Raw genomic sequence first — 56,752 nt, 5'->3', positions numbered from 1 at the left:
GTTCGGCGCTGGTCGCCGGTGATCCGCGGCAGGCGGTGGTCCGGGCGACGCTGGCGGCGGTGAACCGTCGACTGGAGGCGCTGCTGTCCTGAGTGGTCCGGGGCAGACTGGAACGATGAAACGCGCCAACCTCTGGCCGGACGACCTTCTGCCCGAGCACGGGGTTCCGCCGCCGTGGCCGGGGCGGGAGGTCCGCCTCGGCAGTTCGGTCACCTACGTGCGGGACACTCCGGCCACCGCCGCCGGAGCGGAACCGGCGTTGTACGTGCACGGGCTGGGCGGCTCGTCGCAGAACTGGACCGACCTGGCGGGCCTGCTGTCCGACCGGCTCGACGGGCAGGCCATCGACCTGCCCGGGTTTGGCCGTAGCGAGCCGGGTCGCCGTTACACGATCCCCGCCTTCGCGGACCTGGTGGTGCGGTGGATCGAACACTCCGGTCGGGGGCCGGTGCATCTGTTCGGCAACTCGTTGGGTGGCGCGGTCTCGGTCCAGGTGGCCGCGCTCCGACCGGACCTGGTCCGAACGCTCACCCTGATCTCGCCGGCGCTGCCGTTCCTCGACTTCCGGCGCTCGTTGCAGGGGCGGATGCTGCCGGTGCTGGCCATCCCCGGGGGTGAACGGCTGGTCGCCCGGCACCTCACCCAGCTCGCGCCCGAGGTGATGGCCCAGCAGGTGCTGGAGGCGTGTGTGGCAGATCTCGACCGGATCTGCGACCAGCGTCGGGCCGAGGCGTTGGAGGAGATCCGGGTGCGGTACGAGGCGGAGCACTACGCCGCCGCGTACGTGCGGACGTTCCGTGGTCTGGTCTCCAGCTTCCTGCGGGCGTACCTGCCGGGGTCGGGGTCGCTGTGGCGGCTCGCCCGGGCGGTGCGGGCGCCGACGCTCGTGGTGGGCGGTCGGGCGGACCGGCTGGTCGATGTGCGGGTCGCGCCGCAGACCGCGCGGGTCATCCCGGACAGCCGTCTGCTGATGCTCGACGGCGTGGGTCATGTGGCGCAGTTGGAGGTGCCGAGGCTTGTCGCTCGGGCGGTGGTGGGTCTGCTCGCCGAAACGGAGGACGCGGCCGGGCGGTCCGATCTGGCAGGCTGAGTCGGATGCCCAGTTCCGCTCGCCGTCAGCGACGCTTCGCCCTGTTCGCGCAACTGGTGGCGGTGGTGCTGGCCGTCGGCGCGGCGGTGGCCGTGATCGGCGAGGGGCCGGGTGGCCGTCCGGAGGCCGACCGGCTGGCCGCGGACGAGATCAGCACCGTGCCGCCGCCGCTGGTGGCCGCGCCGCTGCCGCCGTCGGCGGACCCGTCGCCGTCGGTGTCGCCGCCGTCGGTGTCGACGTCGCCGAGCGCGCCTGCGGTGCTGCGGCTGCCGGGGGCGGTGCCGACCGCGGGTACGGGCCGGTTCGGTTACGACGACCGCTCCGGCCCGGTGCTGGGTCGTGCTGGTGAGCTGCGGCGCTACCGGGTGGCGGTGGAGTCGGGCAGTGCCGAGGACGTCGCCGCGTTCGGGCAGGCGGTCGAGGTGGCGCTGGCCGGGCCGGGCAGTTGGGTGGACAGCGGGCGGCTGCGGTTGCAGCAGGTGCCCGGCAACGCTCCGGGCGACTTCACCGTCTACCTGGCCACGGCCCGTACGGCGGGTCGGATGTGCGCCGCCGGTGGGGTGGACATCCGGATCGGGGGCCGCCCGTACACGTCCTGCCGGGCGCCCGGTCAGGTGATCATCAACCTGGACCGGTGGCGGCTGTCCGTGCCGCACTTCGTCTCGGCTGGCGTGCCGCTGTCGGTCTACCGGACGTACGTGGTCAACCACGAGGTGGGTCACCAGCTGGGGCACCGGCACGAGCGTTGTCCGGGGTCGGGTCGGCCGGCGCCGGTGATGATGCAGCAGACGCTGTTCCTCAACGGGTGCCGGGTCAATCCGTGGCCGTACCTCGGGGGACGCCGCTACGCCGGGCCCGCGCTCTGACAGCGCGCCGGGCCCGGCGCTCGGAAGGCGCGCGCGGCCGCTGCCCGGAAAACGCGCCGGTCGCTGCTCGGAAAGCGCCCCACTTGCGCCAATAGCGGTAAAAGCAGAGGAATGCCCGAATAATCTGGCAGGCTGGACGTCATGACGCCGTCGTCCCCTTACGGCCAGCCCCGGCCGCCCGATCCGTCGGGCCGGTCGGCGCACCCGCACGGGCGTCCCGCCCTCGTCCGGATGCGGCGGCGACGCCGTCGCAGCCTGCTGATCGGCGCGTTGGTGCTCGCCGCAGCCGCCGCCGGCGTGATCGTCCTGCGGGACGGCGAACCGGTGGCCGACGTGCCGCCCACCACCACGCAGGGCGGGATGGGGCTCGGTGGCGGGGGCGCCCACCCGGCGCCCAGCAGCTACCCGTCGGTCGGTGCGGGACGGTTCTCGGCCGCCGACGGCGGAACCACCGTGCACGGCGAGGACGGCCCGCTGCGCCGGTACCGGATCGCTGTCGAACGCGGCACCGGCCAGGACGTCGACGCCTTCGCGGCCAAGGTGGACGAGGTGCTGACCGACCCGCGCAGCTGGATCGGCTCCGGCGAGCTGCGGGTGCAACGGGTCGCCGACGCGGGGGCCGCCGACTTCACGATCTACCTGGCCACCCCGGTCACCTCGGAACGGATGTGCGCCGAGGGTGGGCTGAGCACCGAGCGCTACACGTCCTGCCGGCTGCCCGGCCAGGTCATCATCAACCTGGCCCGCTGGCAGGAGGCCGTGCCCGACTACGGCGCCCCGCTGGACACGTACCGCACATACGTCGTCAACCACGAGGTGGGCCACGAGTTCGGCGAGCAGCACGAGGCCTGCCCCGGCCCGGGTGAGCCGGCGCCGGTCATGCAGCAGCAGACGTACGGCCTCCAGGGCTGCGTCGCCAACGCCTGGCCGTACGTCGAGGGTCGTCGCTACGCGGGTGACATCGTCCCCTGATCGGCCGGCTGTCGGTTATTCCCGCTCCCGCATCGCGGACCACGTGTCCTCCCTCATGGCCGAGGGGGGCGCCGGCGAGCAACAATGGCGCGGTTCGCACCGCCGATCCCGGGGAGTCCACCGTGTCGTTGCCCCCGCTCGTCGAACCCGCCGCCGAGCTGACCGTTGACGAGATCCGCCGCTACTCACGCCACCTGATCATCCCGGACGTCGGGGTGGCCGGGCAGAAGCGGCTGAAGAACGCCCGGGTGCTCTGTGTCGGGGCCGGTGGCCTCGGCTCGCCCGCCCTGCTCTACCTCGCCGCGGCGGGCGTCGGAACGCTCGGCATCATCGACTTCGACACCGTCGACGAGTCGAACCTCCAGCGTCAGGTCATCCACGGTGTGTCCGACATCGGCAGGTCCAAGGCCGAGTCCGCCGCCGCGTCGATCCGCGAGATCAACCCGCTGGTCAACGTGGAGATCCACAACACCGCCCTGGACCGGGAGAACGTCCGCGAGATCTTCGCCCAGTACGACCTGATCGTCGACGGCACCGACAACTTCGCCACCCGCTACATGGTCAACGACGCGGCGGTGCTGCTCGGCAAGCCGTACGTCTGGGGTTCGATCTACCGCTTCGACGGCCAGGCGTCGGTGTTCTGGGCCGAGCACGGCCCCTGCTACCGCTGCCTCTACCCGGAGCCGCCGCCGCCCGGCATGGTCCCGTCCTGCGCCGAGGGCGGCGTGCTCGGTGTGCTCTGCGCGTCGATCGGCTCGATCCAGGTGAACGAGGCCATCAAACTGCTCACCGGCATCGGCGAGCCGCTGGTCGGCCGCCTGATGGTGTACGACGCCCTGGAGATGGAGTACCGCAAGATCAAGGTTCGGAAGGACCCGAACTGCGTTCTCTGCGGCGAGAACCCGAGCGTCACCGACCTCCTCGAGGACTACGAGGACTTCTGCGGCGCGGTCTCGGTGGAGGCCCAGGAGGCGGCGGTCGACTCGACCATCACCGCCCTGGAGCTGAAGGAGTGGCAGGACGCCGGCAAGGACATCTTCCTCGTCGACGTGCGGGAGCCGGCCGAGTACGAGATCGTCCGGATCCCCGGCGCCACCCTCATCCCCAAGGGCGACATCATCTCCGGTGACGCGCTCGCGCGGCTGCCGCAGGACCGGCAGATCGTGCTGCACTGCAAGTCCGGCGTCCGCTCTGCCGAGGCGCTCGCCGCGCTCAAGGCGGCCGGGTTCAAGGACGCCGTGCACGTGCAGGGCGGCGTGCTCTCCTGGATCAAGCAGATCGACCCGTCGCTGCCCGCGTACTGACCGGTTGTGCCGGGGTGGCGGTGACGCCGCCCCGGCCAATCGACGCACGTGACGACGGGCGGCCGCCCGGCCGGAGCGACGCAGCCATTCCCGGCTGGCCGATTCCCCGAGGCGGTATCGCGTCTGCGCAGGTAGCGTCTCCGCCGTGGTCGACTTGGATGCCGCGATCGGGTTCGTCGTGGCGCATGGGGACGCGGTGGAACGCGCCCGTCTCTCCTGGCTTCGCAACGGCACCCCGGTGCCGGCCGAGCTGTTGGACACGGCCGAGGTCGGCCAGTCGTCCGACGGCGGTTGGCCGGCGACCTGGGGCGGCGAGGTCGCCTCGATCGACGCCACCTGCTTCCGCCTCGCCGAGCTGGACGACCTGGGCGCGCTCGGCCGTCCCGCCGCCCGCCGCGCCCTGGACTGGCTGGCGTCGCGTCAGCAGGCCGACGGCGGCTGGGACGAGGACATCTCGCTTGCCGCCTCGGCGCCGGAGTGGGCCCGTCCGGGCGACCCCGAGGCCAAGCTCTTCGTCACCGCCAACGCGGGCTTCTGGCTCACCGTCGCCGGGCTGGACGCCCGTGCCTCAGGCCCGCTCGACCACCGGGTCGGCGGGGCGTACGCCGGTGTGGTCCAGGCGGCGGCCCACTCGATCGCCGGGCGGCTGCGCCCGGACGGCAGTTGGCCGTCGTTCCTGGCCGCCGGCTGGCTGAGCGCGGCGGTGCTGCACCGGCAGGACATGTTCCAGGAGTCGGCGCGGATCCAGGTGGTGCTGGCCGAGCGGATGGCGACGATGTCCCCCGGTGACGTGGCCTGGTTGGCGGCCACACTGCGCCGGGTCGGCATCGACGCACAGGACTGGATCATGGTGCGGGCGCTGCGCCGGCTGACCGAGACCCAGCGCAGCGACGGCGGCTGGGAGAGCGACGACGGCCACCAGTTCGACGTACACGCCACGCTGGCCGCAATCCGAGCCGCGCGCCCCGCCTGACCCCCGGTTGATCTTGCAGTTTCGGTCGCGGGTTTACGTTGAATGCCCTTTGTGTCGGCGCAACAATTGCAAGATCAACGAGGGCTAGCGGACGTGTCCGTTTCCGGTCACCACGTACTTGGTGCTGGTCAGCTCCGGGAGACCCATCGGGCCGCGGGCGTGCAGCTTCTGGGTGGAGATGCCGATCTCCGCGCCGAAGCCGAACTCGCCGCCGTCGGTGAAACGGGTCGAGGCGTTCACCATCACCGCCGCCGCGTCCACCCGGGCGACGAACTCGCGGGCCGCGCTCGCCGAGTCGGTGAGGATCGCCTCGGTGTGCCCGGTGCCGTAGCGCCGGATGTGCGCGACCGCCGCGTCGAGCGAGTCGACCACGGCGACGGAGATGTCCGCCGACAGGTACTCGGTGGCGAAGTCCTCGTCGGTGGCCGGGACCACCGCCGGGGAGTACGCGGCCACCTCGGGGGTGCCATGCACGGTCACCCCCGCCTCGGCGAACGCCGCCAGTGCGGCCGGCAGGAACGCGTCGGCGACGTCGGCGTGCACCAGCAGCGACTCGGCCGTGTTGCAGGTGGAGAGGCGCTGCGTCTTGGCGTTCAGCGTCACCGCGACGGCCTGTGCCACGTCGGCGGCGGCGTCCACGTACACGTGGCAGTTGCCCACCCCCGTCTCGATCACCGGCACGGTCGACTCCTCGACGACTGTGCGGATCAGCGACGCGCCGCCGCGCGGGATGAGCACGTCGACCAGCCCTCGGGCGCGCATCAGCTCCTTGACCGAGTCGCGGGAGCTGGCGTCGAGCAACTGCACCGCGTCGGCGGGCAGACCGGCCTCGCTGATCGCGTCCCGCAGGACCGCGACGAGCGCCGCGTTGGAGTGCGCGGCCGACGACGACCCGCGCAGCAGCGCCGCGTTGCCGGACTTCAGGCAGATCCCGGCGGCGTCCACCGTCACGTTCGGCCGCGCCTCGTAGATGATTCCGACCACCCCGAACGGCACCCGGATCTGGCGCAGCTCCAGGCCGTTGGGCAGGGTCGACCCGCGGACCACCTCGCCGACCGGGTCGGGCAGCGCGGCCATCTGGCGCAGCGCGTCGGCGATGCCTGCCACGCGGCCCGCGTCGAGAGCGAGCCGGTCCAGCACGGCCGCGCTCAGCCCGGCTTCGCGCCCGGCCGCCAGGTCCGTCCCGTTCGCCGCCAGGATCTCCGGGGTACGCGCCACCAGCGCGTCGGCCATCGCGACAAGCGCGGCGTCCTTCGCGGTACGGGTGGCTGTGGCCAGGTCGGCGGCGGCGTCTCGCGCCCGACGTGCCTGCTCGACGACGCTCATCGGTCACTCCTCGCGTTAGGAAGGGCACCTTGTACAACACCAGGCGTTAAGAAGGTGCCCTTGCTTACAGCAGTACGAGGTCGTCGCGGTGGACGACCTCCCGTTCGTACGCCGGGCCGAGCGCCGCGGCGAGTTCCGAGGTGGAACGGCCGAGCAGGCCGGGCAGCTCCACCGCGTCGTAGTTGACCAGACCTCGGGCGACCGACGCGCCCGCGGTGTCCACCAGGTCCACCGGGTCGCCAGCGGTGAACGTGCCGTCCACGGCGGTGATGCCGGCGGGCAGCAGCGACTTGCGCCGCCCGACGACGGCGGCCACCGCACCCGGGTCGAGGTGCAGCCGCCCTCGGGGCGAGGTGGCGTGGGCCAGCCAGAACAGCCGGGCTGTCGGGCGTTGCCGCTGCGGGTGGAACAACGTGCCGACCGGTTCACCGGCCAGCGCCGGCGCGGCCAGGTCGGCGGCGGTGAGCACCACCGGGATGCCGAAGCCGGTGGCGATCCGGGCGGCCTCGACCTTGGTCACCATGCCGCCGGTGCCGACGCCGGACCGGCCGGCCCCGCCGATGGTGATCCCGGCTAGGTCGGCGTCGTCGCGCACCTCGGTGATCCGGGTCGACTGCGGCTTGGCGGGGTCGCCGGTCCAGAGCGCGTCCACGTCGGAGAGGAGCACCAGCAGGTCGGCGTGCACCAGCGCGGCCACCAGGGCGGCCAGCCGGTCGTTGTCACCGAACCGGATCTCCTCGGTGGCCACGGTGTCGTTCTCGTTGACGATCGGCACCGCCCGCAGGTCGAGCAGTTTGCGCAGCGTCCGGTACGCGTTGCGGTAGTGCGCGCGCCGGGTCACGTCGTCGACGGTGAGCAGCACCTGCCCGACGGTGCGGCCGTGCCGGGCGAAGCTGGCCGCGTACCGGCCGATCAGGAGGCCCTGCCCGACGCTGGCGGCGGCCTGCTGGGTGGCCAGGTCGCGCGGACGCCGGGTCAGGCCGAGTGGGGCGAGGCCGGCGGCGATCGCGCCGGAGGACACCAGCACCACCTCGCGTCCCTCGGCGGTGAGTCGCCCAAGGGTGTCGACGAGCGCGTCGACCCGCCCGTCGGCGAGGCCGCCGGTGGCGGTGGTCAACGAGGAGGATCCGATCTTGACGACGACCCGCCGGGCCGTCGTGACTGCGTCGCGCACCCGCCCATTCTGCGTGGTCACGGCCGCGGCGCCCGGTCACGTTCCCATATGGTGGCCGATTGTGACACCTGACGAGTACGTCGAGGCGGTGCTCGACCTGGTCGAGCGGATCCCGGAGGGTCGGGTGATGTCCTACGGCGCGGTCGCCGACGCGTTGGCCGAACGGTCGGGCCGCACCTCCGCGCGACTGGTGGGCAGCATCATGGCCCGGCACGGCGGTTCGGTGCCCTGGTATCGGGTGGTCAACTCGGCTGGCCGGTTGCCGCCGGGGCACGAGCGGGAGGCGCGGGCCCGGCTGCGTGCCGAGGGGGTGCCGCTGCGCGGCGAGGGGGTGGACATCCGGGTGGCGGCGTGGTCACCGCAGGAGGGGATGTGACCTGCGGCATAACGTGAGTAACATTCGGCCCCATGAACCCGCCGCCGGGTGCCACCGGTACGCCGACCGCCGCCCCGCTGCCCCGTACGGTGCACGCCGGGTACGCGCTCGGATCCCTGGCCACCGGGGCTTTCGGCACCGTCCCCGGACTGCTGCTGCTGCCGTACCTGACCGACACGCTCGGCGTGGCCGCCGGGGTGGCCGCCCTGCTGGTGCTGCTGCCGAAGGCGTGGGACGTGCTGGTCAACCCGGTCGCCGGGCGGATCTCCGATCGCACCCGGTCCCGCTGGGGCGCCCGCCGGCCGTACCTGCTCGTCGCCGGTCTCGTGCTCGCCGCGCTGTTCGCGGGCATCTTCGCCGCGCCGTTCGGAAACGGGCCGGCCGCCGGGGCGTACGTGGCGTCGGCCTTCCTCGCCACCGCTACCGCGTTCGCCTTCTTCCAGGTGCCGTACGTGGCGATGCCGGCAGAGCTGACCGACGACTACACCGAACGCACCCGCCTGATGACCTGGCGGATCGCCGTGCTGGCCCTGGCGATCCTGGTCTCCGGCGCGGTGGCCCCGCTGGTGGTGACCGCCGGCGGCGACGGGGTGCCCGGGCACCGGTGGATGGGCCTGTTCGTGGCGGTACTCATCGCCGTCGGCGCCGTCGGCGCGTTCCTCGGTACCCGGTCCGCGCCGATCGGCACGGTGGGTGGCAGCGAGCCGACCCTGCGCGCCCAGCTCGCCGTGGCCGCCGCGAACCGGCCGTTCCGGGCGCTGCTGGTCTGCTTCGTGGTGCAGTCCGCCGGGGTGGCGACCATCCTGGCCGGCGTCAACTACTTCGCCGGGCAGATCCTGCATGACGAGCGCAGTGGCCCCACCCTGCTCTTCGCCTGCTTTGTCGGGCCGGCACTGCTGGTGATGCCGGTGTGGAGCCGCGTCGGCGCCCGGCTGGGTAAGCGGACCGGTCTGGTCGCCGCCGCCGTGATCCTCGGCGTCGGGGCGCTCGTGCTGGTCGCCGCACCGGTGCTGCCCCCGGTCGCGGTGTACCTGGTGGTCGCGGTGCTCGGCGTCGGGTATGCCGGTCAGCAGGTCTTCGCGCTGGCGATGCTGCCGGACTGCATCGCGTACGACACGGCGCGTACCGGCCGACGGCAGGCGGGCGTCTTCACCGGCCTGTGGACCGCCGGGGAGACGTTCGGTCTGGCTCTCGGCCCCGGCATCTACGGGCTGGTGCTCCAGCTCTCCGGCTACGTGTCGTCGGACACCGGCACGGCGGCGACCCAGTCGGACACGGCGAGGCTCGGCGTCCTGCTCGGCTTCACCGTCCTGCCCGCACTGCTGATCGCTCCACCCCTGCTGCTCCTGCGCCACTACAACCTGACTCCCGCGGTCCTGGCCGCTGCCATGCGTGGTGACGGTCGCGTCGATCATGGAGTTGTGGCGGGAGCGAAAGCCACGAGAAATGACAAGAAAGGCACCATGACTCCATGATCGACGAGAGCAGGGTTGCGGGCGGACCACTGTTGCCTGAGGGGGTGGCGGGGGACGTCGTGCTTGCCGAGATCCGCTCCCTGCGGGACGGGGACCGGCCCACGCACGGTGGTCAGCTCTTCGCGTACGTCTACGACCCGGCGGTGCCCGGCCTCGACGAGCTGGCCGCCGCCGCGCACCGGGAGAGCGCGCACGTCAACGGGCTCGACCCGACCGCCTTCCCGTCCCTGCTGGCGATGGAGAACGCGCTGGTCGGCGCCGCCGGCCGGGTGCTCGGCGGCGGGCCGGGAACGACCGCGCCGGACGTGGTCGGCAGCGTCACCAGCGGCGGCACCGAGTCGCTGATCCTCGCCGTCAAGACGGCCCGGGACGCCCACCCGGAGATCGCCGCACCCAGGATCGTGGTGCCGTCGACCGCGCACGCCGCGTTCGCGAAGGCGGCGCACTACCTGCGGGTGGCCCTGGACGTGGTGCCGGTGTCACCGGACACGCTTCGTCCTGACCCGGCCGCGATGGCCGCCGCGATCGGGCCGGAGACGGTGCTGGTGGCCTGCTCCGCGCCGTCGTACGCGCACGGGGTCGTGGACCCGGTCGCGGAGATCGCGGCGGCTGCGGCCGAGGCCGGGGTGCGCTGCCACGTGGACGCCTGCTTCGGCGGCTGGACCCTGCCGTACCTGCGCCGCCTCGGTGAGCTGGTGCCGGCGTTCGACTTCGCGGTTCCCGGCGTCACCTCGATCTCGGTGGATCTGCACAAGTACGCGTACGCGCCGAAGGGGGTGTCGGTGCTGCTGCACCGCGACTCTGCGCTGCGCGCCCCGCAGTACTTCGCGTACGCGGACTGGCCCGGCTACACGATGATCAACCCGGTGATCGCGTCCACCCGCTCGGGCGGGCCGATCGCTGCCGCGTACGCCACCCTGCGGCACCTCGGCGACGACGGCTACCTGCGGCTGGCCACCGCCACCCGGGACGCGGTGGCCGGCCTGGCCGACGCGGTACGCGCCGTCGACGGGCTGCGGCTGATGGCCGAGCCGGAGTCGACTGTCGTCTGCCTCACCGCCACCGAGGGTGGGCCCGACCTGTTCGTCCTGGTCGACGAGCTGACCGCGCGCGGCTGGCACACCCAGCCCCAGCTGTCGTACGCCGGTCTGCCGGCCAGCGTGCACCTCACGGTGACCGCCTCGGTCGCGCCCCGGGTCGCCGAATTCGCACCGGACCTGGCCGACGCGGTGGCCGCCGCCCGGGCGGCCGGCCCGGTGGCCCTCCCGCCCGAGCTGATGGCGCTGGTGGCGTCGCTGACCCCGGACGCCCTCACACCCGAACTGGTCGCCGGGCTCGCCGGCGGGCTCGGGCTCGGCGGCGGGACCGCGCCGACGCCGGACCGGATGGCGGTGGTGAACACGCTGCTCGACGCCGCACCGCCGGCGCTGCGGGAACGGCTGCTCGTCGAGTTCGTCGGCCTGCTGCAACGTCCCACCTGGTGACGCGCGTGCCGGCCGCGTCGCACGTCCGAGTGGTGTGCGACGCGGCCGGCGGGCGTCACCGGTAGACCATCCCGACCTGGTTGTCGGCCTCCTGGCGGTCCAGCAGGAAGTTGAAGTCGCCGTCCATCGGCCGGGCCACCACGTCGGCGTTCCCGGTACCCACCGGAGCCCCCTTGGCGGCCCGGAAACTCAAGGTCAACGTCACCTCCGCGCCGGCCGGGATCCGACCCAGTCCACAGGTCACCGGTTCGCTGGTGTCCTGCGGCTCGTTGGTGCAGGGTGCCCACCCGTCGACGTCCGGGCGTACGGCCGGCGGCACGTTCAGGCGCAGCTCCACACGCGCGACCGGGCCGGTGCCCTTGTTGCGGATCCGTACCGTTGTCGTGCCCGTCCGTGAGCCGTCGTCCGCCGTGCTCAGGACCAGCGGGGTGGCCGTGACCGCGAGGTCCGCCGAGTGCGGGTTGGGACCGAAGCTGGTCGGCCCGGAGACCTGGGCGAAGGCCCCGCCCTTCCAGCGGTAGCCCCGCCACTGCCGCTGGGACCACTCGCCGGGCCAGCCGCCACCGGGTGCGATGTCGCCGACCTGCACCCGTACCGTGCCGTCGTCGACGACGTCGAGCGCGAACAGCCACTGCGGCTTGTCGATGGTGGTCGCCACCACGCGGCCGAGGGTGACCGCCTTTCCCTCTTCGTCCCGGTCGAAGGCGACCACCTGCATCGGCCCCCCGGAGCCGAGCACGCACTGCACGAGTGCCACGGTCTCCGCCGCCCCGTCCCCGTCCACGTCGCCGTGGTCGAGGGCGACCAGCCAGTTGAGGCCCTCGCGGTCGTCGCCGCTGATCCGGACGGCCGACGTCGGGCAGCCCGGGCCGGCCCGCCAGGCGGGCAGGGTGACCTTCGTGCCGAGCAGTTGCGCCCGGCTGAACCGCCCGTTGGGCGCGGTGGAGGCGGGGCCGCCACTCGACGCGGACGCGCTGGGAGTCGGGGTCGTCGGGCCACCCGGCGTCGGCGACACCGACACGCTCGGCGTCGGGTCGACCGGCCCCGGCCGGTGCTCCGGCCCGTTCATCGCCGCGTACCCGACGGCGGAGCCGCCGAACAGCGCGAGCACGGCCGTGGTGGTGACCGCCAGTCGGCGACGGCCGCGTCCGCGCACCGTCCGCCGGACGGCGGCGGGCCCGGGCACCTCGACCTCTTCCAGCAGGGTACGGCGGTAGCGGGCGAATTCTTCGGCGAGGCCGAGGGTCTCCTGCTCAGACATCTCGCACCTCCTCGGTGGTGTCGCGCAGGTGCGTGGCGAGCGCCGTCCGGCCCCGGTGCAACCAGGACTTGACGGTTCCCTCGGCGACGCGTTCCTGGGCGGCGATCTCGGCGACCGACAGGTCGGCGAGGTAGTGCAGGACGACGGCCCGCCGCTGCTTCGGCGGCAACTTCGCCAGCGCCGTGTCGAGGGCGACCCGGTCGGGGCTCGGTCCCGCGACGTGGGTCTCCCGCTGCCGCAGCAGCCACGCCTGCGCGGTCCGCAGCCGCCGCCAGCGGTTGTGGCCGAGGTTCCAGGCGACCCGGCGTACCCAGGCGAGCGGGTCGTCGTACCGGGCCAGCCGGTCCCAGCGGGCGTACGCCCGGCAGAACGCCTCCTGGACCAGGTCCTGTGCCTGCCCACGGTCACCGGTGTACGCGGTGAGCTGGACGACGAGCCCACGGAAGTGGGCGTGGTAGAAGTCGTCGAAGACCAGGTCGGCCGTCATGGGGGCGGAGCCGCCCGACGGGTCGGGGGGCCGTCCGCCCACCCGTACTTCTCTCGTCACAAGCACTCGTCCTCCCCGTGGTGGCCGCGGACAGCGTTTCCCGCCGGCACCCGTCACACAGCCGGACCCTCCGGGCGGTTGCGCGCCTTTCTGTCGCGTCCGGGACATCGTCGGGCATGGCACAACGTTGTCATTCAATCAACAGGCATCAGTATAGATATATATCACTAAAAGGTGGTTTCTCTACATTCGTCGGTTCCGTACGGTCAATGCATCAGCCCACAACGACACGGGGAGAACGACGATGATGCGAAAGATCCTGATCAGCGGAGTGACGGCGGCAGCGGGCCTGGCCCTCGGCCTGGGCGGCGTGGCGGCAGCCGTCACGGCGATCGGCCCCGGCCCGGGCGCGCCGGGAGAGATCGGCCCCGGCCCGGGTGTGTCCCTCGCCATCGGCCCCGGCCCCTCGGTCGCCGAGCCGATCGGTCCCGGCCCCTCGGTCGCCGAGCCGATCGGTCCCGGCCCCTCGGTCGCCGAGCCGATCGGTCCCGGCCCCTCGGTCGCGCAGCCGATCGGCCCCGGCCCGGGTGTCGCCCAGCCGATCGGCCCCGGCCCCTCGGTCGCGACGGCCTGATTGCGGTCCACCAGCGGGTGAGCGTGCCCGCGACCGGACCCGGCCGGGGATGCCGGTCGGGCCCGGTCGCCGGGTCAGCGACCACCCGCCGGTGACCAGGACGCTGAGCGGCCCCCCGGGTTGCGACGGGACGCTGTGGTTGACTGTCTCGTGGAGGACGGAAGGGGGCAGGCGTGCAGCTACCGGCAGTGCTCGGTGAGCCGATCCGGTTCGTGCTGAACTGGGGGCGCCGCTACTCGCTCTGGGTCTTCAACTTCGGCCTGGCCTGCTGCGCCATCGAGTTCATCGCGACCAGCATGGGCCGGCACGACTTCATCCGGCTCGGCGTGATCCCGTTCGCCCACGGCCCCCGGCAGGCCGACCTGATGGTGGTGTCCGGCACGGTGACCGACAAGATGGCCCCGGCCATCAAGCGGCTCTACGACCAGATGCCCGAGCCGAAGTACGTCATCTCGTTCGGCGCCTGCTCCAACTGCGGCGGCCCCTACTGGGACTCGTACTCGGTCACCAAGGGCGTGGACCAGCTCATCCCGGTCGACGTGTACGTGCCGGGCTGCCCGCCCCGGCCGGAGGCGCTGCTGCACGGCATCCTGCGCCTGCAGGAGAAGATCGCCGCCGAGCAGTCCGGCATCGGGGGTGTGCCGCAGCGGGACGTGCTGGCCGCGCCGCTGGACGCCCCGCCCCGCGAGGCCGCCGCACCGCGCTCGGTCGACTCGCTCACCGCCGCCCCGGTGCGCCCACCCGCCGCAAGCTGACGACGACGGAGGCGCGCGACGGCCGACCGCCCCGGAGGGAATCCGGGCGGCGGTCGGCCGCCTACGCCTCAGCTGTTGGTCGCGACGGCCAGCGTGGTCTGGGCGGTGTTGTCGCTCGGGTCGGCGTCCACGTCCCCGTACCAGAAGGCGGACACCTCCAGGGTGATGATGTCCTGCGAGTCGGCCGGGTCGGTCGGCGGGCTGATGATCACATCGAAGCTACGCGACTCGCCGCGCATCATCCGCCCCCCGGGCACCGACGTCGTGTCCGACATCGCCGGGCCCTCTGAGGGAATCGTGTACTGGATCACCGATCCGGCCGGCAACGGGCTGGCCTTGAGGTACAGGCTGAGGTGCGGAGCGTCGCCCCGGTACCGGACGGTCACCGGAAGGCGGAGGTTGCCGCTGTTCTCCGGGTCGATGGTCGCCCGGCCCACCGCCGTGATGGCGGCGTTGGGCTGAGTGTCCTGCACGTAGAGCCGGGGGTTGGTCAGCGACCCGGTCGTGGAGCGGAAACGGGCGTTGAACGACTCGTGCGCCACCAGACCGCCCTGGGTGGAGTGGACCTCGACCCAGCCTCCGCCCATCCTCATCGGGTACGTCCGTGGGTTGGTCAGTACGTCGAACTTCAGCGCCACCTGGACGGTTTCACCCGGGGCCAGCGACGACCCCCCCTCGGCCGTCAGCCCACAGTCCATCGTCCGGCGATCGTCCCCTGGCGTCAGCTCGGCGGCGTCGCAGCCGAATTCTCCCGACGGGAAGGAGCCCGGCACCGGTTCGTGCAGTCTGAGGTAGAAGTAGTCGGTTTCGCTGCCGGTGTTGGTGACGGTCAGCGGGATGGCGCCCTGGTAGCCACGCTCACTCGGCTCCAGGATCAGCTTGCCCAGTGAGACCGCAGCGCTGGCGGTGTCCGCCGGAGCAGCGGTCGCCGCGCCGGCCCAGCCGATCGTCGCGGTCAGGCCGAGCAGTGCGGCGGTGAGCAGGGTCCCCGTTTTTCGGTACATGTATCTGGTCCTCCAAGGTCGACGTCCGGCGAGGGGACCTGCCGTCGCCCGTGGCGACGACACGATCGACGGACGTAACCGTGGAATCCGGGCCCCCGCTCCGTGACCCAGACAGCATCATCGATGGCCGGGTCGCTCGCCACCCCGTTATGGACCCACGGCGCTAGCCTGCGCACTATGAGCAGCTCAACTGACCAGCGCTCCGCCCACATCGCCGGCGTGCTCACCGAGGAGTTCGGCGCGTCGATGGCGCTCGACCCGGCGGCTTTCCGGCGCAAGTTCCGCAAGATGGCCGCGTCGCCGTTCGCCTTCTACCGGGGCAGCGCCGCGCTGTTCTACGCCGACCAGCTCGGCGACTTCGCCGACGACCGGTTCCTCGACGACCGGACCAGCCGGGTCTGGATCCACGGCGACCTGCACGCGGAGAACTTCGGCACGTACATGAACGCCTCCGGGCACCTGGTGTTCAACGTCAACGACTTCGACGAGGCGTACGTCGGGCCGTTCACCTGGGACCTGCGGCGGTTCGCGGCCAGCGTGGCGTTGCTGGGCTACGGGAAGGCGCTCTCCGACACGGTGATCGGCGAGCTGGTGGCGGGCTTCGCCGGGTCGTACCTGACCGAGTTGCGGGCCATCGCCGCAGGCGGGGACGACGCGATCGGGTCGATCACGCTCGACAACGCCGACGGGGTGCTGCGCCGGGTGCTCCAGCAGGCCCGGCTCAACACACGCGTCGACCTGCTCGCCGCGCAGACCACCGTCGACAACTACGAGCGGCGGTTCTCGGTCGGCGACGGGGTCTTCGAGATCGACGACGCCACCCGGGACAGGGTCCGCGCCGCCTTCGAGGAGTACCTGGGCACCCTGCCGACCGCCTCGGCGCGGCTGCGTCCGGTGGCGACCCGGATCAAGGACGTGGTGCTGCGCAAGGGGGTGGGCATCGGTTCGGCCGGGCTGCCGTCGTACAACCTGCTGCTGGAGGGGCACACCGAGGCCCTGGAGAACGACGTCGTCATCTACATGAAGCAGGCGCAGGTGCCGGCGGTGGCGCGGTACGTCACCGACGAGTCGGTCCGCGACTACTTCCAGCACCAGGGGCACCGGACGGCCGAGTCGCAGCGGGCGTTGCAGGCGCACGCCGACCCGTGGCTGGGCTTCACCGAGCTGGACGGGGCCGGTCAGTTGGTCGCCGAGGTGTCCCCGTACGCCGCCGACCTGGACTGGTCGGACGTGAACGAGCCGGACGAGCTGAGCGGGGTGCTCGTCGATCTGGGTCGGGCGGTGGCCCGGATGCACTCGGTGGCCGACGACGAGTCCAGTCACGACCTGGTGGACTACTCCACGGAGGAGGCGATCGTGGCGGTGGTGGACGCCGACGGGTCGGGTTTCGTCACGCACCTGGTGGACTTCGCGCACGCGTACGGGGTGCGCGCCCGACAGGACCACCAGCTCTTCGTCGACCTGTTCCGCAACGGCCGGCTGCCGGGTCTCTGACCGGTCGGGGCGTTCAGGACGCGAACTCCAGCACCACCTTGATGTCGTCGGGCCCGGGGGTGTACGCGTCGGCGTACCTGTTCACCGGCACCCGGCGGGTGATCAGCGACTCGAGCCAGACCTGGTCGGCGCGGGCGAGCGCCTGCGCGGCCATGTCCCAGTGCCGGCGGTTGGCGTTCACCGAGCCGAACACCACGTTGTTCTCCAGTACCAGTTCCCGGTTGAGTGCGCCGGCGTCGAAGTTGATGGTCCGGCCCCCGCTGGACACTCCGGCCAGGCAGACGATCCCGGTGGGGCCCGCCTTGCACATGACGTCGAGGACCACCGTGGGCGCGCCGGTGCACTCGATCACCACGTCGGGTTCGAGGGGCAGGTCGTTGACGGACACCGCGTGGTAGGTGGCGCCGAGCCCGGCGACGAGTTCCGGCTTGGGCCCGTCGGTGGCCCGGTCCAGCACGTGGACGGTGAGTCCGCGCTGGGTGCCGAGCAGCGCGGCGAGCAGCCCGATCGGTCCGGCTCCGGTCACCAGCACGGTCTGCGGTTGCCACTCGGCCCGGTGCCCGATCCGCTCGATGTGGTCCCAGGCCTTCGCCACCACGCTTGTCGGCTCCAGCAGCACGCCGACCTGGGCCAGCGTCGGGTCGAGCCGGACCGCGAACTGCGGCTCGATCCGCCAGCGGTCGCGGGCGAACCCGGGCAGCGCCTTGATGCCGTGTTCGGTGTACCGGTCGTTGCGGCACATGTCCCACTCGCCGACCGCGCAGTTCGGGCAGGGCACCGGGTCGGGGTGCCGGACGATGCCGGCCACCAGGTCACCGGCTTGCAGGGTGCCGGTCGGGTCCTCGACCACGCGGCCCAGCGACTCGTGCCCGATGACCAGGCGGTCCGCGCCCGGCGGCGCCTCGCCGTACTCTCCGGCGATGATCTCGTGGTCGGTGCCGCAGATCCCGACCGCCAGCGCTTCGACGAGGATCGCGCCCTCCTCGGCCGGCGGCTCCGGATGGTCCTCGACGAGGCGCAGCGAATCGGCGACCCCGGGTGTCACAGTCACAGCGCGCACGCCCCTCATCTTTCCCCGCCGGGAGTCGGGCCGCCCGGCAAAGCCGGCAGATCGTCGCGCCGGGCCGAAGCGCCGGGCGGGCATCGGCGGCCGACCGGCGCGGGCCGGGGCCGGCACTAGGATCAGCGGCATGACTCCCGAAGAGGTCGGCGCTCGGCTGGTCGCGTTGCTCGCGCCGGTCGCGGTGACCCCGTCGGTCTCCGGCGGGCAGCGGTTCGCCCGCGCCACCGTCGACGTCCCGCCGGCGGACTGGTCGGCCGCGCTGCGTACCGCCCGCGACGACGCCGAGCTGGCCTGCGACTTCTTCGACTGGCTCTCCGCCGTGGACGAGCTGGCGGAGGGCTTCGACGTGGTGGCGCACCTGTGGTCGACGCGGCTGCGGCACGGGGTGCTGCTGCGCACCCGGGTGCCCCGCGACGCGCCCACTGTGGCGTCCGTGGTGGACGTCTACCCGGGCGCGGCCTGGCACGAGCGGGAGACGCACGAGATGTTCGGCATCGGTTTCACAGGTCACGGCGAGCTGCGACCGCTGCTGCTGCCGCCGGAGTTCGAGGGTCATCCGCTGCGCAAGGAGTTCGTGCTGGCCTCGCGGGTGGCCAAGCCGTGGCCGGGCGCGAAGGAACCGGGCGAGTCCGAGGCCGGCGGTGGACGTCGACCGATCCGCCCGCCGGGGGTGCCCGCTCCGGGTGAGTGGGGGACCACACCCACGCCTGCGGGCGCGGGCGGCGTGGGGGAGGGGCCGCGTGGCGGTACTCCGGCGCGGCCGGCAGGTGAGCGGCCCGCGCGGCCGGCCCCGGGGGCCCGTCCGGCGCGTACCCCCCGACCCGCCGGCACCGACGGCGGCGCGGCGGGGTCCGCGCGGCCCGGGCCGGTCGCGGGCCCGCCGGCCTCCGACGGCGCCGACGACGACGGGGGTACGCGCTGATGCCGCTCTGGGTGGAGCTGGTGCTGCGGGTGGGTGGGGTGCTCGTCGCGTTCCTCACCCTGCCGTTGCTTGTCGGCCAGACCGAGCACAAGGTGATGGCGCACATGCAGGGCCGGCTCGGCCCGATGTACGCGGGCGGCTTCCACGGCTGGGCCCAGTTGGTCGCCGACGGGGTCAAGTTCGTGCAGAAGGAGGACGTGACCCCGCGCGAGGCGGACCGGGCGGTGTTCCGGTTGGCGCCGGCGGTGGCGCTGGTGCCCTACCTGCTGGTGCTGCTTGTCATCCCGCTCGGCCCGAATGACCTGGTCGGGCAACCGTTGGACATCGGCCTGTTCTTCGTGCTGGCCGTGGTCGGCGTCGGTGTGGTGGCGGTGCTCATGTCGGCGTGGGCGTCGGCCAACAAGTACAGCCTGCTCGGCGGGCTGCGCGGTGCCGCGCAGCTGCTCGGGTACGAGTTGCCGCTGGTGCTGGCCGCCGCCTCGGTGGCGATGGCGGCGGGCACGCTCAGCCTCTCCGGCATCGTCGAGGCGTGGCAGCCGTGGTGGCTGCTCTGGCAGGCGCCCGCGATGATCATTTTCTTCGTCGCGGGGCTGGCCGAGATCCGCCGGCCACCGTTCGACATGCCGGTGGCCGACTCGGAGCTGGTCTTCGGCTACATGACCGAGTACACGGGGCTGCGGTTCGCGTTCTTCCTGCTCGCCGAGTACGTCGGCATCGTGGTGATCGCCGCGTTGACCACAGTGCTGTTCCTCGGCGGCTGGCAGGGCCCGTTCGCCGACGACCAGCTCGGTTGGCTGTGGACCCTGCTCAAGGTCTTCGCCGTCGCCTTCGTGATCATCTGGCTGCGGGTCTCCTACCCCCGACTGCGCGAGGACCAGCTCCAGCGCCTCTGCTGGCTGGTCCTGGTGCCCGCCGCGCTGGCGCAGCTGGTCCTGACGGCAGCAGTCCGCGTCGCCCTGTAACCCGCCGCCCCGCCCCGGGCCGGCGGGGCGGGCGCGCGGGTGGGGCTCAGCGCAGCGGGGTGTGTGCCGGGTCGACCGGCTCGAGCGGTGGCGGGGGCGGGGTGCCGTCGCCGAAGGGGCGGCCGCCGAGGGCTTCCCGGCTGTGCGGGATCAGCCAGTTGGACAGGTCGGGGCCGAGCGGCACGATCCCGGTCGGGTTGATGTCGCGGTGCACCTCGTAGTAGTGCCGCTTGATGTGGTCGAAGTCGATGGTGTCGCCGAACCCGGGCGTCTGGAACAGGTCCCGCGCGTACGCCCACAGCACCGGCATCTCGCTCAGCTTCTGCCTGTTGCACTTGAAGTGGCCGTGGTAGACGGGGTCGAAGCGGACCAGCGTGGTGAACAGCCGGACGTCGGCTTCGGTGATGGTGTCGCCGACCAGGTAACGCTGGTCGGTCAGCCGCTCGGTCAACCAGTCCAGCCGGTCGAAGAGCTGGTGGTACGCCTTGTCGTACGCCTCCTGGTTGCCGGCGAAGCCGCACCGGTAGACGCCGTTGTTGACGTCCCGGAAGACGACGGCGTTGACCTCGTCGATCTGCTCGCGCAGGTGTTCGGGGTAGAGCTGCGGGGCGCCCTCGCGGTGGTACGCGCCCCACTGGGTGGACAGGTCCAGGCTCATCTGCGCGTAGTCGTTGGTCACGACCTGCCCGGTCGGCACGTCCACCATCGCCGGCACGGTGATGCCGCGTTCGTAGCCGGGGAAGCGCTTGAAGTACGCCTCCTGGATGCGCTCGATGCCGAGCACCGGGTCCCGGCCGTCGGGGTCGAGGTCGAAGGTCCAGCTCCGGGCGTCGTGGGTCGGGCCGGCCACCGCCATCGAGATGGCGTCCTCCAGGCCGAGCAGCCGCCGCACGATGATCAGGCGGTTGGCCCACGGGCAGGCCCGGCTGACCGCCAGCCGGTACCGGCCGGGCTCCACCGGGTATCCGTCGCGCCCGTCCTCGGTGATCCGGGTCGCGATGTACCGCTGGTCGCGGGTGAACTCGCCACCCGGCTCGACGTACTTCCCGCCTGTTTCCTCGCCCACGTCACCCTCCCGGTTGTTCCCCTGTCTCTACCCCATCCTCACGGATCTACCACGGTGTGTCCGGCTACCCTGCCGGGGTGACGGATGCGGAGGCGACGGCCCGGCGGTTCATCGCCGACGTGTGGAACGCCCGCCGGGAGGAGTCGGCGTACGAGCTGGTCGCCGACGAGTGTCCGGGGCTGGGCGGGACCGGCCCGGAGGCCACGCTGGCCTGGCACCGGGAGCGGCGGGCGGCCTTCCCGGACCTGCGCTACAAGATCGTGGACGTGGTGGCGGCGGGTGAGCGGGTGGCCGTGCACTGGCGGGCGGCGGGCACCCAGATGGGCCAGTTCGGGCCGGTGCCGCCGACCGGTCAGGTGGTCAGCTACTCGGGGGCGACGTTCCTGCGCTTCGACGTGGCGGGCCGGATCGTCGAGGTGTGGAGCTGCAACGAGCTGTTCCAACTGTTGCAACAGCTCGGCGTCGAGATGCTCCCACCGACAGGGGTCATCGACCCGGGGGCGTGATCCGCGCGACCGCCACCGCGACCGCCGTCGTGCCGCGGACCTGTGGGTGGTGGTCGCGCGCGCCGGGGCCACAGGGCAGGATGGTCGACATGAGCGACACCGGCGAGCGCGGCGACACCGGCGACCGCGGCCTTCCCGGCGCGGGCCTGGTGAAGGGGCTGGCGGTCACCCTCAAGACGATGACCAGCCGCACCACCACCCAGCAGTACCCGGACGTCGCCCCCGAGCTGCCGCCCCGCTCGCGTGGTGTGATCGCGTTGTCGGAGGAGAACTGCACGGTCTGCATGCTCTGCGCCCGCGAGTGTCCGGACTGGTGCATCTACATCGACTCGCACAAGGAGGAGGTGGCGGTGCCCGGCGCCGCCCGCCCCCGCCAGCGCAACGTGCTCGACAAGTTCGACATCGACTTCTCGCTCTGCATGTACTGCGGCATCTGCATCGAGGTCTGCCCGTTCGACGCGCTCTACTGGTCGCCGGAGTTCGAGTACGCCGAGTACGACATCAAGGACCTGCTGCACGACAAGGACCACCTCGGTCAGTGGATGGCCACCGTGCCGCCGCCGCCCGCGCACGACCCCAACGGCGAGCCTGCCAAGGAGGAGACCGCAGCCGCGCGCAAGGCCGCGCGTCCGGCCCCTCCATCGGTACGCCCCGAGCCCGGCGTCGACCCGGGTGCCGCCTCGTGACGGGCGCGGATGTGCTGCTGCTCGCCTTGGGCGCGGTGGCGGTCGGTGCCGGTGTGCTGGTGGTGACCACGAAGCATCTGGTCCGCGCCGGCCTCTACCTGGTGGTCTGCCTCGGCGCGTTGGCCGGCGACTATCTGGTGCTCGGCGCCGAGCTGGTGGCCTGGGTCCAGGTGTTGATCTACGTGGGCGCCGTGGTGGTGCTGCTGCTGTTCGCGGTGATGCTGACCCGGGCGCCGATCGGCGTCTCCGACGACCTGGACCGGCCCGGCTGGCCGGCCGCCCTGATCGGCGGCGGCGCGGGGCTGGGGTTGACCGTCCTGCTGGTCGACGCGTACCGGTGGGGCAGTGTCGCGCTGCCGGACGCGGGCACCGCCGAGCGGCTGGGTGAGCAGATCTTCCAGTCCTGGGTGCTGCCGTTCGAGGTGCTCTCGGTGCTGCTGCTGTCCGCTCTGGTGGGCGCGGTGGTGCTGTCCCGTCCGGACATTGGCCGGCCCGACCGGCGCGGCGACGGCGCGGAAGCACCGGCGCGGGGCGTGGACGCCGGGGGGCGCCGGTGAGGCCGGTCATCCCGTACGTCACCGCCGCGTTGCTGTTCGGCCTCGGCGTCTACGGCGTGCTGCGTCGGCGCAACGCGGTGCTGGTGCTGATGGCTGTCGAGCTGATGCTCAACGCGGTCAACCTGATCCTGGTCAGCGCCGACACCACCGCCCGTGCCGTGCTGCCGCACTCCGGGCAGGTCTTCGCGCTGTTCGTCATCGTCCTCGCCGCCGCCGAGATCGGGGTGGGGTTGGCGATCGTCCTTCAGCTCTACCGGCTGAGGGCCACCGTCGCGGTGGACGACGTGCCGCTCGCCGAGCCGGCAGCCGTGGGTCGGGACGCGGAGGCGGGCCGGTGACCGGGCTGCTCGGGGCGCTGCTGCCCGCCGTACCTCTGACCGCGGGCCTGCTCGGTCTGCTGCTGCCGCCGGCTCCGCGGCCGGACGACACGACCGGCGGCGCCAGGGCCCGCCAGGTGGCCGTGGCGCTCGGGGTGGCCGGCGCGGTGGGCGCGTTGGCGCTGGCCGTCGCGCTGCTGGTGACCGTGGACGGTCCGACGCAGACGTCGACCACCTGGGTCGACATCGGTGGGTTGACGGTGACGCTGGGCGTACGGCTGGACGGCGCGGCCGCGCTTGTCGCGGTGGCGGTCACCGCGGTCGCCCTGGCCGTGCAGGTCTACTCGATCGGCTACCTGCGACGCGGCCCGCACGACGACATCGACGTCGACCACCGCTACCCGCCGTACGCCGCGCAGATCAGCATCTTCACCGGCGCCATGCTGCTGGTGGTGGTCGCCGGTGACCTGATCATGCTGCTGGTCGGGTGGGAGGTGATGGGCCTCTGCTCGTACCTGTTGATCGCCCACGACCGCCGACTGGCCGGCGCTCCGGCCGCCGCCGTGAAGGCGTTCCTGGTGACGCGCGTCGGCGACGTCGGCTTCCTGCTCGGTATCGCGCTGCTCGGCGTGTCGACGGGCAGCTTCCGGATCTCCGACGTGCTCGCCCACGACCACTCCGGCGTGACGTTGACCGCCGCCGGCCTGCTGCTGCTCGCCGGGGTCGCCGGCAAGAGCGCGCAGTTCCCGCTGCACACCTGGCTGCCGGACGCGATGGCCGGCCCGACGCCGATCTCCGCGCTGATCCACGCCGCGACGATGGTCGCCGCCGGGGTGTACGCGGTGGCCCGGCTCTACCCGCTGTTCACGGCCGCGCCGGTGACGCTGACCGTACTGGGGGTGCTCGGCGCGACCACCCTGCTGCTGGGTGCGCTCGCCGCCACCGCCCAGGACGACATCAAGCGGGTGCTGGCCTGGTCGACGGTGTCCCAGCTGGGCTACATGACCGGCGCGCTTGCGGTCGGCTCCCCGTCGGCGGCGCTGTTCCACCTGCTCACCCACGCCGCGTTCAAGGCGCTGCTGTTCCTCGCCGCCGGCGCGGTGATCCACGCCGTGGGCACCACGCTGATGTCGGAGATGGGCGGTCTGCGACGCAGCATGCCGGTGACCTTCTGGTGCACCGTGGTGGGCCTGGGCGCGCTTGTCGGTGTGCCACCGCTGGCCGGCTTCTGGAGCAAGGACGGCGTGCTCACGGTCGCCGAGTCGGCCGCGCTCGAGGGCACCGGCCCGGCGCCGTCCTGGGTGGGCTGGATCGTCTGGATCGCCGGGCTGGTCGGCGTGGCCGTCACCGCCTGGTACGCGGGCCGGCTGCTGCTGCGGGCCTTCTTCGGCGAGCCCCGGCTCCCGTTGGTCACCCCGCACGATCCGCCCGCGCTGCTGCGCTGGCCGGTGCTGCTGCTGGCGGTGCCCGCCGCGCTGCTCGGCCTGGCCGGGTACGTCGGGGCGTTCGCCGACCGGCTCCGGTTCCCCACCGTGCCGGTGGCGGGTTCCGAGGATGGCCTGGTCCACCTCGGTCCGGGCGTGCTGCTGCCGCTGGCGCTGCTGGTGGTCGGGGCGGGCCTGGTGGCGCTGCGCTGGCGTCGGGATCCGGCCGGCGACCCGGCGTCCGCGCTGGGTCCGCTGCGGCCGGTCTTCGCCCGCGCGTTCCGGCTCGACGACGTCCAGCACACCCTCGTCGTACGCCCCGTCCGCGCGCTGGCCCGCGCGGCGCGTACCGGTGACGAGGTGGTGGTGGACGGCGCTGTCGAGGGCAGCGGGCGGGCCGCGTCCGGCCTGGGCGGTGGGCTGGCCGCGCTGCACCGGGCCGCGCTGCCCCGCGCCGCCGCCGGTGTGCTGGCCGGCGCGCTGCTGATCGGGCTGGCAGCCGCCCTGATGGGAGTGGTCCGGTGAGCGTGGGGCAGGTTCTGCTGGTGGCCGTCCTGGCGGTGCCGGCGCTCGGCGCGGTCGCGGTGGCGGCAACTCCCCGGGACCGGCCGGCCCGGCTGGTCGGCACGGTCGCGGCGGCGTTGACCCTGCTGGCCGCGGTGCCGCTGGTGTTCGGCGGGCGGAGTTGGGTGGCGTGGTCGGCGGGCGCGCCGGCGGTACGCCCCTGGCACCAGCTCGACCTGCCCTGGGTGCCGGGTCTCGACCTGCGGTTCCACCTCGGCGTCGACGGGATCTCGTGGCCGCTTGTGGTGTTGACCGCGCTGCTCACGTTGCTCTGCTGCGCGTACACGATGTGGCGGGTGCCCGACGGCGGCAGCGGCCGGGCGCTTGTGGCGCTGCTGCTGGTTGTCGAGGTGGGCATCCTGGGCACGTTCCTCGCCCTGGACCTGGTGTTGTTCTTCCTCTTCTTCGAGGTCGTCCTGCTGCCGATGTACGCGATCATCGCCGGCTGGGGCGGTGCGGACCGGCGTCGGGCGGCCCGCAAGTTCGCGCTGTACACCCTGTTCGGCTCGGTGCTGCTGCTGGTCGGCGTGTACGTGGTGGTCGCGGCCGCCGGCACCGCCGACGTGGTGGCGCTGACCGGTGGCGGCGGGTTGTCCCGGGGCACCCAGTTGGTCGCGTTCACGCTGCTGGCGTTGGCGTTCGCGGTGAAGAGTCCGCTGTGGCCGCTGCACTCGTGGCTTCCCGACGCGCACACCCAGGCACCCACCGTGGGCAGTGTGGTGCTGGCCGGGGTGCTGCTCAAGATGGGCACGTACGGTCTGATCCGGGTGGCGGTGGGGGTGGCGCCGGAGGGCGCACGCTGGGCGGCTCCGGTGCTTGGTGTGCTGGCCGTCGCCGCGATCCTGGTCGGGTCGCTTGTGTGCCTGGCCCAGGTGGACGTCAAACGGCTGATCGCGTACTCCAGCGTGGGGCACATGGGCTTCGTGCTGCTGGGTGTCGCCACGTTGACCGCCACCGGCATCCAGGCGGCCCTGATCGGCAACGTCGCGCACGGGGTGATCACCGGGCTGCTGTTCTTCCTGGCCGGGGCGGTGAAGGACCGGACCGGCACGGGCACTCTCGCCGAGTTGTCCGGGCTGCGGGAGACCTCGCCCCGGCTGGCGGGTCTGCTCGCGTTCGCGGCTGTCGCGTCGCTCGGCCTGCCCGGGCTGGCCGGCTTCTGGGGTGAGGCGTTCGCGGTGGTCGCCGCCGTGCAGGTGGGCGGCCCGCTGTGGACCACCCTCGGGGTGCTGGCGGCGGTCGGTGGCGCGCTCACCGCCGCGTACCTCCTGCGGTTGCTGCGCCAGGTCACCCACGGCCGGCCCAGTCCGGCGGTCGGTGGGGTCGGTGCCGGGCTGGCCGGCGCGGAGCTGACCGCGTGGGTTCCGCTGGTGCTGCTGGCGTTGGCCATCGGGCTGGCGCCGGCGCTGGTCCTCGGCGTCGCCGAGGCGCCCGTCGACGCCCTCATCGGGGTGGTCAGGCGATGAACGCCGTGCAGAGTGTGGACAGCGTCGCGCTGCTCCCGGCGTACCTGGCCGCCGGCACCGCCGTCCTGGTGCTCGTCGTGGACCTGCTGCTGGCGCGGCCCCGGGCCACGGTCGTGGTGGCCGCGCTCGGGGCGCTCGGTACCGCCGTCGCCTCCGCCGCCGTCGGTGCGTCCGGGGAACGGCTGACGTTCTGCGTCGGAGCCGACTGCTCCTGGGTCTTCGGCGGGCGTGCGGCCCTGGTCGGTGCGGTGGTGGCGCTGCTCACCCTGGGCGTGCTCGGGTTGTCCGCGCCCGCGCTGCGGGCCGGGCGCTCGCCGGTGGGGGAGTACTGCTTCCTGCTGGCCTGCTCGATGACCGGCGGCGTGGTGCTCGGCGCGGCAGGTGACCTGATCACCCTGATCGTCGCCCTGGAGACGCTGACCCTGCCGCTGTACGTGCTGGTCGGCCTGCGCCGGGGCAGCCTCGCGAGCGCCGAGGCGGCGGTGACGTTCTTCGTGGTGAGCGTGGTGGCCACCACGGTGACGCTGCTCGGCGCGGCGCTGCTGTGCGCGGTGACCGGCGGGCTGCACCTGGACCGGGTCGGCGCGCTGCTGGCCGAGCGGCCGGAGCTGCGGGATCTGCCGCTGACCACCGCCGCGGTGGCGTTGCTGCTGGTCGGGCTGGCCTTCAAGGTGGCGGCGGTGCCGTTCCACGCCTGGGCGCCGGCCACCTACGACGGCGCGCCGCTGCCGGTGGCCGCGTACCTGTCCACCGCGTCGAAACTGGGCGGCCTCGTCGCGCTGCTGGCCGTGGTGCAGCGGGCGCTGCCGGCCGAGCAGACCGGGCCGGTGCTCGCCGTGCTCGCGGTGCTCACCATGACCGTCGGCAACCTGGTCGCGCTGCGTCAGCGGCGTACGGTGCGGCTGCTCGCCTGGTCGTCCGTGGCGCAGGCCGGTTACATCCTCGCCCCGCTCGGCGCGTTGGCGCTGGCCGCCGGTCGCACGGGTGAGGCGCGTTCCGCGGCGTACGCGGCAGCGGTGGCGTACGCCGTGTTCTTCGTGGTGCTGGAGTTGGCCGCGTTCGCCGGGGTGACCGCGTTGCGTCCGGTGGGCGCGGACGGCGGCACGCTTGCCGACCTGCGCGGGGCGGCCCGGAGGCACCCGTGGCGCGGCGCCGCGCTCGGTCTCGCCCTGGTCGGTCTGGCGGGTCTGCCACCGGGGCTGGCCGGGTTGTTCGCGAAGGTGGCGGTGGTCCGGGCGCTGCTGGACGGTGGCGCCGGCTGGCTGGCGCTGGTGGTGGCGCTGAACGCGGTGATCGGGCTGGCCTACTACCTGCGGGTGACCGCCAGCCTGTGGACGTCGCCGACGTCGCCGACGTCGCCGACGGCGGGCGGTGCGGTGGCCGTACCCCTGGTGGGTGTGGTGGCGGTGGTGCTGGCGGTGGCGACGGTGGCCGCCGTGGTGGTCGGCGTCGCTCCGCAGCTGGTGCTGGACCTGGCCGGCCGCTGACCCTCAGTCAACTCTCAGCGTTGAGATGGATGGTTGACGGGTACCGGGTTGTTACACCGGTCAGCGGATCCCGGCGATCCGTGCACCGAAGGAGAGATCGTGCATCACCACAACCGTCTGAAGACCGCAGCGCTGCTTGGCCTGCTCAGCGCCCTGATCCTCGCGGTGGGCTACTGGTTCGGCGGCAGTGGCGGTCTGGTCATCGCCGTCCTGATCTCACTGGTCATGAACGGCGTTTCCTACTTCTACTCCGACAAGATCGCACTGCGCTCGATGGGGGCGCAACCGGTCACCGAGGCACAGTTCCCCGAGCTGTACCGGATGGTGCGTGAGCTGGCGGCCGAGGCCCGCCAACCGATGCCACGGCTGTACGTGAGCCCGACCGCGCAGCCGAACGCGTTCGCCACGGGTCGTAACCCGCAGCACGCGGCGGTCTGCGTGACGCAGGGCATCACCGAGATCCTCGACTACCGCGAGTTGCGCGGTGTGATCGGTCACGAGCTGTCGCACGTCTACAACCGCGACATCCTGATCTCCAGCGTTGCCGCCGGTCTGGCGAGCATCATCACGCTCCTGGCGAACCTCGCCTTCTTCATCCCGCTGGGCGGTGGGGACGACGAGGACCGGCCGAACCCGGCCGTGTTGCTGCTCACCCTGATCCTGGGCCCGATCGCGGCCAGCATCATCCAGCTGGCGATCAGCCGGAGCCGCGAGTTCCAGGCGGACGCCTCGGGTGCCGAGCTGAGCGGCGACCCGCTGGCGCTGGCCAGCGCCCTGCGCAAGATCGACGCGGTGGCGCGGCGTCGGCCGCTGCCGGCCCAGGGCCAGCTCACCAGCACCGCGCACCTCATGATCGCCAACCCGTTCCGGGGTGGCGGCATGGCGGCGCTGTTCTCCACCCACCCGAAGATGGAGGACCGGGTCGCCCGGCTGGAGCGCATGGCCGCCAACTCGGGGCCCGTGCAGTTCCAGCGCTGACCCGCTGAACGTCCACTCCGCCCGTACCCGGTCGTACCGGGTACGGGCGGAGTGCTGTGTCGGACGCGATATCCGGTTCCTGCCGCTGACCCTCGGCGTTAGGGTCGTAACGGCTCTCGCCCATTACATCCTCGGAGGTTCACGGTGGCCGCGCTGCGTCAGTACCTGGGCGTATGGCAGATCCCCGGTGCGCCGATGCTGCTGCTCACCGGCATCATCGGGCGACTCGGGATCGGCATGACGCCGCTGGCGCTGCTGCTGGTGGTCGAGCAGGTGACCGGGCGGTACGCCCTCGCCGCCGTCGCGGGCGGCATCTACGCCATCGCCGGCGCCGCGCTCAGCCCGATCGCCGGGCGGATCGCCGACCGGGTCGGACCGAGCCCCGTCCTCCTGGTCACCGCAGTGGCCCACCCGCTGGCGCTCACCGGGCTGCTGCTGGCCAGCCGCTCCGGCGACGACGCCCTCGCGGCCATCTACCTGGCGTCCGGTGTCGCCGGGGCCACCTTCCCGCCGCTCACCGCCGCCATCCGGGGCGCCTGGAACGAGCTGACCAGCGCCACCTCCGGCCGGTACGCCCTGCGCAACACCGCGCTCGCCGCGGAGACCTCACTGTTCGAGATCGTGTTCGTCCTCGGCCCGCTGCTCGTGGCCGGTTTCGTGCTGGTGGCCGACGCGGCGGCGGCCCTGATCGGGGCGGCCGTGGTCACCCTCGTCGGGACCAGCGCGGTCGCGCTCGGCCAGGTGATGCGCGGCTGGCGCCCCCACCCGCGCGAACACCACGCCCGAGGGCTCGGCCCGCTGCGCGTCGCCGGGTTCCCCGCCCTGCTGGTCTGCGTGGCCGGCCTCGGCATCGCGTTCGGCGCCGCCGGGGTGACCGTCCCGGCGTACGCGAGCGGCCACACCACAGGCGACCCGGAGAGCCTGGCCGGCATCCTGCTCGCCGTCTGGGGAGTCGGCAGCGCCATCGGCGGCTTCTGGTTCGGCGTACGACGGCCGGCCGCGAACATGACCCGACAGTTCGCCCTGCTGCTCGCCGCCGTCGCCGGCACGTTCGTCATCTTCGCGGTGATGCCCACCCCGCTGGCGCTCGGCGTCGCGCTGATCGTCGGTGGTGCCGCCATCGCTCCCGCGCTGACCCTGGAGAACACCCTGGTCGGCCGGATCGCCCCCACCGGCATGCTGAACGAGGCGTACACCTGGGTTGTCACCATCGCTGTCGCGGCCAGCGCCGCCGGCGGCGCGGTGGCCGGCCTCATCGTGGACAACGCCGGCGGCGTGCCGTGGGCGTTCCTGTTCGCCGGGGCGGCGGTCGCCGTCGCGGCCGCGGTCGCCGCGCTGCCCGCCGGGCCCATCGCCCGCGCGGAAACCACAGCGGTACGCGCCGAGGAGCCCGTTTCCGTCTGACCGCCCGGGTCGGCACCGGGGCGGGCTACGCGTCCGGGAACGGCAGCGGACAGCAGGAGCTGCCGGCGCAGGCGACCAGGTCGTCACAGCCGGCCTCGACAGCCGCCCGCAGGGTGTCGCGGACGGCCGTCAGGTCGGCCAACCGGCGTTCCACCTCAGCCAGCTTCGCCGTGGTACGCGCCGACAGTCCGCCCCGGCGCTGCCCCGCGTCGAGCAGGTCGGCGACCTCGTGCAGGGTGAAGCCGAGGCGCTGCGCCGTCTTGATGACCCGCAGCCGGGTGACCGACTCCACCGGGTACAACCGGTGCCCGCCGGGCGAACGCCGAGGCGCGCTGAGCAGACCACGACGCTCGTAGTAGCGCAGGGTCTGCGGATTCACCCCCGCCTCGGCGGCCAACCGGCCGCTGCGCAACCAGGACCCGTCGGGTGCCGGCGTACCGCGCGGTCGCATCCGCTCCGCCAGGGCGTCGAGGATGCCGACGTGCGCGGCCGGCACCCGCACCTCCATGGTCACCGCGTCGGGACCGTCCCGGGTGATCTCGAAGGTGAAGAAGGAACAGCACGCCGACTCCCGGGCGCTCAGGTCCCGCGCGGCACGCTCCACCGCCTCGGAACCGGCCAGGTGCAGCCGCAGATGCCCAGCGGACGGCCGGTCGAACCACCTGACGGACCCGGCGAAGAACCTGTCGAACTCGGCGACGCGGACGGGCCGCTCCGCCGTCGGGAGGCGGCAGGACCCGGGAATCCACGTGTCGTCCACTGCTCGTGCGTCGGTCACCATCCGACGGTAAGCCCGTACCCGGGTACCGGATGCAAGCCCTGGCGCGATGCCCCCGGTGGCCACAGACTGACCCCATGGCGAAGCTGCTCTACTCGGCCACCGCGTCGCTCGACGGCTACATCGCAGGCCCCGGCGGGGACATGTCCTGGCTGACCGAACACCTCACGATCGACAACCCGACCGCCGACCGTGTCCTGGCCAACGTCGGCGCGATCCTCGCCGGCAACCGCACCTTCGGCGGCGACGACCCCAACCGGGGCACCGACAACGAAGGCGCCTTCGGCGGCCGGTACCACGGCCCGGTGGTCGTCCTGACCCACCAACCGCCGGCCCGACCGCCCGCCGACGTCACGTTCGTCGGCGACCTGCACAGCGCCGTCGCACAGGCCAAGCAGGCCGCCGGCGACAAGTACGTGAACGTGCTCGGCGCGGACGTCGCCAAGCAGTGCCTCCGGGCCGGTCTGCTCGACGAGATCCTCATCTTCTTCGCGCCGGTGCTGCTCGGCGACGGAGTACGCATCTTCGACGACCCGGGCGGCGACCAGGTCCGGCTCGCACCCATCCCGGGCGAGACAGCGCACTGGTACCGGGTCGTCGCCTGACAGCCGGCGGCTAGCGGTAGTTGACGAACTGGAGGGCGACGCCGAAATCCTCACCCTTGAGCAGGGAGATGACCGCCTGGAGGTCGTCCCGCTTCTTGCCGGTGACGCGCAACTGGTCACCCTGGATCTGCGCCTGGACACCCTTCGGGCCCTCGTCGCGGATCTTCTTGCTGATCGCCTTGGCCTTGTCCGTCTCGATGCCCTGGATCACCTTGCAGTCAATCTTGAACACCTTGCCGGACGCACGCGCCTCGCCCGCGTCCAACGACTTCAACGAGATGTTCCGCTTGACCAACTTCTCCTTGAACACGTCAAGTGCGGCGAGCACCCGCTCCTCGGTCTCCGCCTGAAGACCGATCGCCTCCTCGCCCGACCAGGAGATCTCCGCGCCGGTGCCACGGAAGTCGAACCGCGTCGAGAGCTCCTTCTCCGCCTGACGGAGGGCGTTGTCGACCTCCTGGCGATCAACCTTGCTCACGATGTCGAACGACGGGTTCGCTGCCATGCTGATACTCCTGCTGTCCGGCGGTCTGGGCCTGCTGCCGGCCGCCGACCAGCGGCACGACCCCCTGACCGTACCCGGTTGCGTCGGCACCGGGGGGAGCCGCTATCCTTGCTTCCGCCGCCGCGTTACGACGCGGTGGGGTGCCCTGGCGGGTTGCCCGAGCGGCCAATGGGAGCGGACTGTAAATCCGTCGCGAAAGCTACAGAGGTTCGAATCCTCTACCCGCCACCAGGTGCAGACACGGCCCCTGACCAGCAGAGATGCTGATCGGGGGCCGTTGTCGTTTGTCTGGCCGAGTCCGGCTGAGTCCAGCCGTTAATGACTGGTTGTGGGCAGATGGTGGGCAGGTCGATCTTGCTTCTCCGTGCTCCTCTGGGAGCTGCGAACGCCCGTGCTCCGGAAGTTGCCGGCCTGGCGTGATCGCGCCTGGAGCACCGGCTGAGGCTGCCGCGGGGCTTACCTGGCCTCGGAGGTAGCCCGGGGGCAAGCCAGTCCTGGGGTTGGACTGGCGCGGCAGTCGGAAGCCCTGACCCTCGATCAGGTCGACCTGCTGGCTTCCGTGCCGCCTGGCCGTGGTCGTCCTGTGTCTAGATCAGTGGAGTTCGGGGCGGCGGTCCGGCGGCAGTCGGTGGCTCTCCGCCCCCGGCGCCGGAGGCGGCCGGGGCGGCTTGCCGCCGGCCGGCTCACCGCCGGCGCCGCGCGTAGCGCGGCGCCTTGATCCAGAACAGAAGAAATCGGCAACATGCGAGGGTCACACATGAGGGCAAGCGGAGACTAAGCACGCGGGGGCGTTGCTGTCGCTCGCTCCCGTCTATGGGCACAAGCTGTAGGACGGCGTCGTGCAATATGGCGTGCCAGATGAGGCTGGCGCCTGGCACCCTCCCAGTGTGAGTCCGATCATGCGCGCCGTCGTGGCGTCCGTCGTCCGTGGTCTGTTGCCCTATCCGGACCCGGTGCGGCGGTGGCGCGTCCGCAAGGCCGCTCGTCGCCTGGCGACTCGTGAGCCCTGGCCGGCAGATGACGCAACTACCGCTGCTCACGTAGCACGCTTAGCTCTGCTACGCCTGCTTTGGCTTCAGAAGCAGACCCGGCGAGCCGTACGTGGTCGTCAGCGTGAGGCGGCAGCCCTGCTGGGTAGATCTTCACTAGAAGCTTGCATCCTCGCTTTGTACTGCCTGCACAGCCCCGGCGTGGTTGCTCGCCTAAAGACAGAGCACCTCAGGGCAGGTAGCAAGCTCCTGGCCTTCCTGGATAGGGCTGGGATTGTTCCTCGCGAGGTGGTCAAAGAAGCTCTCGCGGCCCTGGGTGCTCCGTCCACGGGGATCCCAACCATCCCGCAGATGGCGGAGCGGATTGATACAGAGACCGGCGGATCCGCAGTCAGCGACCTCTATGAGCGGCTGTACGTGCCTACCTCGACCTACTTCGTACACGCGAACCCGGCGTCCTTGCTGCGACATGTAACGCCTGATGGGACTCTCACCGAGCGTCCCTCGGACCCGTGGACACGGCGCTCACCTGTTCGTCTTGCCGATGCTTGCGTCGGCCTGGTCGCCGGCGCCATCGCCCATGTCGACGGCGCGCCGAACGATCTGTTCGTCGCCTACGCAGAAGCTCATCACGCTCGAACGATGACCCCCATGGTGGTGGTGACGGCCAAGGGTCTAACACGATCACTCAGGATCGTTCAGCTTCTCGACACCGTCCGGGACGCCCTTGACCTCCGCCGGTACCTTGCCGGCCCGGCCAACAACGATCCTCGCGAGGTACGTGACGCTCGCATCCGAGCCATGTATGCCAGGCTTGCAGATCCTGATCTGCCCCCTGATGCCCTGAAGCCCGTGTACGACTACTTGGTCAACCGCCTCATCGACGACTGGGCAGATGACAAGGTCTCCAACGCTGAGGTCGCATGACCTCACGCATCCCGGTCGTCGGGCAGGCGCGACGGCGGCTGGGAGCCGATGCGGTCCCGCCGAACCGGCCTGTGGGGCCGTGGCGCGTTACCGGATTTGGCGATCTTGCCTGTAACGTACGGTTGCCCCCTATCTGCATGAAGGACCGCGGACCGTATGAGCGCATCCATTGCCCCGCCCGTGACGATCCGGACCGGCACGGTTCCCGAGGGGAAGGTCGCCGACTTCCTGACAGGCCGCCACCTGCGGGACACGCCCGAGGAGTACGTCCGGCAGAACCTCGAAAAGGCTCTGGTACGTCAGTACAAGTACGATGCCCGAGACTGCGCGCCCGAGTTTGCGGTGAAGGTTGGATCATCCCGCAAGCGGGTTGACGTGGTGGTGTTCCTGCCCGGGGCAACCCATGCACAAGAGAACGCCTTCATCTTGGTGGAGACCAAGCGAGCTGGCGTCAGCCCCGCAAGCCGCACCGACGGCATTGATCAGTTGCGCAGCTACCTCGCCGCATGCCTGAACGCCAAGTACGGTCTGTGGACCAACGGCGACGAGCAGTATTGCTTGGCAAAGCGTGCCGATGGCGCCGGCGGGTTCACCTTTGAAGAAATCATTGATATTCCCGCACTTGGCCAGAGTGAAGAGGACGCCCAGCGCCCTCAGCGCAAGGATCTCAAGCCGGCAACTGCAGATAACCTTCTGTTCGCTTTCCGTCGATGCCACAATTACATTGCGGGCACCGAAGGTAAACAAAAGCCTGACGCTTTCTGGGAGCTGCTGAAACTCATCTTCTGCAAGATCGAGGATGAGCGATCTCGACGCCTCGACTTCTATGCGACCGCCAGCGAGCGTGCAAGCGCTACAAGCGCCGCATCTGCCAAGGCGCGGATTCAACGCCTATTCGAGGCCAAGGTCCTTGCAAAGTATGGTGCCATCTTCCCTGCTTCGGACTCTAACATCGACCTCAAGCCGAACGTAGTTGCGTTCGTCGTCAGCCAACTACAAGGCTATTCGCTGCTAGCTTCTCCCGTGGATGTGAAGGGTGTTGCTTACGAGGAGATCGTCGGCAGCAACCTGCGGGGAGACCGCGGTGAGTTCTTCACTCCTCGCAATGCCTGCCGCATGGCCGTCACGATGCTTAATCCTCAGCCAAATGAGAGGGTCATTGATCCAGCCTGTGGGACGGGCGGCTTCCTTATAACGGCGATGAACCACGCGCTTGCCCATATTGAGAAAGAGGAGCGGGCGCAGTGGATGGATCCGACCCGAGGCACTGACGAGGAACGTCAAGAGCTTTATCGGGCTCGGAACGAGTACCTGTCGCAGCGGGTCCACGGTATGGACCTCAACCCAGGTCTCGTACGCGCAGCGAAGATGAACATGGTCATGAACAATGACGGCTCCGGCGGACTGTGGCAGGCCAACAGCCTCGCCAATCCGAGAACGTGGCGCGATGATGCACCCGCTCAGGTGCGGCTCGGGTCTTTCGACGCTGTGGTGGCCAACCCGCCGTTCGGAGCAAACATCGTGATTGACGACGAAGAGGTGATGAATCAATACGATCTGGCCGCGATGTGGGATCGGCGATCTGATGGCCGATGGGAGATGCGGGTAGATAAGCATGGTCGACGTGTACTTCAGAAGAATCAGCCTCCCGAGATTCTCTTCATCGAGCGCTGCGTCCAGCTGCTCAAGCCTGGAACCGGTCGATTTGCTCTGGTAATCCCGAATGGAATTCTTAATAATCCAGCGTTAGGATACGTTCGGACTTGGCTCGCGGCCAATGTGCAAGTCCTCGCCGTTGTCGACATGGCGCGTGAGCTCTTCCAGCCGAAGAATGACACTCAGACCTCGATGGTTCTCGCCCGCCGGCTTTCCCCCGATGAGAAGGCAGCTGCCGCTGCTGGGCACCTGGAGTATCCAATCTTCATGGCCATCGCCGAGCGGGTTGGGCATGACAAGCGCGGCAACGTCGTCTTCCGGAGAACTGAAACCGGTGACGACGTTCTAGTGACGCGCCAAGAACTGTTTGCGGAAATTGATCCGTCTACCGGCGAGGAGGTGTTGCGGTCGACGGAGGTGCAGGAGCGCCAGGTCGACGACGAGCTTCCAGACGTGGCGACAGCCTACCTCCGTTGGCTTGGTGAACAGCGGTGAATACAGCCACCGTCAGATCGCGATCTGTCTTGGCATACGACCGCCTCGATGCTCATTTCTTCACTTCGCCCGGCGTTGCCGCTAGTGAGCAGGTAGCAGCCCTAGAGGCTGCGGGCGTGTCGATGACCCGCGTCGGCGAAATCGCGAGCGTTTGGGCTCCTCCCCGATTCGCGCGAGCGTTTGCGGCCGTTTCAGAGCCTGGACTGCCGTACCTTCGCCCTTATGATTCCTTCGAGTACTTGCCGGTGGCTGCTGACCGGTTGTCACTGAGTCGGAATGACGATTTAGAGCGACTGCGGCCAAGGGTTGGGACCTTGTTGCAAACCTGCTCGGGGCGCAATCTGGGCCCGTGCGCATACGTCGATGAGTATCTTTCTCAATTCGCCCTGAGTCACGACATGATTCGTATCGAAGTCGCCGACGAAGAGTTGCGAATGTACCTCTTCGCCTTTCTGAAGACACCCACGGGGCAGGCGTTGCTTCGGCGAGGTAAAAGCGGTTCTGTAATCGACCACCTGACCGTCGCGGATGTTGCTGGCGTAACTGTTCCCATGGTCTCAGGTGAAGTCCGACAGCATGTAGCACAGCTAATGGCGAGTGGCATCCAGTTAGCCGCAGAGGGTCGCGTCCGTTTGACTCGCCTTCTGGCTAAACAGGAGGAGAGTCTGCCGGTTTTGTCACGAACGAAGCCGCCTCGTGAGGGGTGGACGGTGAGGGTTGCCGATGTCGGTGATCGGCTGGATGCTGCGTATTACGACCCACTGGTCGTAGCTGCACGGGAGCAGTTGCGGACCTCTTCTGGCCTGCGCTGCGGGGACCTTGCCGAAGCCCTGTTGCCCGCTAGGTACAAGCGGTATTACGTGGCACCCGACCACGGGCGCCCAATCCTGTCTGGGCGGCAGTTGCTCCAGCTCGAACCGGTCAACCTCCGCCATGTCTCTGACCGCTCCTTCCGCGATCCAGCACAGTACGAAATTTCGGCCGGCATGACAGTTTTTGGAGCGGTGGGCCGCTCTGAGGGGCGGCAGGGAACTGTAGCCTTGGTAACCGTAGATCGCGACGGATGGCTGGCAAGCAACGACGTGATGCGGCTTAATCCCCGTCCGGGCGTCCGGCCGGGTGCTCTTTGGCTGGCGCTTGCTGCTCGGCAGACGCGGATGCAGATCAACGCCCTGTCTTTCGGCTCGGTGATTGACCACATGAACCCGTGGGACGTCGAGTCGCTGTTTGTTCCCCGAGTAGAGGAAGCCGACGCCTTGGAGGCCGAAGCTGGATGGCGAGCATTCTCCCAAGGGGCTGCTGATACCTCAGCTGCCGTGACTTTACTGGAGGCTACTCTTAATGATGGCTGGTAGCCATTGATGCCACCCCTCTTACCCCTCAGGAACTTTGCCGGCTACCCGTCTTCCCGTGGCTAGTCGACACAGGGCAGTAGCAGGCGAGCACCCAAGCGGCGGTGTAGGCGGCCCGTTGTGAGCCACGTTGGCGATGTCCCGAAATTCGGGCGCCTCTACTTGACTGTCGGAACCGGTCGGTACGTTCTGACGACCGTTTTGACGATTCCGGCTGTTCGAGTGACACTCTGTTGTTCGAGCAGCGCTGAGCCCACTTCAACAGCGAAAAGGGTTGCAAGCTCCGGATCGGCTGTGACTTGGCGCTGTTGTGTTTCCGTCTCGGGACCTCCGTCCGCTCCGCCCACGCGCCAGAGCGGATTCGCGTAAGTTCCGCGGCCGTGCTCGGTGGCCACCAAGCCTGTCTCGCGTAGTACGGCTATGGCCTGACGAATCGTGCCGCGGGCGGCCCGGAATTCGGCGGTTAGGGCGCCTTCGGTCGGCAAAGGGTGCCCGGCGGGATGGACCGATGACGGCGGCTCCCACGAGCGGCGCGGACTCAAGCACCGGGGGAGGGCTGAGACTCGGGCGGTCCCGATCCCGCCCCGGCTCGTCGAGCTGCTGTGCGCGCACGTCGAGAATCACGGGGTCGGCCCGGACGGTCGATTCTTCCGGGGCCTGCACGGTGGGCCGCTCTCCGAGTCGGTCTACGACCGGTGGTGGAAGCTGGCCCGCGAGAAGACGCTGACCGAGTCGCAGGTTGCCTCGCCGCTCGTACGCCGGCCCTACGACCTGCGGCACGCGGCGGCCTCGCTCTGGCTGAATGCCGGCGTCCCGCCGACCGAGGTAGCTCGGCGCCTGGGCCACGGCGTCGCCGTCCTGCTCCGGGTCTACGCCAACTGCATCGACGGCGGCGACGACACGATGAACGACAAGATCGGCACAGCCTTACTGTAACGCGATGTCAGTCAGATATTGGCCGCATTTGCATCCACTTTCCCTCTGTCGGGCGAAGTGTTTCTTGAGTACCGTGGAGCAGTTGCAGCAGGCGTCTTCAGCCTTTCAGGAGAGGTTACATGGATCCCCTTATCAAGGGCCTCTTTAAGGACTTCCGGGAGTCCTTCGAGCTTGAAATGATGTCGGAGTCCGACGCGTTCGAGCTATTCGCGGCGACGTTGATTCTCCCGTCTGGCCTTCTTGGGCAGACCGAGATATCAGATCTATTGCTTGATCCCGGCACGCTCGGCGTGGACGTCGCTCTTCTGGAGATCAATGGCGAGTTGATCACGAGTGCCCATGATATCGACGCCGCCTGCCAAAACAAGCGCAGCCTTGACGTAGCGGTTCATTTGCTGCAAACCAAGTCGTCGACATCGGTGGAGTCTGCCGAGATCCTGAACTTCGGCAATACCGCTAGGATGATTCTTGAGAACCGACTTCCTCCTCAGTTTTCTAAGTTGCGAGATTTATCTGCGGCGCTCCATCGGATTTTTGACGACTATGCGGGCAAGCTGGAAGACCGTCCGTCCGTTAACCTGTCTTTCGTGACGACGGCAAGCGAAGCGTCTCTTAGTGATCGCATTGCCCTCGATCGGGTGGAGGATGTTAAGCGGTCGATAGGTGAACTCGGGTTTGTAGGGGACGTGAAGTTCGCGCTTTATGGTTCCAAGGGCTTGTACGAAGCTGCAAGGCGGAGGAATCAAGCGAACCGCGCAGACATAATTCTTGAGAAGTCCATAAACCTCCCTAAGATGCCTGACATTGATCAGGCAATCCTCGGTGTCGTGACCATTAGTGAGCTTTTGAAGCTGATTCGCGACGATGACGGTTCGTTGGATGAGCCGGTGTTCTACGACAACGTCCGTGGGTTCAAAGGGAACGACAACCCCGTGAACCTCCAAATCTCCGAGACGCTGGCATCTCCGGAGCGTGCACTGCTGCCGGTGCTTAATAATGGCGTGACTGTGGTGGCTACCTCCTACTCGCCCAAGCCTGGCGATGCGGTGACGTTGTCTGGGTACCAGATTGTCAATGGGTGCCAGACCAGTCACTGCATACATCTTGCCGCGTCAGAAATGGGTGCCGACGTCAGTGACTCTGTATATGTGCCGCTCCGGATCGTCGTGACCGAGAATCAAGACATCGCGACACGGATCATCAGGGCTACGAACTCTCAGACCGCGGTCAGCGATAGTGATCTACTGGCGCTGACGAACTTCCAGAAGCGCCTTGAGGAGTACTATCAGCAAGACCAACTCAGCGTCGGTTTGACATATGAGCGAAGGTCTGGTCAGTTCTACTTCAAGGCCGTTACGCGCACTAGGATCGTTACGATTAGTGAGCAAATGCGGGCGGTTGCTGCAACCTTCCTCAACCTTCCTCACTTGGCGGCTCGGTACCCGCAGCACCTTTATGAAGAGGTTGGCGGGCGCGAGGTATTCAGGGAGGAGCATCGCCTTGCTCCGTACGTCGCGTCGGCCTATGCGGCGTACCGTCTCGAAACCGCCTTTAAGGGGTCCTTGGAGGCTGACTATAAGCCGATCAGGTACCACCTGCTGATGGCCTACAAATATCACATCCTAGGTGGCCATTCGGCTCAGTTGAATCAGCGGTCAATCGACTCGCAGAGCATGCAGCTTGTCGAGTCCTTAAAGAGCAACGATTGCGTTAACACTTTCCGAGCTGTCGCGACCAAAATCGTCGAACTTGCGGGCGGGCAAATGCCAACTCGTGACCGCCTAAAGGGAGCTCGGTTTACTCACGAGGTGGTTGCAGCCTTCGCTCGGGGAGCTTGACGTGGCAGGCCTATCGTTGCGCTGGCCTCTCACGGCGCTTGCTGGCCGAGCGGTTCGGAGCGTCGGGACTCTGCGGGGCGTGGGCAAAGGGTGGGCAGCCGAGCAGCAACGAGCGTGTGGCAGGAGCGAAACGGCTGCTCACGCGGTTTACGTCCGAACGGAACGCTGACGCCCTGTAAATCCGTCGCGAAAGCTACAGAGGTTCGAATCCTCTACCCGCCACCAGGTGCAGACACGGCCCCTGACCAGCAGAGATGCTGATCGGGGGCCGTTGTCGTTTGTCCGGCCTAGTCCGGCTGAGTCCAGCCGTCGACGACTAATACTGCAACGGCAGTAGGCGAATCGAGTTCGACTCGCGTTCGTTGGTCTGCCTGTGACGGATGTTGATGTCGATCGTTGGCATGGTGAGTTGGACCGGTTGCATGCCCGGATCGGGCCCAGGTTTCGGCGGTCGGAGCCACGGCTGCGGGTGCGTCAGTACCTGTGCGGCCTGGTGTCGGGCCTGGGTCGGAAGAATGGCTGGACCTTGGCTGAGCAGGCCGGGGATGTGTCGCCGGACGGGATGCAGCGGTTGCTGCGGTGGGCGGATTGGGACGTCGACGCGGTCCGTGACGACGTGCGGGACTACGTCGTCGAGCACCTCGGCGACTCGAACGGTGTGTTGATCGTCGATGACACCGGGTTCCTGAAGAAGGGCACCAGGTCGGCCGGGGTGCAGCGCCAGTATTCGGGCACCGCTGGTCGGACGGAGAACTGCCAGGTGGGGACGTTCCTGGCCTACCGGTCGGCGAAGGGACACGCGCTGATCGACCGGCAGCTCTACCTCCCGGCGTCGTGGACCCATGACCGGGATCGGTGCCGGGACGCGGGGATCCCGGACGAGGTGCAGTTCGCCACGAAGGTCCAGATGGCCCGGGAGATGCTGGCCCGAGCCTTGGACGCCGGGGTGCCCGTCGGGTGGGTGACGATGGACGAGGCCTACGGCCAGTCGAAATCCCTGCGGGTCTGGTTGGAACACCGGGATGTGGGTTATGTGGTCGCCACCCGCCGCAACGACGACATGATCACCACCACGATGGGTCAGGCCCGCGCGGACGATCTGATCGCTGCTCTGCCAGCGCGGGCGTGGTGCCGGCTGTCCGCCGGCGCCGGTGCGCACGGCCCGCGCGAATACTGGTGGGCGCGGGTGCCGGTGCGCATCTGCTGGCAACCGGGCCGGGGGCATTGGCTGCTCGCCCGGCGCAGCATGACGACCGGGGAGATCGCGTACTACGTCTGTTACGGGCCCCGCCGCACCCGCCTGGTCGACCTGGCCCGCATCGCGGGGGCACGCTGGGCGATCGAGGAGTGCTTCCAACAGGCCAAGAACGAAGCCGGCCTCGACGAATACCAGGTCCGTGACTGGCGGGCCTGGTACGCCCACATCACCCTGTCCATGGCCGCCCACGCCTGGCTGTCGGTCGCCCGATCCCTTACCGCAAAAGGGGACCCAGCTCAGGCGACGACATGATGATCGGCTACACCGTACCGGAGATCCGAAGACTGCTCACCGCACTCGCAGTCCGATCAACGCACCCACCAGAGCACGTCTGGGCCTGGTCCCGATGGCGCCGACGACGCCAACACCAAGCCCGAACCTGCCACTACCGACGACACGGCTACCCCTGACCAACTGCCGTTGCAGTACTAACTGCTCGATACGCCGGAGGGCTCGATCCCCGGCGCAGCTGGGTCGAGGTGGTCCACCCCGGCCCGGCTTACGTCAACAAGGCGACCCCGTGCCGGCCACTGACTAGCTCGGCGAGACCTGAACTCTGCGCCACCGCGGCGCGAGCCGTCCCGTCCGCTGCGGAAGTCCTGACCTCACCCAGTGCGCTGCGCCGGCCCGTTCGAAGGGTCACGGCGTTGTGCCACGGCCACAGCGGCGCAGCCTCGCCGCGATGGTCCCCCTCGTGGGACCTGCCCGCCGGCATGCGAGATATTGATGACGATAACCTGTTGCGGCGAGGTAGCGGCGAGTAGTGTGCGTAGCCGGGGCGGAGGGGCGCCCGGTTCGATTCAGCTGATACGTCTAGTAGGCGAGCTTTCTCTCCTAGGTCGTTTGTTGAGCGTTCGAGTGTGGGTTGATCAGCAGATCGTCTGGCCGGACGTCGTGTCTCTCCGGCTGAGCGGGTCGGCTCGGGGAGCGGTCGGCCTGATCGCGGCTGGGAAACTTTCCAGGGGGACGTCGCTATGGCACCATCGTGGAATCTCCACCCCTCACAGGCCCCCTGCCGACAGGAGCTCCAAATGTCTGGTCGAAAGTTTGGCCGGCTGCGCTTGGCGACCATCGCCCTCGCCGCGCTGGCCGTTGCTCTCCTTGGCACCCAACTTGGCAGTGCCGTCCAGGCCACGAGTATCGAGTGGGGCGCTCCCGCTGGGCACAGCGTTTCGGTTCCGAGTGGGGCGCAGTCAGTCGTCACTCGGTGACCCCGGTGTGGCGACGGCATGACTGATGACAGGGCGGTGCGGTGTCACCTAAGGCTGTCCGACGTCGTACGACCGAACATGCCTGGCTGATCACGGCACCTCTCGCCGGGATCGCCCTGGTGGGGTCGTTGGTCCTGGCGCTGTCGGTGCCGATCCGCTTGTCGGACTGGCCGACTGCGGTGGTGCTGTTGGTGGTGATGGCTGCCGCCGGCATCCCAACGCTCAGCTTCGTGGTCCGCCGCCAGGCGGTCGTGGTGACACTCAGCGAGATTCCGCTGGTGCTCGCCCTGTTCTGGCTGTCGCCACTGCTCATGGTGGTCGTCGCGACCCTGGCCGAGTTGTTCACCCAGATGCACCGCGGCTACGCGGCGCCGAAGTTCTGGTTCAACGTCGCCCGCGCGGCGGCTGGTTTCTCGGTCGCCGGGCTGGTGTTGGCCGCCCGGCCACCGCACGACGGGGTGGGGCCGGCGACCTGGGGTTCGCTCTTCGGCGCTGTCGCCGCCAACTCGCTGATCAGTCTCGTCGCCGTCGTCGGCGTGATCACTCTGCTGCAGGGTTGGCAGGGCACCCGCGAGACGACGAGCACGGCCGTCCAGGTCCTGCTGACCACCGCGTTGAACATCGCGGTCGGGATGATCATCCTGATCGCGCTGGAGACGACCCTCTGGTCGAGCCTGCTCCTGCTGGCGCTCGCGGTGGCCGGCGTTCTGCTCTACCGCTCCTACTCGCAGTTCATCCGGCAGCACCGCACGTTGGGCGACATGTACGAGTTGACCCGGGCGATGAGCGAGGCGGGTCAGGAGGGCAACCTGACGGACGCGCTGCTCGGCCGGGTCCGCTCCCTGATGCAGGCCGAGTACGCGACGCTGTGGCTTCCGGCCCAGGGTCGGCATCCGGAGGTCCTGCTGACCGCGCGCCTCGACGATCGGGGCCTCATCGACGTGGCCCGTACCCCGTCGGTGTTCCGGGAGCAGACGCGTGAGTCGGGCCGGACGATCGCGCTCGGTCGGGCCTTCGGCGGTGACCCGGCGCTGCGCGCCGCGCTCGCCGACTCCAAGATCAAGGACGTCATCGCGGTCCCGCTGCGGTCTGGGCAGGCGGTGATCGGCACGTTGGAGGTCGTCAACCGCCTCAGCGACGTGGGTCACTTCGCCCCGGCCGACATCCCCATCTTCGAGACCGTGGCGGCGCACGCCGCCGTCGCACTGGAAAATTCGCGGCTGGTCGACCGGCTGCGGCACGACGCCTACCACGACACCCTGACGCGGCTGCCGAACCGGCGGCGGATCACCGCCGCGCTGGAGGAGTCCTTCAAGATCGCCGCCCCGGGTGAGGTGGTGGCCCTGCTGCTCTTCGACGTTGACGGGCTGCGCCAGGTCAACGAGTCCCTGGGCCACGCGGCGGGGGACAAGGTCCTCGTCGAGGTCGCCAACCGTCTGCGGGCCAGCGCGCCGTCGTCGGCTCTGGTCGGCCGGGCCAGCGGCGACGAGTTCCTGGTGACACTGCGGTTGGAGAGCGCCGAGGCCGCGCTGGAGCTGGCCGGTCAGCTGCGCGACCAGATCCGCGACGAGATGGTCTTCGACGCGCTCACCCTCGACGTGAACACGGCCGTCGGGGTGGCCGTACACCCGGATCACGGCAGCGACGCGGCGACCCTTCTGCTGCGGGTGGACCTGGCGGCCACGGCCGCCAAGTCGGTGCCGGGAAGCGTGCAGTTGTTCAACCCGGGTCTGGAGTCGCGGTCGCTGCGCCGGCTGGGTCTCGCCAGCGACCTGCGCCAGGCGTTGGACCAGGACGATCTGGAGGTCTACTTCCAGCCCAAGGTGACCCTGCGGGACCGCCGGCTGGTCGGGGTGGAGTGCCTGGCCCGCTGGGAGCATCCGACGCACGGCACTGTCGCTCCGGAGGACTTCGTCGCGGTGGCCGAGCACACCGGCCAGTTGAGCCGGCTCACCGAGGTGGTGCTCCGCGAAGGGCTGCGGCGCAGCCGGGACTGGGCCGATGCCAACCAGCCGCTGCCCATCGCGGTCAACCTCGCCGCCCGTACGCTCACCGACAAGCACTTCCCGGACCGGGTGCGGGAGCTGCTGACGGAGTACGGGGTGCCGGCGCAGCGCCTCACCCTGGAGATCACCGAGTCGGGGGTGCTGGACGGCACGGACCGGCCCATCCCCACCCTGCAACGGTTGCGCGACCTCGGCGTACGGCTGTCGGTGGACGACTTCGGCACCGGCGACTCGTCCCTGGCTCACCTGCGCCGGCTTCCGGTGCACGAGGTGAAGGTGGACCGCTCGTTCGTGCAGGGCATGGCGACCGACCCGGGGGACCTGGCGATCGTCAACGCGGTGGTGACCCTCTCCCAGCAGTTCGGTCTGGCCGTGGTCGCCGAGGGCGTGGAGAGTGAGCTGACCCTGGAGCTTCTCCAGGACATCGGCTGTGAGATCGGGCAGGGATTCCTGTTCAGCCGGCCGCTGCCGTACGAGCGGTTGGCCGCCTGGTTCGGCGCTCAGGTGGACCCGGAGACGGTCTCCGCCGGGGAGCTTCCGCGCCTGCGTGTTGTGCCCTGAGCTGGGCTTGGACGATCACCGGGGATCCGATTTCACCTGCTGACCGGCGCCGTGTATTCTACTTCTGCGCGCCCCACGGGGAGTTCGCGCAGGCCCCCTTAGCTCAGTCGGCAGAGCGTCTCCATGGTAAGGAGAAGGTCTACGGTTCGATTCCGTAAGGGGGCTCGAGGGTTCAGCTGGACCCACCGCGGCGGTGTAGCTCAGATGGCAGAGCAAGCGGCTCATAATCGCTGTGTCGCCGGTTCAAGTCCGGCCACCGCTACTCTCGTCTTCCGGGCTCGTTCCCGGTGGTCGTGGAGATGGGCGCCACTGGCGCCCACTTTGCATGTCCGCGCAGTCAGCAACTAGGCTGGCGCGTCGTAGTTGTTTCCGTTAGCGAGGAAGGCACTCCGCCGTGGCGAAGGCTACCGATGTCCGGCCGAAGATCACTTTGGCGTGTGTGGAGTGCAAGGAGCGCAACTACATCACGCGCAAGAACCGGCGCAACGACCCCGACCGCATCGAGCTGAAGAAGTTCTGCCCGCGTGACGGTCGGCACACGGTCCACCGCGAGACCCGCTGATCCACGGCCGGCGTCGCGCCGGCCGTCGCTCTGACGCACTTCCGATCGCCGATCTGACCGGTACGGCGCGGCTACCGCCGCTGTCGACCGAGCAGATCGGCGATTGTGCTTTCCGTGTAGGTTCGCGACATGCCTCTGGACCCTTCCTTCGTCGGCCGGACGTACCCGCCGACCGCCCCCTACCAGGTGGGCCGAGAAAAGATCCGTGAGTTCGCCACCGCCATCGGCGCCACCGACGCGGCCCACCACGACCCGGAGGCGGCCCGGGCGCTGGGCCACCCGGACGTGGTCGCCCCGCCGACCTTCCCGGTGGTGATCACGATGGCCGCGAGCCGGCAGATCATCGAGGATCCGGGGCTGGGCGTCGACTACAGCCGCCTGGTGCACGGCGACCAGAGGTTCACGTACACCCGTCCGGTGGTGGCCGGTGACGAGCTGGTGTGCGTCAACACGATCGAGGACGTCACCACCCGGGGCGGGCACGGCTTCCTGACCACCCGCACCGACGTGACCACCGTCGGCGGGGAGCCGGTCGTCGCCGTCTGGGCCAAGTACGTCGTACGCGGGGAGGGCTGAGATGGAGCTGGCAGCCAAGACGTTCCGGGTGACCCGCGCGGACCTGGTCCAGTACGCGGGCGCCTCGGGTGACTTCAACCCGATCCACTGGAGCGACCGGGTCGCCACCAAGGTCGGCCTGCCCGGGGTGATCGCCCACGGCATGTTCACCATGGCGCTTGTCGGCCGGGCGGTCACCGAGTGGGCCGGGTCGCCCGACGCGGTGGTCGAGTACGGCGTCCGGTTCACCCGGCCCGTCGTGGTCCCCGACGACGACCAGGGCACCGAGATCGAGGTCACCGCGGTGGTCCGCGAGGTGACCGACGAGGGCCTCACGCGCCTCGATGTGACCGCCACCTGTCTGGGCGAGAAGGTGCTCTCACAGGCGCGCGCGACCATCCGGACGGCACGCTGAACCACCCCCGCCACGCGTGGCGGGGAGACCGGTTGGGAAAGTCGGGCGGCTACCCGTACACTGGTCCGCCGTGGGGCAAGTGACCCCTGCTCGGTCGTCTGTGACCGCGTGGGGCGAGTGTTGCCGCACAGGGGTGTAGCTCAATTGGCAGAGCAGCGGTCTCCAAAACCGCAGGCTGCAGGTTCAAGTCCTGTCACCCCTGCGCCTCAGGCCTGACCGTTCCCGTGGGTCGCGCCGCCGACAAGGCGGCGTCCGGCCCGTGGTGGTGGCATCGGCGGGGTGGTCCGAGGCATTCGGGCCCTCCGGTTGATCCACCGGCCGCGGCCCGTCGCGGGACGGTTTGGCCCGGCCGGCGTGACCAGCGCCGCGCACGCCACCCGGCGTGCGACCCGAGATTCCGCGACGGAGGGCGAAGTGGCCGACAACAAGCGGCGCGGCGAGGACGCCGGCGACGATCGTCTGGACGACGAGGTCGTCGACGAGGTAGCCGACGACGACGCCTCCAGCGCGGACGAGCCGGTCTCCCGGGGAGGCACCGCGACGCGGTCGCGTGCCCGCGCGGAGTCGGCGGACAGCCGGCCGACCACCCGGTCGGAGACCGGTCGGGTGGGCGTCTTCGGCCGTGTCGCCCGGTTTTTCCGCGAGGTCGTGGCCGAACTGCGTAAGGTCATCTGGCCGACCCGCAAGGAGTTGCTGACTTACACCGCCGTGGTGGTGACGTTCGTCGCGGTGATGCTGACGATCGTCGGTGTGCTGGACTACGGCTTCGCCAAGGTCGTGCTGTTTGTCTTCGGCAACTCGAGCTGACCGGCTGGCCTCCAGCCGATAGTGACGGAAGTGAGCGAGCGTGCCTGAGTACGACGAGACCGCCGGACCGGTGGACGAGCAGTCCACCGTCGCGACGGCGGCTGGTGACGAGTCGGTCGAGGCCGCCAGCGAGCCGGAGTTCCCAACGACCGAGCCCGAGCCCGACGAGGAGTACGACCCCGTCGCCGAGCTGAGGCAGAAGCTGCGCTACGCGCCGGGTGACTGGTACGTGGTGCACTCGTACGCCGGCTACGAGAACAAGGTCAAGACCAACCTCGAGACCCGGATCACGAGCCTCGACATGGAGGACTTCATCTACCAGGTCGAGGTGCCGACCCGGGAAGAGGTCGAGGTCAAGAACGGTAAGCGTTCCCAGATCCAGGCCAAGGTCTTCCCCGGTTACATCCTGGTCCGGATGGAGCTGACCGCCGAGTCGTACTCCTGCGTCCGTAACACCCCGGGCGTGACCGGCTTCGTCGGCGCGACCGACCGAGCTGACCGGCCCGCGCCGCTCTCCCTCGACGAGGTGCTGAAGTGGCTGGCGCCGGCCGTCGAGACCGAGCAGAAGAAGGCCAAGCCGGAGATCAAGGTCCTGGACTTCGAGGTGGGCGACTCGGTCACCGTCACCGACGGCGCGTTCGCGTCGCTGCCGGCCACGATCAGCGAGATCAACGCCGACCAGCAGAAGCTCAAGGTGCTGGTGTCGATCTTCGGCCGGGAGACCCCGGTGGAGCTCAACTTCAACCAGGTCGCCAAGATCTGACCGGTCGTCGGCGGCGGGCCTGGCCCGCCGCCGACGTCGGCGTACGCCCTCCCCGCTCGACCTCGGCGGAAGAGCGGGCTGCGGCCTGCGCTACTCTTGAACGTCGCCGCTGTCGCGGTGCGCTGACCGTGCGCGCCTGCCAGGGCGGTGTTCAGCCGCATTTTCCCAGCTCCAAGCCCCAGGAAGTGACATGCCTCCGAAGAAGAAGCTCGTCAAGACGTTCACGCTTCAGCTGCCGGCGGGCCAGGCCACGCCGGCGCCGCCGGTCGGCCCCGCGCTCGGCCAGCACGGCGTGAACATCATGGAGTTCTGCAAGTCCTACAACTCGCAGACCGAGTCCCAGCGGGGCGACATCGTCCCCGCCGAGATCAGCGTGTACGAGGACCGGTCCTTCACCTTCGTGCTGAAGACCCCGCCCGCCGCCCGGCTGCTGATCAAGGCCGCCGGTGTGCAGAAGGGTTCGGGCGTCCCGCAGGCCGAGAAGGTCGGCTCGGTCAGCCGCGCGCAGCTGCGTGAGATCGCCGAGAAGAAGATGGCCGACCTCAACGCCAACGACCTGGACCAGGCCGAGAAGATCATCGCCGGCACCGCCCGGTCGATGGGCATCACCGTCAACGACTGACGTCGGCCCCGCCGAAGACCCGATCGTGGGAGGGCTCGCGCCGAGCGGCCCGCCAGAGACCACAGGAGTAATCAGCAATGCAGCGCAGCAAGAGCTACCGCAAGGCCGCCGACGTCATCGACCGGTCCAAGCTCTACACCCCCTCCGAGGCCGTGAAGCTGGCCAAGGAGACCACGAACGTCAAGTTCGACGCCACGGTCGAGGTCGCCATGCGCCTCGGCGTCGACCCCCGCAAGGCGGACCAGATGGTCCGCGGCACGGTCAACCTGCCGCACGGCACCGGTAAGACCGCCCGCGTGATCGTCTTCGCCGGTGGCGCGAAGGCCGAGGAGGCTGTCGCGGCGGGTGCGGACGAGGTGGGCACCGACGAGCTGGTCGCCCGGATCCAGGGTGGTTGGCTGGACTTCGACGCGGCGATCGCCACGCCGGACCAGATGGCCAAGATCGGCCGGATCGCGCGGATCCTGGGCCCGCGCGGTCTCATGCCGAACCCGAAGACCGGCACGGTGACCATGGACGTCACCAAGGCGGTGCAGGACATCAAGGGCGGCAAGATCACCTTCCGGGTGGACAAGCACTCCAACCTGCACCTGATCATCGGCAAGGCCTCCTTCTCGGAGAGCCAGCTGGTGGACAACTACGCGGCGGTGCTCGACGAGGTGCTGCGGGCCAAGCCGTCCGCGTCGAAGGGCAAGTACCTGCGCAAGGTCATCCTGACCACCACGATGGGCCCGGGTGTCCCGGTCGACCCGAACCTGGTGAAGAACCTCCAGGAGGACTCGGCCGAGGCCTGAGCCCGACCAGTTCCCTCCGCCGGGGCGCCGCCACGACTGTGGCGGCGCCCCGGCGCGTTCGTGATGTGGCAGGCTCGACCGCATGCGGCTGGAGAACGTCTGGTTGCGGTACCACCGGCGAGGGCCGTGGGTGCTGCGCGGCGTCGACGTGCGGATCGGCCCGGGTGAGGTGGCGGTCGTGCTGGGCCGCAACGGGGTGGGCAAGTCGACGCTGCTCCAGGTGGCCGCCGGGGTCCTCCGGCCGGGCCGGGGCCGGGTCACCGACCGCCCGGAGAGGGTCGGCTGGGTGCCGGAGCGATTTCCCGCCGACCAGCCGTTCACCGTGGCCCGCTACCTGACCGGGATGGCCCGGGTGGCCGGCCTGGGTCGCGCCGCCGCCGACGACGCCGTGACCGCCTGGACGGACCGGCTCGGCCTGGCCCGGTTCCGCGCGGTACGCCTGCCGGAGCTGTCCAAGGGCACCGCCCAGAAGGTGGGCCTCGCCCAGGCGATGCTGCGCCCGCCGGGCCTGCTGGTGCTCGACGAGCCGTGGGAGGGGCTGGACGCCGCCACCCGTGAGCTGGTCCCCGAGCTGATCGACGAGGTGCTCGCCGAGGACGGCGCGGTCCTGGTCAGTGACCATCGCGGGGAGACGGTCCGGCTGCCCGACGCGCGCCGCTGGACGGTGGCCGACGGCACGCTGACCGAGGAGACACCGTCGGTGGGCGAGGCCGTCGCCGTGGTCGAGGTCGCGGTGCCGGCCGCGCGGGTCGCCAGCACCGTCGCACGCCTGCGGGCCGACGGCCATCAGATCCTTCGGGTACGCCCCGACACCTCGACCGCCGTACCCCAGCCCCAACCGTCGGCGCCGCTGGCCCCGCCGGTCGCGGGGGAGGCGCGGTGATCGCCCTGGTCCGGCTGCGGCTGGCCGGTTTCCTGCGTACCGGCCGGGCGCTGGCGCCACTGCTCGGCGGTCTCGTCGCGCTCGGCACGCTGTACGGGGGCGGCCGCGCCCAGCCCGCGGAGGCGTACGGGGTGTCCGCGGTGGTGCTCTTTCCGGTGCTCGCCTGGCAGACCAAGATCCTCCTGGACGTCGAGCCGGACGTGCAGCGCCGGCTCGCCCAGGTGACCGTCGGGGTGGCCCGGGAGCGGGCGGCGGGACTGCTCGCCGCCGGGGTGGCGGCGCTGCTGACGGTGGCCGTCGCGCTGGTCTTTCCGTGGCTGGTCGGCGGGGTCACCGGCCCGGTCGACCCGGGGGACCGGTCGGTGCCGGCCGGGCTGGCGCTGGGGCTGTGGGCGCACCTGCTGGTCGTACCCGCCGCTGTTGCCCTCGGTGCGTTGGCCAGCCGGGCCTCGGTGGGCGGCGCCGGGTACGGCGTCGCCGTGCTGGCGCTCGGCGGTGTCGGCGCGGTGGTGCTGGGCCTGAGCGGCTCGGTGGCACCCTGGCTGGCCCCGCCGATCATGGCCACGGCCCGGACGGCGGCTGGTGACGCCGCCGCGCTCACCCTGCTGGGCCTGAGCGTGTGGGCCCTGGCCTGGAGCGCCGCGGTGCTCGGCGGCTACCTGTGGCGGCGGCGGGCCCAGGGCTGACCGCCGGGGGCGCTGGTGGCCCGCCTCACCGGGGGCGATTTGGCGCTGGTGACGCGGGCGCGTACTCTTCAACAGTCATCCGTGTTCGTTACGGATGAGGAACCACCCAGAGACCGCTGGTCACCGTGCTCCGGCACGGTCGAAGGTCCCGCGACAGACGGGCGACCCGCGTAGGGCGGCAAGCGTAACTCGGCAGTGAGCATGGTCCGCCGACCGTGTCGATCCGCCGGCCCTCGCCCCGTGCGCCCTGCGCCGGGGCTTTCTCGTTGTCGCGCTGCCTCCGCCCCCGCTCCCGGCTTCGGCCGTGACGGGGACCAGCCTCGATGAACGAGAGAGGAGGGACATGGCGGACAAGCCGATCCGAGCCGACAAGGCCACGGCCGTCGCTGAGCTGACCGAGAGCTTCCGCAACGCGGGTGCCACCGTGCTGACCGAGTACCGCGGTCTGACGGTTTCCCAGCTCACCCAGCTCCGGCGCTCGCTCGGCGCCGAGACCAGCTACACGGTCGCGAAGAACACGCTGGCGAAGCGTGCTGCGACGGACGCGGGCATCAACGGCCTCGACGAGCTGTTCACCGGTCCTACCGCGCTGACTTTCGTTTCGGGCGACGTCGTCGAGGCGGCGAAGGGTCTTCGCGACTTCGCGAAGGCCAACCCGAAGCTCGTCATCAAGGGCGGTGTCTTCGAGGGCAAGGCCATTTCCGCGGCCGAGGTCACGAAGCTCGCCGACCTGGAGTCCCGCGAGGTGCTGCTGGCCAAGCTGGCCGGCGCGATGAAGGGCAACCTGAGCAAGGCCGCGGCCCTGTTCCAGGCCCCGTTGTCGAAGACCGCCCGTCTGGCGGCTGCTCTGCAGGACAAGCGCGAGAAGGAGAGCGCCGAGGCGGCCTGAGGCTGCCCCGACGCACCAAGTCTTACTTAACAGATCCAGGAAAGGACGCCAGACATGGCGAAGCTCAGCACCGACGAGCTGCTCGACGCGTTCAAGGAGATGACGCTGATCGAGCTCTCCGAGTTCGTGAAGCAGTTCGAGGACACCTTCGAGGTCACCGCCGCCGCTCCGGTCGCGGTTGCCGCCGCCGGTGGCGCCCCGGCCGCCGCCGAGGCCGAGCCGGAGAAGGACGAGTTCGACGTCGTCCTCGAGGCTGACGGTGGCAAGAAGATCCAGGTCATCAAGGTCGTGCGTGAGCTGACCGGCCTGGGCCTCAAGGAGGCCAAGGACGCGGTCGAGTCCGCGCCGAAGGCCATCCTGGAGAAGGTCAACAAGGAGACCGCCGAGAAGGCGAAGGCGAAGCTCGAGGGCGAGGGCGCCAAGGTCACCCTCAAGTGACCTGACGTTCCACAGGCGCGTGCCCCGGCTCGGTGAGCCGGGACACGATCGCGTCGCGGCGGGCGGTGATCCGACACGGATCGCCGCCCGCTGTGTTGGTGGTTCCGGCGTTCACCCGGTCTGAGCTGGGCGTCCGTCCTTCGCGCCGCGACCTGGACGAGGTCCGCGGGTCCACCTCCGGTGGGAAAGAACGGACGACCCGGATACCGGCCCTTGACGCGGCCCCGGCCTGCCAGGCACGCTGACACCAGCAAGACACCGCGCTTGCGACGGCCACAACGTGGGTAATGACAGCGGCGGCACCAACGGCCGCGGCAACCCGCGCGGCCCAGTGGGGACGTTGCGTTCTGAGCGGCCCGGCAGACCCCCGTCGAGGGGGGCCGAGGCGCGTTCCGCAAACGACCTGCGGGGTGGGCTGGACAGCGGTTAGCCTCTCGGCTACACTGCTAGTTTGCGCTGCCTTCCGACTTGACCCCTGCTCGGAAATGTCCGTTTACGGATATTTCTGGTGGGGTCATTGGAGTGCACGCGTACCAGCCGTTCTGCAGCACCGGTCCTCGGAAGGACGCATCTTGGCAGCTTCCCGCCCTGCGAAGACCAGTCGTACGTCGAGCGCATTCGCTCCCCGCCGAGTTTCATTCGGCAGGATCACCGAACACCTCGAGGTCCCCAACCTCCTTGCCATCCAGAACGAGTCCTTCGACTGGCTCGTCGGCAACGAGGCTTGGCAGGGCCGGTCGGCGGACGACCCGCACGCACGCTCGGGTCTCGCGGAGATCCTTGAAGAGATCAGTCCCATTGAGGACTTCTCCGGCACCATGTCACTCTCCTTCTCGGCGCCGCGCTTCGACGAGGTCAAGGCCTCGATCGAGGAGTGCAAGGAGAAGGACCTGACCTACTGCGCTCCGCTCTTCGTGACCGCGGAGTTCACCAACAACACCACTGGCGAGATCAAGAGCCAGACGGTGTTCATGGGTGACTTCCCGATGATGACGCCCAAGGGCACCTTCGTCATCAACGGCACCGAGCGCGTCGTGGTCAGCCAGCTCGTCCGGTCCCCGGGCGTGTACTTCGACAAGCAGCCGGACAAGACCTCCGACCGCGACCTCTCCAGCGTCAAGGTCATCCCGAGTCGGGGTGCCTGGCTGGAGTTCGACATCGACAAGCGCGACACGGTCGGCGTACGCATCGACCGTAAGCGCCGGCAGGCCGTCACGGTCCTGCTCAAGGCCATCGGATGGTCGGCCGAGCGGATCCGTGAGAAGTTCGGCTGGTCCGAGCTGATGATGACCACGCTCGAGAAGGACCACATCGCCGGCGCCGACGAGGCGCTACTCGACATCTACCGCAAGCTGCGCCCTGGCGAGCCGCCGACGCGCGAGAACGCCCAGACCCTGCTCGACAACCTCTTCTTCAACCCGAAGAGGTACGACGTCGCCAAGGTCGGGCGCTACAAGTTCAACAAGAAGCTCGAAGTGGACGTGCCGATCACCACCGGCACGCTCACCGAGGACGACATCGTCGCCACCGTGGAGTACCTGTGCCGGCTGCACGCCGGTGAGGACGGCTACGAGGCCGACGACATCGACCACTTCGGCAACCGTCGCCTGCGCACCGTGGGTGAGCTGATCCAGAACCAGGTTCGGGTCGGTCTCTCCCGCATGGAGCGGGTCGTCCGCGAGCGGATGACCACGCAGGACGTCGAGGCGATCACGCCGCAGACCCTGATCAACATCCGCCCGGTGGTGGCGGCGATCAAGGAGTTCTTCGGTACGTCGCAGCTGTCCCAGTTCATGGACCAGACCAACCCGCTGGCGGGCCTGACCCACCGGCGTCGGCTGAGCGCGCTCGGCCCGGGTGGTCTGTCCCGCGAGCGGGCCGGCTTCGAGGTCCGCGACGTGCACCCGTCCCACTACGGCCGGATGTGCCCGATCGAGACGCCGGAAGGCCCGAACATCGGCCTCATCGGCGCGCTGTCCACCTTCGCCCGGGTCAACCCGTTCGGCTTCATCGAGACGCCGTACCGGAAGGTCGTCGAGGGTCGGGTCACCGACCAGATCGACTACCTGACCGCGGACGAGGAGGACCGGTTCGTCAAGGCCCAGGCCAACGCACGGCTGAAGGCTGACGGCACGTTCGCCGAGGACCGGGTGCTCTGCCGTCGTAAGGGCGGCGAGACCGAGGACGTCGTCCCCGGCGCCGTCGACTACATGGACGTCTCGCCCCGGCAGATGACCTCGGTCGCGACCGCCATGATCCCGTTCCTCGAGCACGACGACGCCAACCGGGCACTGATGGGCGCGAACATGCAGCGCCAGGCGGTGCCGCTGGTCAAGGCCGAGGCGCCGCTCGTGGGTACGGGCATGGAGTACCGGGCCGCGGTCGACGCTGGCGACGTGGTGGTCGCCGAGGTCGGCGGTGTGATCGAGGATCTCTGCGCCGACTACGTCACCATCCACCAGGACGACGGCCACCGCCGGACGTACCTGCTGCACAAGTTCCGCCGCTCCAACGCCGGCTCCTGCGTCAACCAGAAGCCGGTCGTCTTCGAGGGCGACCGCGTCGAGGCCGGTCAGGTCATCGCCGACGGTCCGTGCACCGACGAGGGCGAGATGGCACTCGGACGCAACCTGCTGGTGGCGTTCATGTGCTGGGAGGGTCACAACTACGAGGACGCGATCATCCTGTCGCAGCGCCTCGTGCAGCAGGACGTGCTCACCTCGATCCACATCGAGGAGCACGAGGTCGACGCCCGGGACACCAAGCTCGGTCCGGAGGAGATCACCCGCGACATCCCGAACGTCAGCGAGGAAATGCTCGCTGACCTCGACGAGCGCGGCATCATCCGGATCGGCGCCGAGGTCGTCCCCGGCGACATCCTGGTCGGCAAGGTCACGCCCAAGGGTGAGACCGAGCTGACCCCGGAGGAGCGGCTGCTCCGCGCGATCTTCGGTGAGAAGGCGCGTGAGGTTCGGGACACCTCGCTGAAGGTGCCGCACGGCGAGACCGGCACGGTCATCGGTGTGCGCACGTTCTCCCGCGAGGACGGCGACGAGTTGCCGCCGGGTGTCAACGAGCTGGTCCGGGTCTACGTCGCCCAGAAGCGCAAGATCCAGGACGGCGACAAGCTCGCCGGCCGGCACGGCAACAAGGGCGTCATCTCGAAGATCCTGCCGGTCGAGGACATGCCGTTCCTCGAGGACGGCACTCCTGTCGACATCGTGCTCAACCCGCTCGGTGTGCCGAGCCGGATGAACATCGGCCAGGTGCTGGAGACCCACCTCGGTTGGGTCGCCAAGACCGGTTGGAAGGTCGAGGGCGACGACGCCGAGTGGAAGCGCCAGCTTCGCTCGATCGACGCGCACGAGTCCGTGGGTGACACCAACGTGGCCACCCCGGTCTTCGACGGTGCCCGCGAGGAGGAGATCTCCGGTCTGCTCGAGTCGACCCTGCCCAACCGGGACGGCAAGCAGCTGATCGGCCGTACCGGCAAGGCGCAGTTGTTCGACGGTCGTTCCGGCGAACCGCTGCCGGACCCGATCGCGGTCGGCTACGTCTACATCCTGAAGCTCAACCACCTGGTCGACGACAAGATCCACGCTCGTTCGACCGGCCCGTACTCGATGATCACGCAGCAGCCGCTGGGTGGTAAGGCGCAGTTCGGTGGTCAGCGTTTCGGTGAGATGGAGTGCTGGGCGATGCAGGCGTACGGCGCTGCCTACGCCCTGCAGGAGCTGCTCACGATCAAGTCCGACGACGTGCTCGGCCGGGTGAAGGTCTACGAGGCCATCGTCAAGGGCGAGAACATCCCGGAGCCGGGCATCCCGGAGTCGTTCAAGGTGCTGCTCAAGGAGCTGCAGTCGCTGTGCCTCAACGTTGAGGTGCTCTCCAGCGACGGCGTGGCCCTGGAGATGCGCGAGACCGACGACGAGGTGTTCCGGGCCGCTGAGGAGCTGGGCATCGACCTGTCCCGGCGCGAGCCGAGCTCGGTCGAAGAGGTCTGAGGTGAGCGGTCGGGGGGGGGGGGGGGGGGCCCCCCCCCCCCCCCCCCCGCGGGGGGGGGGGGGGGGGGCCCCGCCCCCCCCCCCCCCCCCCGCCGGGGTACGCCTGCCGTCAGTCCTCGTCGGACTTCGCGCCGCTCATC

At 70.0% G+C, this 56,752-nt stretch carries 52 protein-coding genes, 4 tRNA genes and 1 pseudogene (1 of these 57 cut by a window edge); 47 read left to right on the top strand and 10 right to left on the bottom strand.

All coding sequences use genetic code 11. The features are described 5' to 3' along the window. From ABZS77_RS09260 to ABZS77_RS09235, 6 genes and pseudogenes are all read left to right on the top strand, one after another. Positions 1-92, top strand: partial view of a hypothetical protein gene (locus ABZS77_RS09260; protein WP_354820461.1) — the 3' end only. It extends 1,567 nt beyond the left edge of the window; the window shows 92 of its 1,659 coding nt (coding positions 1,568-1,659); the start codon falls outside the window, past its left edge; it ends in the stop codon at positions 90-92. 23 nt (positions 93-115) lie between these two features. Further along, on the top strand, positions 116-1,090 hold the full coding sequence (locus ABZS77_RS09255) for an alpha/beta hydrolase (protein ID WP_354819740.1): 975 nt from the start codon (positions 116-118) through the stop codon (positions 1,088-1,090). A 5-nt stretch (positions 1,091-1,095) separates the two neighbouring features. Further along, a complete protein-coding gene (locus ABZS77_RS09250) occupies positions 1,096-1,956 on the top strand; it encodes a DUF3152 domain-containing protein (RefSeq protein WP_354819737.1) in 861 nt (286 codons plus the stop codon). Positions 1,957-2,097: 141 nt separating this feature from the next. Continuing rightward, on the top strand, positions 2,098-2,928 hold the full coding sequence (locus ABZS77_RS09245; protein ID WP_354819734.1) for a DUF3152 domain-containing protein: 831 nt from the start codon (positions 2,098-2,100) through the stop codon (positions 2,926-2,928). 55 nt (positions 2,929-2,983) lie between these two features. Continuing rightward, positions 2,984-4,232, top strand: a pseudogene (gene moeZ, locus ABZS77_RS09240) (adenylyltransferase/sulfurtransferase MoeZ). 94 nt (positions 4,233-4,326) lie between these two features. Continuing rightward, positions 4,327-5,205, top strand: a complete 879-nt coding sequence (locus ABZS77_RS09235; protein WP_354820458.1) for a prenyltransferase/squalene oxidase repeat-containing protein — start codon at positions 4,327-4,329, stop codon at positions 5,203-5,205. Positions 5,206-5,289: 84 nt separating this feature from the next. Here the strand turns inward: ABZS77_RS09235 and ABZS77_RS09230 are convergent, their stop codons facing one another. Further along, positions 5,290-6,531, bottom strand: a complete 1,242-nt coding sequence (locus ABZS77_RS09230; RefSeq protein WP_354819731.1) for a glutamate-5-semialdehyde dehydrogenase — start codon at positions 6,529-6,531, stop codon at positions 5,290-5,292. A 64-nt stretch (positions 6,532-6,595) separates the two neighbouring features. Then, a complete protein-coding gene (gene proB, locus ABZS77_RS09225; RefSeq protein ID WP_354819728.1) occupies positions 6,596-7,705 on the bottom strand; it encodes a glutamate 5-kinase in 1,110 nt (369 codons plus the stop codon). 61 nt (positions 7,706-7,766) lie between these two features. Between proB and ABZS77_RS09220 the strand changes: the two genes are divergently transcribed. From ABZS77_RS09220 to ABZS77_RS09210, 3 genes are read left to right on the top strand one after another with little or no spacing between them, the layout of a single operon-like run. Next, positions 7,767-8,081 carry an MGMT family protein gene (locus ABZS77_RS09220; RefSeq protein WP_354819725.1) on the top strand — a complete coding sequence of 105 codons (315 nt, stop codon included), beginning with the start codon at positions 7,767-7,769 and terminating at the stop codon, positions 8,079-8,081. 32 nt (positions 8,082-8,113) lie between these two features. After that, complete coding sequence (locus ABZS77_RS09215; RefSeq protein ID WP_354819722.1) at positions 8,114-9,556, top strand: MFS transporter; 1,443 nt, start codon at positions 8,114-8,116, stop codon at positions 9,554-9,556. Then, complete coding sequence (locus ABZS77_RS09210) at positions 9,553-11,040, top strand: aminotransferase class V-fold PLP-dependent enzyme (protein WP_354819719.1); 1,488 nt, start codon at positions 9,553-9,555, stop codon at positions 11,038-11,040. Before ABZS77_RS09215 ends, ABZS77_RS09210 begins: the two co-directional genes overlap by 4 nt. Before the next feature lie 55 nt (positions 11,041-11,095). Here the strand turns inward: ABZS77_RS09210 and ABZS77_RS09205 are convergent, their stop codons facing one another. Both ABZS77_RS09205 and ABZS77_RS09200 read right to left on the bottom strand, forming a co-directional pair. Next, the gene (locus tag ABZS77_RS09205; protein WP_354819716.1) at positions 11,096-12,301 is read right to left on the bottom strand and encodes a hypothetical protein; all 1,206 of its coding nucleotides are present in this window, start codon (positions 12,299-12,301) and stop codon (positions 11,096-11,098) included. Next, the gene (locus ABZS77_RS09200) at positions 12,294-12,788 is read right to left on the bottom strand and encodes a SigE family RNA polymerase sigma factor (RefSeq protein WP_354820455.1); all 495 of its coding nucleotides are present in this window, start codon (positions 12,786-12,788) and stop codon (positions 12,294-12,296) included. The genes ABZS77_RS09205 and ABZS77_RS09200 overlap by 8 nt, the downstream gene beginning before the upstream one ends. Positions 12,789-13,092: 304 nt before the next feature. Here ABZS77_RS09200 and ABZS77_RS09195 point away from each other — a divergent pair, with 304 nt between their 5' ends. After that, positions 13,093-13,422 (top strand): hypothetical protein, encoded by a 330-nt coding sequence (locus ABZS77_RS09195; RefSeq protein ID WP_354819713.1) that lies wholly within the window; start codon positions 13,093-13,095, stop codon positions 13,420-13,422. Positions 13,423-13,595: 173 nt separating this feature from the next. Further along, on the top strand, positions 13,596-14,177 hold the full coding sequence (locus ABZS77_RS09190) for an NADH-quinone oxidoreductase subunit B (protein ID WP_238647615.1): 582 nt from the start codon (positions 13,596-13,598) through the stop codon (positions 14,175-14,177). A 68-nt stretch (positions 14,178-14,245) separates the two neighbouring features. On the opposite strand, the gene ABZS77_RS09185 is transcribed toward ABZS77_RS09190, so the two are convergent. Next, a complete protein-coding gene (locus tag ABZS77_RS09185) occupies positions 14,246-15,181 on the bottom strand; it encodes a hypothetical protein (RefSeq protein WP_354819710.1) in 936 nt (311 codons plus the stop codon). Positions 15,182-15,358: 177 nt separating this feature from the next. Here ABZS77_RS09185 and ABZS77_RS09180 point away from each other — a divergent pair, with 177 nt between their 5' ends. Next, positions 15,359-16,675 (top strand): DUF2252 domain-containing protein, encoded by a 1,317-nt coding sequence (locus ABZS77_RS09180; protein ID WP_354819707.1) that lies wholly within the window; start codon positions 15,359-15,361, stop codon positions 16,673-16,675. 13 nt (positions 16,676-16,688) lie between these two features. Here the strand turns inward: ABZS77_RS09180 and ABZS77_RS09175 are convergent, their stop codons facing one another. Then, complete coding sequence (locus ABZS77_RS09175; RefSeq protein WP_354819704.1) at positions 16,689-17,735, bottom strand: glucose 1-dehydrogenase; 1,047 nt, start codon at positions 17,733-17,735, stop codon at positions 16,689-16,691. Positions 17,736-17,865: 130 nt separating this feature from the next. Between ABZS77_RS09175 and ABZS77_RS09170 the strand changes: the two genes are divergently transcribed. Both ABZS77_RS09170 and ABZS77_RS09165 read left to right on the top strand, forming a co-directional pair. Beyond that, entirely contained in the window at positions 17,866-18,660 is a 795-nt protein-coding gene (locus ABZS77_RS09170) for an NADH-quinone oxidoreductase subunit C (RefSeq protein ID WP_354819701.1), read from the top strand. Continuing rightward, positions 18,660-19,622, top strand: a complete 963-nt coding sequence (locus ABZS77_RS09165; protein WP_354819698.1) for a complex I subunit 1 family protein — start codon at positions 18,660-18,662, stop codon at positions 19,620-19,622. The genes ABZS77_RS09170 and ABZS77_RS09165 overlap by 1 nt, the downstream gene beginning before the upstream one ends. A gap of 46 nt (positions 19,623-19,668) precedes the next feature. Here ABZS77_RS09165 and ABZS77_RS09160 read toward each other — a convergent pair whose 3' ends face one another. Next, positions 19,669-20,688, bottom strand: coding sequence for a glutathione S-transferase C-terminal domain-containing protein (locus ABZS77_RS09160; protein ID WP_354819695.1), 1,020 nt, complete (start codon positions 20,686-20,688; stop codon positions 19,669-19,671). Between the two features lie 77 nt (positions 20,689-20,765). On the opposite strand from ABZS77_RS09160, the gene ABZS77_RS09155 reads away from it, so the two are divergent. From ABZS77_RS09155 to ABZS77_RS09115, 9 genes are all read left to right on the top strand, one after another. Then, positions 20,766-21,194 (top strand): ester cyclase, encoded by a 429-nt coding sequence (locus ABZS77_RS09155; protein WP_354819692.1) that lies wholly within the window; start codon positions 20,766-20,768, stop codon positions 21,192-21,194. Positions 21,195-21,283: 89 nt separating this feature from the next. Further along, positions 21,284-21,880 (top strand): NADH-quinone oxidoreductase subunit I, encoded by a 597-nt coding sequence (locus ABZS77_RS09150; RefSeq protein WP_354819689.1) that lies wholly within the window; start codon positions 21,284-21,286, stop codon positions 21,878-21,880. Then, positions 21,877-22,437 (top strand): NADH-quinone oxidoreductase subunit J, encoded by a 561-nt coding sequence (locus ABZS77_RS09145; protein ID WP_354819686.1) that lies wholly within the window; start codon positions 21,877-21,879, stop codon positions 22,435-22,437. Before ABZS77_RS09150 ends, ABZS77_RS09145 begins: the two co-directional genes overlap by 4 nt. Beyond that, positions 22,434-22,775 carry an NADH-quinone oxidoreductase subunit NuoK gene (gene nuoK / locus ABZS77_RS09140; RefSeq protein ID WP_354819683.1) on the top strand — a complete coding sequence of 114 codons (342 nt, stop codon included), beginning with the start codon at positions 22,434-22,436 and terminating at the stop codon, positions 22,773-22,775. The genes ABZS77_RS09145 and nuoK overlap by 4 nt, the downstream gene beginning before the upstream one ends. After that, entirely contained in the window at positions 22,772-24,703 is a 1,932-nt protein-coding gene (locus ABZS77_RS09135) for an NADH-quinone oxidoreductase subunit L (protein WP_354819680.1), read from the top strand. The genes nuoK and ABZS77_RS09135 overlap by 4 nt, the downstream gene beginning before the upstream one ends. Next, complete coding sequence (locus ABZS77_RS09130; protein WP_354819677.1) at positions 24,700-26,208, top strand: NADH-quinone oxidoreductase subunit M; 1,509 nt, start codon at positions 24,700-24,702, stop codon at positions 26,206-26,208. Before ABZS77_RS09135 ends, ABZS77_RS09130 begins: the two co-directional genes overlap by 4 nt. Then, positions 26,205-27,695 (top strand): proton-conducting transporter membrane subunit, encoded by a 1,491-nt coding sequence (locus ABZS77_RS09125; RefSeq protein ID WP_354819674.1) that lies wholly within the window; start codon positions 26,205-26,207, stop codon positions 27,693-27,695. Before ABZS77_RS09130 ends, ABZS77_RS09125 begins: the two co-directional genes overlap by 4 nt. Positions 27,696-27,791: 96 nt before the next feature. Continuing rightward, the gene (gene htpX, locus ABZS77_RS09120) at positions 27,792-28,673 is read left to right on the top strand and encodes a zinc metalloprotease HtpX (RefSeq protein ID WP_354820452.1); all 882 of its coding nucleotides are present in this window, start codon (positions 27,792-27,794) and stop codon (positions 28,671-28,673) included. A gap of 144 nt (positions 28,674-28,817) precedes the next feature. Further along, complete coding sequence (locus tag ABZS77_RS09115; RefSeq protein ID WP_354819671.1) at positions 28,818-30,077, top strand: MFS transporter; 1,260 nt, start codon at positions 28,818-28,820, stop codon at positions 30,075-30,077. 25 nt (positions 30,078-30,102) lie between these two features. Here the strand turns inward: ABZS77_RS09115 and ABZS77_RS09110 are convergent, their stop codons facing one another. After that, entirely contained in the window at positions 30,103-30,855 is a 753-nt protein-coding gene (locus tag ABZS77_RS09110) for a MerR family transcriptional regulator (RefSeq protein ID WP_354819668.1), read from the bottom strand. A gap of 77 nt (positions 30,856-30,932) precedes the next feature. Between ABZS77_RS09110 and ABZS77_RS09105 the strand changes: the two genes are divergently transcribed. Next, positions 30,933-31,460, top strand: a complete 528-nt coding sequence (locus ABZS77_RS09105; RefSeq protein ID WP_354819665.1) for a dihydrofolate reductase family protein — start codon at positions 30,933-30,935, stop codon at positions 31,458-31,460. A gap of 10 nt (positions 31,461-31,470) precedes the next feature. Here the strand turns inward: ABZS77_RS09105 and ABZS77_RS09100 are convergent, their stop codons facing one another. Continuing rightward, positions 31,471-31,965 (bottom strand): YajQ family cyclic di-GMP-binding protein, encoded by a 495-nt coding sequence (locus tag ABZS77_RS09100; RefSeq protein ID WP_354819663.1) that lies wholly within the window; start codon positions 31,963-31,965, stop codon positions 31,471-31,473. Positions 31,966-32,112: 147 nt separating this feature from the next. Between ABZS77_RS09100 and ABZS77_RS09095 the strand changes: the two genes are divergently transcribed. The 4 genes from ABZS77_RS09095 to ABZS77_RS09080 all read left to right on the top strand — a co-directional run bounded on the left by ABZS77_RS09095 (position 32,113) and on the right by ABZS77_RS09080 (position 37,387). Further along, positions 32,113-32,196, top strand: a tRNA-Tyr gene (locus tag ABZS77_RS09095). Between the two features lie 1,109 nt (positions 32,197-33,305). After that, positions 33,306-33,881 carry a hypothetical protein gene (locus tag ABZS77_RS09090; protein WP_354819660.1) on the top strand — a complete coding sequence of 192 codons (576 nt, stop codon included), beginning with the start codon at positions 33,306-33,308 and terminating at the stop codon, positions 33,879-33,881. Positions 33,882-34,037: 156 nt separating this feature from the next. Next, entirely contained in the window at positions 34,038-36,032 is a 1,995-nt protein-coding gene (locus ABZS77_RS09085) for an N-6 DNA methylase (RefSeq protein ID WP_354819657.1), read from the top strand. A 116-nt stretch (positions 36,033-36,148) separates the two neighbouring features. Continuing rightward, positions 36,149-37,387: a hypothetical protein gene (locus tag ABZS77_RS09080; RefSeq protein ID WP_354819654.1), complete on the top strand. Its 1,239-nt coding sequence runs from the start codon at positions 36,149-36,151 to the stop codon at positions 37,385-37,387. Between the two features lie 155 nt (positions 37,388-37,542). Here ABZS77_RS09080 and ABZS77_RS09075 read toward each other — a convergent pair whose 3' ends face one another. Next, positions 37,543-37,869 carry a GntR family transcriptional regulator gene (locus ABZS77_RS09075; protein WP_354819651.1) on the bottom strand — a complete coding sequence of 109 codons (327 nt, stop codon included), beginning with the start codon at positions 37,867-37,869 and terminating at the stop codon, positions 37,543-37,545. On the opposite strand from ABZS77_RS09075, the gene ABZS77_RS09070 reads away from it, so the two are divergent. The 19 genes from ABZS77_RS09070 to ABZS77_RS08980 all read left to right on the top strand — a co-directional run bounded on the left by ABZS77_RS09070 (position 37,820) and on the right by ABZS77_RS08980 (position 56,612). Further along, positions 37,820-38,320 (top strand): tyrosine-type recombinase/integrase, encoded by a 501-nt coding sequence (locus tag ABZS77_RS09070; RefSeq protein ID WP_354819648.1) that lies wholly within the window; start codon positions 37,820-37,822, stop codon positions 38,318-38,320. The genes ABZS77_RS09075 and ABZS77_RS09070 overlap by 50 nt on opposite strands. A 119-nt stretch (positions 38,321-38,439) precedes the next feature. Beyond that, on the top strand, positions 38,440-40,158 hold the full coding sequence (locus ABZS77_RS09065) for an AIPR family protein (RefSeq protein ID WP_354819646.1): 1,719 nt from the start codon (positions 38,440-38,442) through the stop codon (positions 40,156-40,158). Positions 40,159-40,567: 409 nt separating this feature from the next. Beyond that, complete coding sequence (locus ABZS77_RS09060) at positions 40,568-41,668, top strand: IS701 family transposase (RefSeq protein WP_354819643.1); 1,101 nt, start codon at positions 40,568-40,570, stop codon at positions 41,666-41,668. A 1,000-nt stretch (positions 41,669-42,668) separates the two neighbouring features. Beyond that, positions 42,669-45,194, top strand: a complete 2,526-nt coding sequence (locus tag ABZS77_RS09055) for a bifunctional diguanylate cyclase/phosphodiesterase (protein ID WP_354819640.1) — start codon at positions 42,669-42,671, stop codon at positions 45,192-45,194. Between the two features lie 92 nt (positions 45,195-45,286). Beyond that, positions 45,287-45,359, top strand: a tRNA-Thr gene (locus ABZS77_RS09050). 24 nt (positions 45,360-45,383) lie between these two features. Beyond that, positions 45,384-45,456 (top strand) — tRNA-Met (locus ABZS77_RS09045). Positions 45,457-45,588: 132 nt separating this feature from the next. After that, complete coding sequence (rpmG, locus tag ABZS77_RS09040) at positions 45,589-45,756, top strand: 50S ribosomal protein L33 (protein ID WP_007073056.1); 168 nt, start codon at positions 45,589-45,591, stop codon at positions 45,754-45,756. A 129-nt stretch (positions 45,757-45,885) separates the two neighbouring features. Then, entirely contained in the window at positions 45,886-46,332 is a 447-nt protein-coding gene (locus ABZS77_RS09035) for a MaoC family dehydratase N-terminal domain-containing protein (protein ID WP_354819637.1), read from the top strand. Position 46,333: 1 nt separating this feature from the next. After that, positions 46,334-46,726 carry a MaoC family dehydratase gene (locus ABZS77_RS09030; protein WP_354819634.1) on the top strand — a complete coding sequence of 131 codons (393 nt, stop codon included), beginning with the start codon at positions 46,334-46,336 and terminating at the stop codon, positions 46,724-46,726. Positions 46,727-46,855: 129 nt separating this feature from the next. Then, positions 46,856-46,928 (top strand) — tRNA-Trp (locus ABZS77_RS09025). A gap of 212 nt (positions 46,929-47,140) precedes the next feature. Then, entirely contained in the window at positions 47,141-47,533 is a 393-nt protein-coding gene (secE, locus tag ABZS77_RS09020; RefSeq protein ID WP_139582414.1) for a preprotein translocase subunit SecE, read from the top strand. Between the two features lie 40 nt (positions 47,534-47,573). After that, positions 47,574-48,296, top strand: coding sequence for a transcription termination/antitermination protein NusG (nusG, locus tag ABZS77_RS09015; protein ID WP_139582412.1), 723 nt, complete (start codon positions 47,574-47,576; stop codon positions 48,294-48,296). A gap of 190 nt (positions 48,297-48,486) precedes the next feature. Further along, positions 48,487-48,918, top strand: a complete 432-nt coding sequence (gene rplK, locus ABZS77_RS09010; RefSeq protein WP_354819631.1) for a 50S ribosomal protein L11 — start codon at positions 48,487-48,489, stop codon at positions 48,916-48,918. Between the two features lie 77 nt (positions 48,919-48,995). Continuing rightward, a complete protein-coding gene (gene rplA / locus ABZS77_RS09005) occupies positions 48,996-49,712 on the top strand; it encodes a 50S ribosomal protein L1 (protein ID WP_354819628.1) in 717 nt (238 codons plus the stop codon). 82 nt (positions 49,713-49,794) lie between these two features. Further along, positions 49,795-50,595 (top strand): ABC transporter ATP-binding protein, encoded by an 801-nt coding sequence (locus ABZS77_RS09000; protein WP_354819625.1) that lies wholly within the window; start codon positions 49,795-49,797, stop codon positions 50,593-50,595. After that, positions 50,592-51,281 (top strand): hypothetical protein, encoded by a 690-nt coding sequence (locus ABZS77_RS08995; RefSeq protein WP_354819622.1) that lies wholly within the window; start codon positions 50,592-50,594, stop codon positions 51,279-51,281. The genes ABZS77_RS09000 and ABZS77_RS08995 overlap by 4 nt, the downstream gene beginning before the upstream one ends. A 343-nt stretch (positions 51,282-51,624) precedes the next feature. Beyond that, entirely contained in the window at positions 51,625-52,170 is a 546-nt protein-coding gene (rplJ, locus tag ABZS77_RS08990) for a 50S ribosomal protein L10 (protein WP_074314622.1), read from the top strand. A gap of 54 nt (positions 52,171-52,224) precedes the next feature. Next, complete coding sequence (gene rplL, locus ABZS77_RS08985; RefSeq protein ID WP_007465324.1) at positions 52,225-52,608, top strand: 50S ribosomal protein L7/L12; 384 nt, start codon at positions 52,225-52,227, stop codon at positions 52,606-52,608. A 572-nt stretch (positions 52,609-53,180) separates the two neighbouring features. Next, complete coding sequence (locus tag ABZS77_RS08980; protein ID WP_354819619.1) at positions 53,181-56,612, top strand: DNA-directed RNA polymerase subunit beta; 3,432 nt, start codon at positions 53,181-53,183, stop codon at positions 56,610-56,612. The last annotated feature ends 140 nt before the right edge of the window (positions 56,613-56,752 follow it).

The organism is Micromonospora sp. NPDC005298, assembly GCF_040607375.1.
Classification (GTDB): domain Bacteria; phylum Actinomycetota; class Actinomycetes; order Mycobacteriales; family Micromonosporaceae; genus Micromonospora.
The sequence above is the reverse complement of the archived record's forward strand: the minus strand, read 5'-3'. Positions and strand labels throughout refer to the sequence as shown.

Excerpts from the sequence above, each read along its gene's own strand:
- ABZS77_RS09035 (WP_354819637.1), top strand. The coding sequence starts at position 45,886 with ATGCCTCTGGACCCTTCCTTCGTCGGCCGGACGTACCCGCCGACCGCC.
- rplK (WP_354819631.1), top strand. The coding sequence starts at position 48,487 with ATGCCTCCGAAGAAGAAGCTCGTCAAGACGTTCACGCTTCAGCTGCCG.
- ABZS77_RS09205 (WP_354819716.1), bottom strand. The coding sequence starts at position 12,301 with ATGTCTGAGCAGGAGACCCTCGGCCTCGCCGAAGAATTCGCCCGCTAC.
- ABZS77_RS09090 (WP_354819660.1), top strand. The coding sequence starts at position 33,306 with ATGGCGGAGCGGATTGATACAGAGACCGGCGGATCCGCAGTCAGCGAC.
- ABZS77_RS09105 (WP_354819665.1), top strand. The coding sequence starts at position 30,933 with ATGGCGAAGCTGCTCTACTCGGCCACCGCGTCGCTCGACGGCTACATC.
- ABZS77_RS09255 (WP_354819740.1), top strand. The coding sequence starts at position 116 with ATGAAACGCGCCAACCTCTGGCCGGACGACCTTCTGCCCGAGCACGGG.
- ABZS77_RS09085 (WP_354819657.1), top strand. The coding sequence starts at position 34,038 with ATGAGCGCATCCATTGCCCCGCCCGTGACGATCCGGACCGGCACGGTT.
- rplJ (WP_074314622.1), top strand. The coding sequence starts at position 51,625 with ATGGCGGACAAGCCGATCCGAGCCGACAAGGCCACGGCCGTCGCTGAG.
- rplL (WP_007465324.1), top strand. The coding sequence starts at position 52,225 with ATGGCGAAGCTCAGCACCGACGAGCTGCTCGACGCGTTCAAGGAGATG.
- ABZS77_RS09100 (WP_354819663.1), bottom strand. The coding sequence starts at position 31,965 with ATGGCAGCGAACCCGTCGTTCGACATCGTGAGCAAGGTTGATCGCCAG.
- ABZS77_RS09170 (WP_354819701.1), top strand. The coding sequence starts at position 17,866 with ATGACTCCCGAAGAGGTCGGCGCTCGGCTGGTCGCGTTGCTCGCGCCG.
- ABZS77_RS09165 (WP_354819698.1), top strand. The coding sequence starts at position 18,660 with ATGCCGCTCTGGGTGGAGCTGGTGCTGCGGGTGGGTGGGGTGCTCGTC.
- ABZS77_RS09185 (WP_354819710.1), bottom strand. The coding sequence starts at position 15,181 with ATGTACCGAAAAACGGGGACCCTGCTCACCGCCGCACTGCTCGGCCTG.
- ABZS77_RS09180 (WP_354819707.1), top strand. The coding sequence starts at position 15,359 with ATGAGCAGCTCAACTGACCAGCGCTCCGCCCACATCGCCGGCGTGCTC.
- ABZS77_RS09195 (WP_354819713.1), top strand. The coding sequence starts at position 13,093 with ATGATGCGAAAGATCCTGATCAGCGGAGTGACGGCGGCAGCGGGCCTG.
- ABZS77_RS09000 (WP_354819625.1), top strand. The coding sequence starts at position 49,795 with ATGCGGCTGGAGAACGTCTGGTTGCGGTACCACCGGCGAGGGCCGTGG.
- rplA (WP_354819628.1), top strand. The coding sequence starts at position 48,996 with ATGCAGCGCAGCAAGAGCTACCGCAAGGCCGCCGACGTCATCGACCGG.
- ABZS77_RS09125 (WP_354819674.1), top strand. The coding sequence starts at position 26,205 with ATGAACGCCGTGCAGAGTGTGGACAGCGTCGCGCTGCTCCCGGCGTAC.
- ABZS77_RS09200 (WP_354820455.1), bottom strand. The coding sequence starts at position 12,788 with ATGACGGCCGACCTGGTCTTCGACGACTTCTACCACGCCCACTTCCGT.
- ABZS77_RS09030 (WP_354819634.1), top strand. The coding sequence starts at position 46,334 with ATGGAGCTGGCAGCCAAGACGTTCCGGGTGACCCGCGCGGACCTGGTC.
- ABZS77_RS09150 (WP_354819689.1), top strand. The coding sequence starts at position 21,284 with ATGAGCGACACCGGCGAGCGCGGCGACACCGGCGACCGCGGCCTTCCC.
- ABZS77_RS09210 (WP_354819719.1), top strand. The coding sequence starts at position 9,553 with ATGATCGACGAGAGCAGGGTTGCGGGCGGACCACTGTTGCCTGAGGGG.
- ABZS77_RS09245 (WP_354819734.1), top strand. The coding sequence starts at position 2,098 with ATGACGCCGTCGTCCCCTTACGGCCAGCCCCGGCCGCCCGATCCGTCG.
- ABZS77_RS09230 (WP_354819731.1), bottom strand. The coding sequence starts at position 6,531 with ATGAGCGTCGTCGAGCAGGCACGTCGGGCGCGAGACGCCGCCGCCGAC.
- ABZS77_RS09215 (WP_354819722.1), top strand. The coding sequence starts at position 8,114 with ATGAACCCGCCGCCGGGTGCCACCGGTACGCCGACCGCCGCCCCGCTG.
- ABZS77_RS09065 (WP_354819646.1), top strand. The coding sequence starts at position 38,440 with ATGGATCCCCTTATCAAGGGCCTCTTTAAGGACTTCCGGGAGTCCTTC.
- ABZS77_RS09250 (WP_354819737.1), top strand. The coding sequence starts at position 1,096 with ATGCCCAGTTCCGCTCGCCGTCAGCGACGCTTCGCCCTGTTCGCGCAA.